Below are 57,671 nucleotides of genomic sequence, written 5' to 3' on the forward strand. Positions count from 1 at the left end.
GCCAGAAAACAAATTGGTTATTAATGTTGAACATAATTCCGGCAATCGAGGCGCATAGCGCCCAGCCTACGCAACCAAACATGCGCGCGCGCCCAAATTCGAAGTGACTCCGGCGACTGGCCTTTTCAATATAGGCTTCAATCGCAGGGGCGCCGGCATTATAAATAAACCCGAGGTAAATACCGCCGACAATCGACCCCAGTAAAATATTGGTTTGTAATAATGGGCCAAATACGTAAATAAAGAACGGAGCAAACATCACCAGCATTCCGGTAATCACCCACAGTAGATGTTTACGTAGGCCGAGCTTATCAGAAAGCAAACCGAAAATTGGCTGGAATAGCAACGAAAACAGCGAAATACAAGCGAATATAATACCAGTGTCTCCTTTACTGATATGGTTTATATCGTGTAACCAGATCGGAAAGAAGGGGAAATAGGCACCCATAATGAAAAAGTAAAAGAAGAAGAAAAAACCAAACATCCAGAAATTAATATTTTTCCAGTAATACATGATGGACTTCCTTTAGCAGGATGCTGGCAGGGGGTAACCTGCCAGCTGATTATGGTTAACCCCAGATAAGCTGGTAGTGGTAGCGTCCGGCGCTCAGTAGATATTCTGGCGAAACAGAAGGGCTCCAGGAGTCGTCACCGCCTACGCCCATATGGAAGCCATCAATATTGAGCCAGGTCCCCGCTTCCGGTTGCAGCAGATGGCGATGGCTGGTCTCCATCAGTTGCTTCTGACCATAACGGCTGATGTTGAATTGGAAATCACCGCGCCAGGAGTGCTCGCCATAGCTCAGCTCGCGGGTGTGACAGCGTAGGCCGTTTTCACATGGGAAAACATATGGGGTATACATTGCGTCCAGTGGCTGATCCCAACGATCAACGCAGGCGGAGGAAAGTCGGTCCGGATAGTTTTCATGTGGGCCTAATCCCAGCCAGTTGACCCGCTCCGCTACCTGCGCAAGCTGACATGTCAGACCGATACGCGCCGGGTGCGGTGTGCCGCTGGCAACCTCAACATTCACGCTGATTTGCATCTCGCCTTGGTCGTCAATGCGGTACGTTTTGTGGCTGACAAACAGCGTCTCTCCGCGGTACTGCCACGAATGCGAGGTGGTAATGAGCACTGCGCTGGCCAGCGCGTCCGCCTCGCATTGCTGTAAGGTCGCCTCAAGCTGATAGTGGCCGGCGGCCTTCCAGCGCTCTACCCAGGCGTTAGGGTCAATGCGGGTTGATTCGCTTACGCCGATATCGTTGTCTAGCGGTGCGCGGGTAAACTGATCGACGAGCGGCGTCAACAGCTGTGCTTCTTCGCCAATCATGTACTGTGTGAGCAGGCCCAGTTGGCGGCTAAATTCCCAGCGTTTATTGCTGACGGTGATGCTATATCCGTCCTCACGAGTGGTGAGTTGGGGGGCGCGCCCGGCAGGTTTTGATCGCTGCACGCAGAGTTTCTTGCCAACCTTCCACTGCTGCCAGGCGCAAATATGTCCAGCCTCTGACCATGTGGTGGCCTGCGGTTGCTCGACGCGGACCGTCAGCCACAGCTCACCGACATCCTCTTGTTTCGGGAATTCGGGTAGGGTGATGATCTGTCGTCCTTGTGGAGAGATATTCAGCGTTGTCACGCCTGAAGCGAGCGGTTTCCCGTCCAGTGCGAGCGACCAGTGCAGCACTTCGTTATCGCTATGGCGGAACAGATATTCGCTGACAACTTCAATCTGGTATGTGGCTCCCGGCAACAATGCAAACTGGAAAAACTGCTGTTCATGCTTGGCTTCATACAATGCCGGGTGTGGCGTCCTGTCGGCGAAAACCAGCCCATTCATGCAGAACTGGCGATCGTTTGGTGTATCACCAAAATCGCCGCCGTAGGCTGACCAAGGATTGCCGTTCTCATCATATTTAATTAACGACTGATCCACCCAGTCCCAGACAAAGCCGCCCTGCAGGCGTGGATATTGACGGAATGCCTGCCAGTATTTGGCGAAACCGCCGAAACTGTTCCCCATGGCGTGAGCATATTCGCAGAGGATCAGCGGGCGTTGCTCGCCAGGTAATGACAACCATTTCTTGATTGACCATTTTGGTACCGCAGGGAAGGGCTGATCTTGATCGACACGCGCGTACATCGGACAGATGATGTCGGTGGCGGCAGTATTTGCTCCGCCGCCTTCGTATTGCACCGGCCGGGAGGGATCTTCTGACTTCAGCCAGCGATAGAGCGCATCGTGGTTGGCCCCATGGCCTGACTCGTTACCCAGTGACCAGATAATAATGCTCGGATGATTACGGTCACGTTGTACCATTCTGGTGACGCGCTGGCTCATGGCAGGTAGCCAGTCGGGATCGTCGGTCAGGCGATTCATTGGTACCATCCCGTGGGTCTCAATATTCGCTTCATCCACCACATACAGACCGTAACGATCGCACAGCGTGTACCACAGTGGGTGATTGGGATAATGAGAGCAGCGCACGGCGTTGAAGTTGTTCTGCTTCATCAGCACGATGTCCTGCACCATCGTTGCCTCGTCCATCACCTGGCCATTTACCGGGTGATGCTCATGACGGTTGGTGCCGCGTATCAACAACGGTTTACCATTCAACAGCAGTAGACCGTTTTCAATTCTGACCTGACGGAAGCCGACGTCACAGGCTTCTGCTTCTATCAGCACACCGTCCGCGGTGTGTAACTTCACCACGGCCCGATAAAGATTTGGCGTTTCCGCACTCCACAGCGCCGGTTCTTTAACATTCTGACGCAGGGTAATCCGGTCATGATAAGCACCACGCTCATCAATAATTTCACTGCCCAACGAGCCGGTGTTTTCACCGATTAACGTGTCGTTATCCCACAGCTGTACCGTCACGCGTAAATCATTACGCAGCTCACCGGCTACCCGAACTTGCGTTTCCAGAGCGGCACGGCTGAAGTCGTCATTAAAATGGGTGTTAATTCGCAGGTCACTGATATGCGTGGCGGGTTTATGTTGCAAAGAAACATCGCGGAAAATCCCGCTCATCCGCCACATATCCTGGTCTTCCAGATAGCTGCCATCGCTCCAGCGCAGCACCATGACCGCCAGGCGGTTTTCACCGCTAAGCAGATAATGACTGAGATCGAATTCAGACGGCAGGCGACTGTCTTGCCCGTAGCCCACCCAGCGTCCGTTACACCAAAGGTGGAACGCGGAGTTCACGCCGTCAAAAATGATCCGCGTCTGGCCTTCCTGAAGCCATGTGTCATCAATATTAAATGTGAGCGAGTAACAGCCTGTGGGGTTGTCAGCCGGGACAAACGGCGGATTAACCGGAATGGGATAAGTCACGTTGGTGTAAATAGGGGCATCATAACCGTCCATCTGCCAGTTGGAGGGGACGTTAATGGTATCTGCCTGAGGCAAGTCGCCGGTTAGCCAGCTTTCCGGAACGGCTTCAGGAGCGGCAAACCAGCTAAAGTTCCATTGCCCGTTCAGGCTGCGTTTTTGTGGTGATTCTCGTCTGGCATGAGCATCATCGGCATTTCGCCAGCTATAAAAAGGAGGATGTGCTTCCAGGCGGTTGAGCTGCGTTACGCCAGGGTTTTCCCAGTCGCGACGTTTCAGTACGGCGGCGAGTGATTCGGTGTTCGGGGACATATCTGTATCCTTATGGAAATTGTTATCCGCTCACAATTTTTGTTAAAATAGGGGCGTGGTGTTATTTCTGTAAAGGATGAGATGGGTAATAAGTGAACTCACTCACACAATTTTACGCGATCACTTTTTGGGTGAGAGCTGAGAGATCTGCCGGGCGAGCTGGATGAGTGAACTGGCTAAGGCTTCAGGAGAGGCCACGTGGGTATTGGGCGGACAAACTGTCTTACGTTGAATCAATGATACCGGCAGTAACTGATTGTTAGCGGCGGATTCAGCGTCAGAGAGTTGCAGCAGTTTGTCGACACTCGTTTTACCGAGCAGCGAAAAATCCTGTCTGATGGTGGTCAACGGCGGAATATAGCAGGCGCTATCCTCAGTATCATCGTAGCCAATAATTGAAATGTCGCTCGCTACGCGCAGACCGAACTCGCTGATTGCCCGCATCGCGCCAAGGGCCATCTGATCGTTCGCGACCAGCATCGCGGTTGGCAGGGTGCCGCTATTCAGTATCTGTAAGGTTTGCTGAAAACCGGACATCGCTCTCCAGTCTCCCTCTGCTTCTGCAACTGGCTGTAGTTGGTAATGCGCCAGATATTTATGCCAGCCTGCGAGCCTCAGTCGCGCCGAAACCGATGAGTGCGGCCCAGCCAGCAGCGCAATACGCTGATGCCCATGTTCGACCAGATGCTCAACCCCCAAACGCGCCCCTTCATCGTGGGAAAAAATCACGCTGTTAATAGGGAATTCGTCAGAAACGTCAAGAAACAGTACCGGTACGTTGCCACAACTTGCCGCAACGTCAAGAGCATCATTTTCATCGAGCGGATAGTTAACGATCAAACCGGTTACCCGTTGCGTCAGCAGGTTATGTACCGCGGCTTTACAGGCTTCCAGGCCGTTACGTTCCACCATCGCGATGACCACGCTTGCGCCTGAACTGTCGGCGCGCGATTTAATCGCCGCGACAATCTGTGACGGCGCATGTAGTGCAAGGTTGCTGGTGACAACGCCGATAAGCGGCGTCTGTTTTCCGGCCAACTGTTGTGCAACGCGGTTGGGAATGTAATTCAGTTCCGCCATTGCGGCTTCGACTTTTTCACGGGTTTTGGCGGAAACGTGGCGAGCCTGATTCACTACGCGAGAGACAGTCTGATAAGAGACTCCCGCATGGTCTGCAACATCGTATAGCGTTACCGGTTTCACACTCATTACCCCTGAATTCATCATGTTCTACGCGTTATGATGCCATATTCAGACGGATTTTTACCCTGTGTCACACCCAATATCGTCCACTTAAGCGAATGAATGAGGAGAAACACCGGGATTTGGATCCCGGTGGGACGCCAAACCCGGTGGTCGACCCGGGTATCTCAATCTTAAATGCACAACATCGGGCGTTACGTTGAAGGGGATTTAAGCCAAATCCTCGCCGTTACTGGCAATCACTTTTTTATACCACCAGAACGACTTCTTGCGTGTGCGCGTCAGCGTACCATTGCCCGCGTCGTCGCGATCGACGTAGACAAAGCCGTAGCGTTTACTCATCTCGCCGGTTGATGCGGCGACCAGGTCAATACAGCCCCAGGTGGTGTAGCCCATCACCGGAATACCATCCTCAATGGCGTCACCCATGGCGCGAATATGCTCACGCAGGTAGCTGATGCGATAGTCGTCATCGATCTGTCCGTTGGCATTCACCACGTCTTTGGCGCCCAGGCCATTTTCCACCAGGAACAGCGGTTTCTGGTAGCGGTCGTACATCATGTTCATGGTGATGCGCAGGCCCAGTGGATCGATACCCCATCCCCATTCGCTGGCCTCAATGTACGGGTTTTTCAGCGACTTAACGATATTGGCTGCGTTGGTATTGTTAGCGTTCATCTCTGCCGATGCGCAGCGCGAGGCGTAGTAGCTAAATGACACGAAATCGACGGTATGCTTCAGCGCCTCATCATCTCCTGGCTCTTTGGAGATGGTTACGCCTTTCTCGCGGAACACCCGCGCGGAATAGGCCGGATAAGCACCGCGCGCCTGTACGTCGATAAAGAACAGGTTTTCACGGTCTTTTTCCAACGCCGCCCATACGTCTTCCGGCTTGCAGGAATAGGGGTAGAAATTGCCGCCGGCCAACATACAGCCTACCTGGTTTTGCGGGTTCACCTCATGGGCGATTTGGGTCGCCAGCGCGCTCGCCACCAGCTCGTGGTGCGCCGCCTGATATTTCACCTGATCCTGATTTTCACCCTCTTCGAATACCAGCCCCGCGCCGGAGAACGGGCTGTGCAGCATGATGTTGATTTCGTTGAAGGTCAGCCAGTATTTCACCAGCCCGTCGAAGGCCTCAAAGCAAGTACGCGCATAGCGGGTGAAAAACTCCACCATTTTGCGGTTACGCCATGAACCATATTCGGTGACCAGATGCATCGGCACGTCGAAGTGACAGAGGGTCACCAGCGGTTCAATGCCGTATTTTTTGCATTCGCGGAACAGGTCACGATAGAAGGCGATGCCTTCTTCGTTTGGCGTCAGCTCATCGCCATTTGGATACAGACGGCTCCAGGCGATAGAGGTGCGAAATACGCTAAACCCCATCTCAGCCATCAGAGCAATATCCTCTTTGTAGCGATGATAGAAATCGATCGCCTGATGGCTTGGGTAGAACTCATCGTCACGTAGCGCAAAGCGCTTTTCCTGGCCGAGTTTAACCGGTAGGCGGTTGCTTCCGTGGGGGATCATATCCACGGTGGTCAGCCCTTTGCCGCCCTCAAGATAGGCCCCTTCGGCCTGGTTGGCGGCTAGCGCGCCGCCCCAGAGAAAGCCTTGCGGAAATGTCGACATGCGTTACCTCGCTTAAAATCAGGAAATTTGTGTGGCCGTGATGCCTGCGGGCTGAGTGGCCTGACGCTTGCGCGCCTCGGCGGCGGCATCCTCAAGCGGAATATCTTCAAAGCCCAGAATCAGCGTCAGCACGAATGACAGTACCACCGCCAGCGCCATCACGCCGAAGACCCAGACGATGGTCATTGGGTTTGATGGGTCGAAGAACTGCACGCTGGTGAACAGGCCAGGTGCGGCCATTGAATGGCTGGCAAGGCCGACGGCACCGGCAATACCGCCGCAGATAAAGCCGCTAATCAGGCTGGCAATCAGCGGGCGTTTAAGGCGAATGGCGACGCCGTAAAGCGCAGGTTCTGAAATACCGGCCAGAATGGCGGATGCAGCTGCGGCCAGCGCAGTCTGGCGCAATTCCGGGTTTTTGGTTTTCCACGCCACCGCCAGCGATGAGCCGCCGAGCGACAGATTGGCGCCAATTTCTGACGGCATCACCATCCCTTCTTTGCCGGTTTCGGCGATGGTCTGAATGATGGTAGGGGTAAAGACGCGGTGCATCCCGGTCATCACCAGCAGCGGCCATAGCGCGCCCATAATGGCGACGGACAGCCAGCCGAGATAGCCGTGAATGGTGTACACCAGCGCGGAGATAGCGCTACCGATCCAGATACCGATAGGGCCGATCAGCAGGATCGCCAGCGGCGCGGCAATCAGCACAATCAGCATCGGCTTGAGGAAATTCTTGGTCACCGCCGGGGTAATTTTATCGACCCAACGCTCGATGTATGACAAACACCAGGTCATCACCAGCGCCGGGATCACCGTATAGGTGTATTTCACCGCGGTCACCGGAATATAGGCGAACTCAACGTGCTCGCCCTGCGCGGCTTTGGCCATCAGCTCAATAAAGCTCGGGTGCACCAGCACCCCGGCGATAGCGATAGCCAGCGACATGTTGGTTTTGAATTTTACGGCCGCAGAAGCGGCGACCATCAGCGGCAGGAAGAAGAACGCGCCGTCGCCAATCACCGTCAGGATGGTTAGCGTCGGTGCGCCTTTTGGCAGCACGCCGGTCATTTCGAGGATCATCGCCAGCAGTTTGACCATCGATCCACCGATAATGGCGGGGATCAGCGGCGACATGGTGCCGATCAGCGCATCAAGGATCCCGGCGCCGATGCGTTTTAAGGTGAGTTTCGGTTTCCCAACCGGCGCAGCTGGCTGCATATCGCCCGGCAGCAGGCTTACCACTTCGCGGAAAGCTTGTGAGACGGTATTGCCGATAATCACCTGGCATTGATTGTCGTTACGTACCACGCCCATCACGCCGCTGATGCCTTTGAGGGTCGCGCTATCCACCAGCGTATCGTCTTTCAGCACGAAGCGAAGACGGGTCATGCAGTGGGTGACGGCGGTGATATTGTCCACGCCGCCCAGCGCGCCGACGACGGATTGCGCCAGAGCCGCATAATTTTTAGACATCGGATTTTATCCTGTTTTATCAGTAGGGTACTTTTCGTTCATTGTCGGGAATAGGCGCCAATGAAACGCTGTATAGGAAACCGGTTCCACATAATCATCTTGTGTTTATTTTGTGATCTCAAGATCTAAAGTTTGTTTTTAATTTATTCGTGAAACCGATCACACAAACCTGGCGGGGCTCACTTTGCGTTGTTTTCGCCGTTGCTGAAAATAGCCAAACGGTGAAGTACACTGCGGGCAAATGATTTTTTAAGGATAACCATCATGACGACGATGCTGGAGGTGGCGCGGCGGGCGGGCGTCTCGAAAGCCACCGTCTCCCGGGTGCTGTCGGGTAACGGCTACGTGAGCCAGGAGACCAAAGACCGGGTGTTTCTGGCGATTGAAGAGAGCGGCTATCGGCCGAATCTGCTGGCGCGCAATCTGGCCACCAAAAAAACCCAGACGCTAGGGCTGGTGGTGACCAACACGCTGTATCACGGCGTCTACTTCAGCGAGTTGCTGTTTCACGCCGCGAGCATGACGGAAGCGCAAGGGCGGCGGCTGATTCTGGCCGATGGGAAACACAGCGCGCAGGAAGAACGCGAGGCCATTCAGTATCTGCTCGACCTGCGCTGCGACGGCATCATTATTTATCCGCGCTTTTTAAGCGTCGACGAAATTGACGATATTATTCAACAGCAGCAACAGCCGGTGCTGGTGATTAACCGTCGGCTCCGACGCAACAGCAGCCACTGCGTTTATTGCGATCAGAAATCGGCCAGCCAGCAGGCGGTGGAAAAACTCATTGCCCGCGGCCATCGCGATATTGCCTTTATCACCGGTTCGCTGGATTCACCGACCGGCATTGAGCGTCTTTCCGGTTATAAAGACGCCTTAACAAAGCACGGCATTGCGATACGTGACGAACTGATTGTCGAAGGAAAATGGACTCCTGCCACCGGCGCTGCCGGCGTAGATATGCTGCGTGAACGGCAGGTCAGCTTTAGCGCGCTGGTTGCCAGCAACGACGATATGGCGGTGGGGGCCATCAAGCAGCTTCATGCCCATGGCGTTAGCGTTCCGCAGCAGGTGTCGGTGATTGGCTTTGATGATATTGCGCTGGCGCCCTATATGATCCCGGCACTATCCAGCGTGCGTATCCCGGTCACCGAGATGATTAAAGAGACCATCAACCGGCTTATTTTTATGCTCGATGGCGGTGACTTCAAGTATCAACAAACCTTCCCAGGCGAGCTTATCGAGCGCGATTCGATAGTCTCAGGCCCGCACGCCTAATCTCGTCAGCTGTCATCGTCATTAATGACGATGACAGCCATTCCAGCCGCCGCTTCTAAAAAATATCCTTAATAATCAGCTTAATAAAAGTTGGCTCGATTAATGCATTCTCCCGCACAATTCATTGTCATTGCTGGAGAAGTTGATGAACCGTTTCATCATTGCTGATGCGAGTAAATGTATTGGCTGCCGGACATGCGAAGTCGCATGTGTGGTTTCCCACCAGGAAGATCAGGACTGCGCAGCCCTGACGCCACAATCTTTCCTGCCGCGTATCCACGTTATTAAAGGGATGGATGTGTCCACCGCCACCGCTTGTCGCCAGTGCGAAGACGCCCCGTGCGCCAACGTCTGCCCGAACGGCGCGATTATCCGCGACAAAGGTTTTATTCACGTCATGCAGGAACGCTGCATCGGCTGTAAAACCTGCGTTGTGGCCTGCCCGTACGGCGCGATGGAAGTGGTGGTGCGTCCCGTTGTGCGTAACAGCGGTTCCGGGCTGAAAATCCGTGCGGAAAAAGCAGAAGCCAACAAGTGCGATCTGTGTTTCCACCGCGAAGCCGGCCCGGCCTGTATGGAAGCCTGCCCGACCCACGCGCTGTTCTGCGTTGACCGCGACAAGCTCGAACAGTTGAGCGCTGAGAAGCGCCGCCGTACCGCGCTGGACGTGGCGACGTCGATCTCTTTCTAAAATCCCTTAATTTCTCTTTTAACAGGTCTGTTACTGATGAAAAAAATCACGAGTGTATGCCCTTACTGTGGCGCGGGTTGTAAGCTGAAGCTGGTTGTCGATAACGGTAAAATTATCCGTGCCGAAGCCGCTGATGGTAAAACCAACCAAAACGAACTGTGTCTGAAAGGCTACTACGGCTGGGACTTCCTTAACGATACCAAGCTGCTGACGCCACGATTAACGCAGCCGATGATCCGCTATGAAAAGGGCGGCAAATTCACTCCCGTGAGCTGGGATGAGGCGATTCGCTACACCGCGAAACGTCTTGGCGATATCAAAGCCAAATTCGGGCCGCGCGCGATTATGACCACCGGGTCATCGCGCGGCACCGGCAATGAAACCAACTATGTGATGCAAAAATTTGCCCGCGGCGTGCTGCATACCAACAACGTCGACTGCTGTGCGCGCGTGTGCCACGGCCCGTCGGTGGCGGGGCTGCAGGATGTGCTGGGCAACGGCGCGATGAGTAACAGCATTGGCGATATCGAAAACTCGCGCTGCCTGCTGGTCTTTGGTTACAACTGTGCGGATTCGCACCCGATCGTGGCACGTCGCGTCATTAAGGCTAAAGACAAAGGGGCCAAAATTATCGTCTGCGACCCGCGGCGCATTGAAACTGCGCGTATCGCCGACCAGCATCTGCAAATGCGCAACGGCAGCAATATGGCGCTGGTGAACGCCTTCGCCCACGTGCTGCTGGAAGAAAATCTCTACGATCAGGAATACGTGGCGCGCTTTACCACCGGGCTTGATGAAATGCGCGAAGTGGTCAAAGACTACGCGCCGGAAGCGGTAGAACATCTGACCGGTATCCCGGCACAGCAAGTTCGTCAGGCGATGCGTACCTACGCCGCCGCACCGTCCGCCACCATCATGTGGGGGATGGGCGTCACCCAGTTTGGCCAGGCGGTTGACGTGGTGAAAGGGCTGGCAAGCCTGGCGCTGCTGACCGGTAATCTCGGTCGTGAAAGCGTCGGCGTTGGCCCGGTGCGTGGGCAAAACAACGTCCAGGGCGCATGCGACATGGGCGTGCTGCCAAACCAGTTCCCTGGCTATCAGGACGTGGTTGACCCCGCTGTCCGCGAGAAATTCGCCAACGCGTGGGGGATTGATGCCAGCCTGATGGACGACAAAGTCGGCGTGCGGATCACCGAAGTGCCGCATCTGGCGCTGGAAGGGAAGGTGAAAGCCTACTACATCATGGGGGAAGACCCGCTGCAAACCGAGGCCGACTTAGGGCTGGTGCGCAAAGGGTTTGAAGCGCTCGATTTTGTGGTGGTGCAGGACATCTTTATGACCAAAACCGCCGAGCAGGCGGACGTACTGCTGCCAGCTACCTCATGGGGCGAACATGGCGGCGTCTTTACCTGCGCCGACCGCGGCTTCCAGCGCTTTGAAAAGGCCATCGAACCAACCTACAACGTGAAGCGCGACTGGGAGATCATCAGCCTGTTGGCCAGCGAGATGGGCTACCCGATGCATTACGACGACAACCAGCAAATCTGGGACGAAATGCGCGAGCTGTGCCCGCTGTTCTACGGCGTCACCTATGAAAAAATGGGTGAGATGGGCCACGTGCAGTGGCCGTGTCCGACGCTCGACCATCCGGGTACGCAGTATCTGTATGAAGACAACCAGTTTGCGACGCCAGATGGTAAGGGACACCTGTTTGCCGCACCGTGGCGCGCCCCGGCTGAAATCCCGGATGCGGATTTCCCGCTGGTGCTCTGCACCGTGCGCGAAGTGGGCCACTACTCCTGTCGTTCAATGACCGGCAACTGTGCGGCGCTGCAATCGCTGGCTGATGAACCGGGCTTTGTGCAGATCAACCCAACGGATGCCGAACTGTTGAACATCCGCGACCAGCAGCTGGTGTGGGTCTCTTCACGCCGCGGTAAAGTCATTAGCCGCGCTAACGTCAGCGAACGTATCAACCATGGCAGCGTGTACATGACCTACCAATGGTGGATTGGCGCCTGCAACGAACTGACCCAGGATAACCTCGATCCGATCTCGAAAACGCCGGAAACCAAGTACTGCGCGGTGAAAGTGGAAGCGATTGACGATCAGAACTGGGCCGAAAACTATGCGCAAGAAAGCTATCAGTCGATGAAAACGCGGCTGAAAGTGGCGGTGCTCGGGTAAACAAATGCGTGCAAACGGTGTGCAGATTCGTATCTGCGGCAAAGTTCAGGGGGTGGGCTTCCGCCCCTTTGTCTGGCAACAGGCGAAGCGGCGCGAGCGTCTTGGTGATGTCTGTAATGACAGCGCCGGCGTGCTGCTGCGCCTGTACGGCGATGAGGTAGACTTCATCGCCGCGCTGTATCAGCACTGCCCGCCGCTTGCGCGCATTGATAGCACCCACGTCGAGCCCTATGATTGGCCGACGATCCCTACCGATTTTGTGATTCGCGAGAGCGGCGCCGGGGCGATGAGTACGCAAATCGTCCCCGACGCGGCAACGTGCCCCGCCTGTCTCGCGGAGATGAACGACCCTGGAGAGCGGCGCTACCGCTATCCGTTTATCAACTGCACCCACTGCGGGCCGCGCTTCACCATCATCAACGCCATGCCGTACGACCGGCCGCTGACGGTGATGGCGGCATTCCCGCTGTGTAAAAGCTGCGAAGCAGAATACCGCAATCCTGATGACCGACGTTTTCACGCCCAGCCGGTGGCCTGCGCTGAATGCGGCCCATGGCTCATGTGGCAAAGTGCTGAGCAAAAACTGCAAAAAGAGGCGGCGCTGCAGGCCGCTGTCGCCATGCTGGATGCAGGCGGGATCGTCGCCGTGAAAGGCATTGGCGGTTTCCATCTGGCCTGCGACGCGGGGAATCCGCAGGCGGTGGCCACACTTCGCGCCCGTAAACATCGCCCGGCCAAACCGCTGGCGGTGATGGTGCCCACTGCCGACGCGCTGCCGCTGGAGGCCGCGTCGCTCTTAACCACCCCTGCCGCACCGATTGTGCTGGTGGCGAAAAAAAACGTCTCCGGGCTTTGTGCAGAAATAGCGCCGGATCTGGTGGAAGTGGGGGTGATGCTTCCCGCGAATCCACTCCAGCATTTACTGATGCAGGCGCTGGGGCGCCCGCTGGTGATGACTTCCGGCAACCTGAGCGGTAAACCACCGGCGTTAACCAATCAACAGGCACTGCACGATCTCGCCGATATTGCCGACGGTTTTCTGCTGCACAATCGCGATATCGTCCAGCGCATGGATGACTCGGTGGTGCGGCAGAGCGGCGAAATGCTGCGCCGTTCCCGAGGCTATGTGCCGGATGCGCTGCCGCTACCGCCTGGTTTTCGTGACGTACCGCCGACGCTGTGTCTCGGCGCGGATATGAAAAATACCTTTAGCCTTGCGCGCGGCGACCAGGCGGTGGTCAGCCAGCATTTTGGCGATCTGACTGATGATGGCGTAGAAAGCCAATGGCAGCAGGCTCTGCGCCTGATGCAGGCAATCTATGACTTTACCCCACAGGCCGTGGTGGCCGATTTTCATGACGGCTATCGCTCGTCGCAATGGGCGCTGGCCAGCGGTCTGCCGGTTCAGCGCGTTCTGCATCACCACGCGCATATCGCCGCCTGCCTTGCCGAGCACGACTGGCCGCTGGACGGTGGCGAAGTGATTGCGATGGCGCTCGATGGTATTGGCATGGGGGAGTCCGGCGCATTGTGGGGCGGCGAGTGCTTGCGCGTGAGCTATCGTCACTGCGAACATCTCGGTGGGCTACCGGCGGTGGCGCTGCCGGGCGGCGATCTGGCGGCGCGTCAGCCGTGGCGCAACCTGTTGGCACAGTGCCTGGCGTTTGTTCCGAACTGGCAGGCTTTTGCCGAAACCCAAAGCGTGCAGCAAAAGAATTGGCCATTGCTAGCGCAGGCGATTTCGCGCGGAATAAACAGCCCGCGAGCCTCTTCGTGTGGCCGTCTGTTTGATGCGGTGGCCTGCACGCTGGGCTGCGCGCCGGAAACGCTGAGCTATGAAGGGGAGGCGGCCTGCCGTCTTGAGGCGCTCGCGGTTACCTGTCATAGCGTGGTTCATTCTGTAACGATGCCGGTTGTCGGCAATCATCTGGATCTGGCGACCTTCTGGCAACGCTGGCTAAGCTGGCAGGCTGCGGCCGCTGAAAAAGCGTGGGCCTTTCACGATGCGCTGGCGCGCGGTGTGGCCGATATGATGCGGGCGCATGCGCAACAGGCCGGCATTTCTACGCTCGCCTTTGGCGGCGGCGTGCTGCATAACGTGCTGCTGCGCGCTCGCCTCTCGCACTATTTATCCGATTTCACGTTGCTCTTTCCTAAGCGGTTACCCGCCGGTGATGGAGCGATTTCATTCGGGCAGGCGGTGATCGCCGCCGCCCGTAGTCAGGCGTAAGGAGTTCTCATGTTGTTCAATGCGCTTCGCCAGCAGCCGCGAGCTTCGCTGCTGGTGCTGGTTTTGCTGCTGGCGAATTTATTGGCCTGGGGCTGGGCGTGGCAGGCATTTGGTCATAACGGTGCGCTCATGGCCGCCAGCCTGCTGGCGTGGGGCTACGGCCTGCGCCATGCGGTGGATGCTGACCACATTGCGGCGATTGATAACGTCACCCGTAAAATGATGCAGCAGGGCAAGCGCCCGTTTGGCGTCGGAGCCTGGTTTTCGCTGGGGCACTCGTCGATTGTGGTGCTGGCGTCGGTGGCCATTGCCGCCACGGCGACCGCCTTCCAGCATAAGATGAGCTGGTTCCACGACACCGGCAGCATTATTGGCACCGCGGTGTCGGCGATATTTCTGCTGGCGATGGCGCTGGTGAACCTGATCATTTTACGCAGCGTGTGGCGCAGTTTCCAGGCGCTGAAAAAAGGGCAGCGCATCGATACGGACGCACCGGTTGCCGGAGGGCTGATGAGCGCGCTGTTTAGCCGCACTTTCCGCCTGATTGGCAAAAGCTGGCATATGTATCTGGTGGGTTTTCTGTTCGGTCTGGGTTTTGATACCGCCACCGAAATCGGCGTGCTGGGGATCTCGGCGGCCAGCGCGTCCAGCGGGATGTCGATGTGGTCGATTATGGTCTTCCCCGCGCTGTTTGCCAGCGGTATGGCGCTGGTGGATACCCTCGACAATATCCTGATGGTTGGCGCCTACGGTTGGGCGTTCAATAAGCCGCAGCGTAAGCTTTATTACAATATGACCATTACCGGGGCATCCGTGGTGGTGGCGCTGTTTATCGGTGGGCTGGAAGCGCTGGGGCTGATTATGGATAAGTTCGCCTTAACCGGCGGGCTGTGGAGCGACGTGGCGCTGCTGAGCGATAATCTTGGTAACGCGGGTTTTGTGGTGATTGGTCTGTTTGCATTGTGCTGGCTGGTGTCGATGGTCAACTACCGTTGGCGCAACTATGATGCGCTGGTCGTGCGTTAAGATTAGCGTCGGGGCCAGTACCGAACGCCAGGCAAAAAAAAGCCCCGGGGCAGCGGGGCAAACATGCGACTTTCGCGCTTCCTTGCGCATGAGGTTAAGTCAAACAGTGGACTGAGGGTTTACTGATTAACTGACCAGCGACTTCAATAAGCCAAAGGCCTCTTTCATTCTTTCTTCGCTGACCACGAAAGCCCGTAGCTGCTGGTTTTGGTCGTAGCCTTGCGCCAACATACCGTCGGCGCGGGTTTCAATGGCCCAGTTCAGATCCTGACGGCGGGTTTCGCCGGCCAGGTGCAGCGGCAGATCCGGCGTTTTCACCTTCACCAGCATATTCGGCAGCTTCAGCTCGCCGGACTGGCCGAGCAGATTTTTCGCCAGACACATGGCGCTCATCAAGATGGGCTGCAGGAACGGCATCACCGCGCCGTTGATCTCCGCGCAGTCGCCCAGGGCATAGATATGCGGATTGCTGGTTTGCAGCGTGCTATCGACTTTTACGCCGCGGTTAATCTCCAGACCCGCCATCCGCGCCAGCGCCGTTTCCGGGCGCAGGCCGGTGGCGGCAACCACCGCATCGACTTCCACGTGGCGGTCGCGGTCAAAGCTTGCGCGAATATCGGTCGTCGTCTGCTCCAGCCCTTGCAGCTGGCTTTTCAGCAACAGGTGAATGCCCATATCGGTCAGACGATGCTGCAGACGGCTGCTCACCTCTGGCGGCATGAGCGAAGCCAGCACGCTGGCGGAGTTATCCACCACGGTGACCGCTTTGCCGGCGCGGCAGAAGTCCATCGCCAGCTCGCTACCAATCAAACCGCCGCCGATAATCAGCACCCGTTTGGCATTGCGCAGCGTACTTTGCGCCGCGCCGAACTCCTGCTGGCTGTTGAGGGTCAGCATCAGCTCTTTGCCCGGTACCGGTGGCACGATGGCTGACGCACCGGTCGCCAGGACCAGCTTGTCGTAGTGCCATTGGTGGTTTTGGCTTTTGACCACCTGCGCCTCGGCGTCGATTCCAGTCACCCAGGTCTGTGGGAACAGATTCAGGTTGTACTGCTCGGCGAACTCACCGGCGGTTTGCAGGGTGAGGTCGGCGGCGGTTTGCCCGCGGCTGACGACGTGGCTTAAGTCCGGTTTGTTGTATTCGTCGATACTGTCGGCGGCGATGAGCGTCAATTTGACGCTCATATCCTGCTTACGGATATTTTTCACCAGTTGGCGGGCGGCGAAGCCCGAGCCAACGATCACGATGCCATGATTCATTTTGCCTCCGTTGCCATCACGTCGAAGACATCTTTGCCTAAGGAGCATTCCGGGCACAGGAAGTTGTCCGGGACTTCGCTCCACGGTGTACCTGGCTGGACGTCCTGGTTCGGTTCACCTTTCGCTGGGTCATAAACCCATTGGCAAACGCTGCACTGCATGCTGGGGCCGAGGTCGGCGGCGGCGGCACAGGCGCAGGCGTCTTTTGCTGAGTCAGTTTTCGCCGTCGCTTCCGGCAGCAGTGCCAGCGCCCACTGGCGGGCAATTTCACGGCCGTGCTGGCGACAGACTTCCAGCGCATCCAGATCCGGGCGCCATTTGGCTTTCAGGCTCAGAGACATTTCAAAACCGGCATCCTGCAGACGGGTGGACAGACGGTCTACCGCACCGCCGCTCCAGCCGTGGGAGCCAAAGGCGCTGGCGCGTTTATTCCGAAAGCGCAGGCCGGTCATCTCTTCTACCAGGCCGGCGATTTTCGGCATCATCACGTTATTCATGGTTGAGGTGCCGACCAGCACGCCTTTCGAGCGGAACACGTTGGTCAGAATTTCATTTTTATCGCTGCGGGCGACGTTGAAGATTTTCACCGCCACGTTCGGGTCGACTTCGTTGATGCCCTGAGCAATCGCATCCGCCATCATGCGGGTGTTGTTGGACATGGTGTCGTAGAAAATAGTGATGCGGTCTTCCTGATAGTCGGCGGCCCATTTCAGGTACAGCTCAACGATCTGGGTTGGGTTTTCACGCCATACCACGCCGTGCGAAGTGGCAATCATATCGACCGGCAGGTTAAAGCCGAGGATCTCAGTAATTTTTGGCGTCACCAGACGGCTAAAGGGCGTCAGGATGTTGGCGTAGTAGCGCTGGCATTGTTCGAACAGTTCGGTCTGGTCAACTTCGTCGTTGAACAGGCGTTCATCGCAGTAGTGCTGGCCGAAGGCATCGTTACTGAACAGGACCGCATCGCCGGTCATGTAGGTCATCATGCTATCAGGCCAGTGCAGCATTGGCGTTTCAACGAAGATCAGCTGTTTGCCGTTACCGATATCCAGCGAGTCGCCGGTTTTCACCACGTGGAAGTTCCATTCCGGGTGATGGTGATGACCGTTGATGGAGTCAATGGCGTTGGCCGTGCAGTAAATTGGCGTATCCGGGATCTGCGCCATCAGTTCGGTCAGCGCACCGGCGTGGTCTTCTTCCGCGTGGTTAATGATGATGTAGTCGATATCGGCGAGGTCGATTTCACCGCGCAGGTTTTGCACGAATTCACGGCTGAACTTATGATCGACGGTATCGATCAGAACGTTTTTCTCTTCACGGATAAGGTAGCTGTTGTAGCTGCTGCCGCGCAGCGTTTTATATTCGGTACCGTGGAAATCACGCACTTCCCAGTCACGTTGGCCAACCCAATGAATGTTATTTTTAACCAGAATAGACATAGCAACCTCAATAATTAATTCAGCGTTTTTCAAAAAAGATGTTTTGCTTATTGCAGGCTGCGTGCCAACTTTTTAATTAATTGATTTATATGAAATTAATAAATTACACCTCTTTATTGTTAGTCAAAATGACTATGCTTGATATTGTCAATATGACATCATGTATTGTCAAAATGACTGTGAGGTTGCCATGAGCTTTTCCGTTGACGTGCTGGCAGGCATCGCCATTGAATTACAGCGCGGTGTAGGCCATCAGGACCGCTTTCAGCGGCTGATCACCACGCTGCGCCAGGTGCTGGAGTGCGATGCATCGGCGCTGCTGCGCTATGACGCGCGGCAGTTTATTCCGCTGGCGATTGATGGGCTGGCCAAAGATGTGCTCGGCAGGCGCTTTACGCTGGAAGGGCACCCGCGTCTGGAGGCCATCGCCCGCGCCGGCGACGTGGTGCGTTTCCCCGCCGACAGCGATTTACCTGATCCCTACGATGGCTTGATACCCGGCCAGGAGAGCTTAAAAGTCCACGCCTGTATCGGCCTGCCGCTGTTTGCTGGCCAAAATTTAATTGGCGCGCTGACCCTCGACGGTATGTCGCCGGATCAGTTTGATGTCTTTAGCAACGAAGAGCTGCGGCTGATTGCCGCGCTGGCGGCGGGGGCGTTGAGTAATGCGCTACTGATCGAGCAACTGGAAAGCCAGAACATGCTGCCCGGTTCGGCGAGCGACTTTGAACAGGTCAAAGAGACGCAGATGATTGGCCTGTCGCCGGGCATGATGCAGCTGAAAAAAGAGATTGAGATTGTTGCAGCCTCTGATCTGAACGTGCTGATTAGCGGCGAAACCGGCACCGGCAAAGAGCTGGTGGCAAAAGCGATTCATGAAGGTTCGCCGCGCGCGGTCAGCCCGCTGGTGTACCTGAACTGCGCCGCGCTGCCGGAAAGCGTGGCCGAAAGCGAGCTGTTTGGCCACGTAAAGGGCGCGTTTACCGGTGCCATCAGCAACCGTAGCGGCAAGTTTGAAATGGCGGATAACGGTACGCTGTTCCTTGATGAGATTGGCGAGCTGTCGCTGGCGCTGCAGGCCAAGCTGCTGCGCGTTTTACAGTATGGCGATATTCAGCGCGTGGGCGACGATCGCAGCCTGCGCGTGGACGTTAGGGTGTTGGCTGCCACCAACCGTGACCTGCGTGATGAAGTGCTGGCGGGTAATTTCCGCGCTGACCTGTTCCATCGTCTCAGCGTATTTCCGCTGTTCGTGCCGCCGCTGCGGGAGCGTGGTGACGATGTAGTGCTGTTGGCGGGCTATTTCTGCGAGCAGTGTCGGCTGCGTCTTGGGCTGTCGCGCGTGGTGCTAAGTACGGCCGCGCGGGCGCATCTGCAACACTACGGCTGGCCGGGAAATGTGCGTGAGCTGGAACATGCCGTGCACCGCGCGGTGGTTCTGGCGCGGGCGGCCCGCAGCAGTGGGGAAGTGGTGCTGGAAGTGCAGCACTTTGCGTTTCAGGAGGGGGTAATGAGTACGGCGGTTGCCGAAATACCCGCGTCAACGCCCATCGCGGCGGTCAGCAATCTGCGCGAAGCCACTGAGCATTTTCAGCGGGAGATGATCCGCAATGCGCTGGAGACGCATCAGCATAATTGGGCGGCTAGCGCGCGGTCGCTGGAGACAGACGTCGCCAACCTGCATAGGTTGGCGAAGCGTCTGGGGCTAAAGGATTAAAGGATTAAAGGATCCCTGCCTGGTAGAAGCTCTGCAGGTTAATGGCACCGACCAAACGGTGGTTTTCATCGACCACCGGCGCGGCGCTGATTTTCAGCTTCATCAGCTGTTCTTTGGCATCAATGGCGCGCGCCTGATCGTTAAGCGTCACGCCGCCTTTGGTCATCGCTGCAGTCACGATGTCCGCCAGCGTGCCACCGCTGACCAGCCAGCGACGCAGGTCGCCGTCGGTAAAGATCCCCTGCACCTGAGACTGGTCGTCACAGACGGCGACCATGCCCATCCCGGTCCGGCTCAATTCCATCATCGCATCCATAATGCTAGCGTGGATGGTCACCTGCGGAATATCGTCACCCTGACGCATCAGATGATGCACGCGGTTTAATAGACGGGCACCGAGTGCGCCAGCCGGGTGAGAGCGGGCAAAATCTTCTTCATTGAAGCCGCGCGCCTGCATCACGGCAATCGCCAGCGCGTCACCCATCATCAGCGTGTTGACGGTGCTGGAGGTTGGGGCCAGGTGCATCGGACAGGCTTCACGCTCAACGGCGATATCCAGCACGGCGTCTGCTGCCAGCGCCAGTGGCGAGTTGGCTTTGCCGGTCATCGCCAGCAGTACGACAGATTTCTCTTTCAGGCGCGGAATAATGTGGTCCAACTCTTTGGCACCGCCGGAGTACGAGATAAACAGCATCACGTCGCGGCTTTCTACCATCCCTAAGTCACCGTGTAGCGCTTCTGCGGGGTGGACAAAGAAGGCGGGTGTGCCGGTGCTGGCGAAGGTGGCCGCCAGCTTTTTGCCAATATGGCCGGATTTGCCCATGCCGGATACGATCAGTTTGCCTTTGCAGTTTAGTACGGCGTTGGCCGCCTGAACAAAGGTCTCGTCAAGACGGTCGGGTAGGCTGCTAGCTTCCTGCAGTTCCAGTAACAGGGCCTTACGCCCGGCCTCTAACAAAAAATCACTCATCACTTTCTCCGATAATTAGCGCGTCAAACGGTCCAGTTTTGCGCCGCGATAATAAAGCATTACGCCGTATCAGAGTATCGATTGCATCATGGATAGCGTCTGTGCAGAGTTTTTTTTCCCATGAGCTCTTCCAGTGCTTCCTTGTGTAGAGGCGGATGCTTTACCATATTTAACTCTTGCTGATATTGTTAAATGGAAGTCTCATGTTGAAGCGTCGCGTTCTGGCTTTACTCCCCCTGTGTGTCCTGCTCGCTGCCTGTAGCAGCAAGCCGAAAACGGCTGAATCACCGGCAACTACCTCCGGCGGTTTTCTTCTTGAACCCCAGCATAATGCGTTGATTCCGACCGGGGATTTTGCCAACAACCCGGCGGCAGAGCAGTTCATCGATAAGATGGTGAGCAAGCATGGATTTGACCGACAGCAGCTGCACGAAATCCTCTCGCAGGCGAAGCGTCTGGATTACGTTTTACGTCTGATGGACCGACAGGCGCCGACCGGCCTGCCGCCAACTGGCCCGAACGGTGCCTGGCTGCGCTATCGCAAACAGTTTATTACGCCGGATAACGTGCAGAACGGCGTGGCGTTCTGGAACCAGCATCAGGCCGCATTGCAGCGCGCCCAGCAGGTTTATGGCGTGCCGCCGGAAATTATCGTCGGGATTATCGGCGTAGAAACGCGCTGGGGGCGCGTGATGGGGAAAACGCGTATTCTTGATGCGTTGGCGACGCTTTCCTTCAACTATCCGCGTCGTGCTGAGTATTTCTCCGGCGAGCTGGAAACGTTCCTGCTGATGGCGCGTGATGAAAAAGATGACCCGCTGGATCTGAAAGGTTCTTTCGCCGGGGCGATGGGCTATGGTCAGTTCATGCCGTCGTCCTATCGACAGTATGCGGTTGATTTCAATGGTGATGGACACATCAACCTGTGGGATCCGGAAGATGCCATCGGCAGCGTAGCGAACTACTTCAAACAGCACGGCTGGGTGAGCGGTGATACAGTGGCGGTGCAGGCGATGGGCCAGGCTCCAGGGCTGGAGAACGGCTTCAAAACTAAATACAGCGTGTCGCAGTTGGCAGCAGCGGGGTTAACGCCGATGCAGTCTTTAGGCAATCACCAGCAAGCCAGCCTGCTTCGGCTGGATGTCGGCACTGGATACCAGTACTGGTACGGCCTGCCAAACTTCTACACCATCACCCGTTACAACCATAGCACTCATTACGCGATGGCGGTCTGGCAGCTGGGGCTGTCGGTAGCGCAGGCTCGCGGTCAGTAATACCTTTCCCAAGGCATCCCTTCATCCCGAGGGATGCCTGTAACATTTTGCATCATTTCCTGCCGTTTACATCTTAGCGCTAATCTCATATTGTTATGTTATAACATTAGATAATGAGGCGAAGATGTTCACTTCTGTTTTTATGGCGTCTGCTTGGGCACGGCTGGCGCTGTCCTGCGCATTGCTGTTGCTGCTGTGGTTGGCTGTCTGGTGGGCGGTAGCGCTACCATGATTGAACTGGACAACCTGGTGGCAGGCTATGAGGGCATAGCAATTACGCCATCGCTGAGCGGCACAATCCCCAAAGGCAGTATGACGGCGATTGTCGGCCTGAACGGCTGCGGCAAATCTACATTGTTAAAAACGTTGGCGGGTTTTATCCCTCCGGTCAGCGGTGTTGTCCGCTGGACGCCGTCGCGGCCAGCGATCGGTTGGCTGGCGCAGCGCCACTCGCTGGAGTCGCAGTTTCCGCTGACGGTGCTGGATGTGGTGAGTCAGGGGGCGTGGCCGCGAGTTTCGCTGCTGCGCGGTCTGCGCGGTGATGTCCGTGAGCGTATTCATACCGCGCTGGTGAGGGTCGGGCTGGCCACGCTGGCGAAAGCGCCGATAGAAGCGCTCTCCGGCGGCCAGTTTCAGCGCATGCTCTTTGCCCGCGTATTGGTGCAGCGGGCGCCGCTGGTGATGCTCGATGAACCGTTCACTGGCATTGATGAAGCGACCAGCCATGACCTGATGGCGGTGATTCAGGAGATGCATCAGCAGGGGCAAACCGTGCTGGCAGTGCTGCACGACAACCAACGCGTGGCCGATTTTTTCCCGGAAACGCTGCTGTTGACGCCAAACAACGCCTGTTGGGGGCATACGACCGATGTCCTTCCCGCCTTTCAATCCGTGAGGCTGGCATGATTTGGCATACCTTCTTTCAGCCGTTTATTGAGTTCGGTTTCATGCGTCGGGCGCTGGTGGTCTGCCTCGCGCTTTCGCTGAGCACCACCATCCTCGGTGTCTTTTTACTGCTGCGACGAATGAGCCTGATGGGGGATGCGCTGTCGCACGCGATTTTACCTGGGGTTGCTGTGGGCTACCTGGTGAATGGCATGTCGCTGCTGGCAATGACCGTTGGCGGGTTTATTGCCGGCATCATCGTTGCGCTGGTGGCGGGATGGGTAAGCCGACGCACGCCGCTAAAAGAGGATGCCAGCTTTGCCGGATTCTATCTTGGTTCATTGGCGCTGGGCGTCACGCTGGTTTCTTTGCGTGGCTCCAGCGTTGATCTCCTGCATCTGCTGTTCGGCTCGATTCTGGCGGTGGATAACGACGCGACGCTGTTTGTCGCGGGAGTTGCTAGCCTCACGCTCATCTGTATTGCGCTGTTTTACCGTGGCCTGGTGAGTGAGGCGTTTGACAGCGACTGGCTACAGGTCAATGCGCGCTGGCTCCCCGCGGTATTGCACGGCCTGTTTCTGGCGCTGCTGGTGCTTAACCTGGTGGCAGGGTTTCAAGTGCTGGGCACGCTGATGGCGGTGGGAGTGATGATGTTGCCTGCTATTGCAGCGCGCTGTTGGGCGCGAACGTTGCCCGCCATTTTACTGCTGGCGGCGGGGATTGGCAGCATCTGTGCGTGGCTGGGTTTGAGCCTGTCTTGGGCTGCGAATCTGCCTGCCGGGCCTTCCATCGTTCTCACCGCCAGCGGCATCTTTTTTGTTTCGGTATTTTTTGGCACGCATAGCCGGCTGACCGTTGGCTGGCGCAAATTAATGGGATGAGGGGAAAGTGATGAAACGTAGTGGAATTTTTCTGGCGCTGGCGTTAGGCCTGGCCGCGCAGGGGGCTATGGCAAAAACGCTTAACATCGTTAGCAGTTTTTCGGTGTTGGGTGACATGGTGCAGCAGGTGGGCGGTGAACACGTGCATGTGGATACGCTTGTTGGACCGGATGGCGACCCGCACACGTTCGAGCCGTCTCCTAAAGATAGCGCGCTGCTCAGCAAAGCAGATGTGGTGGTGGTGAATGGTCTGGGGCTGGAGGGATGGCTGGATAGACTGATTAAGGCGTCCGGATTCAAGGGCGAGCTGGTTGTGGCCTCCACCGGGGTGAAAACCCATACGCTGGATGAAGACGGAAAAACGGTGACTGACCCGCACGCCTGGAACAGCGCGGCAAACGGTGCGCTGTATGCGCAGAATATCCTCAATGGACTGGTGAAGGCTGACCCGCAGGATAGCGCGGCGCTGAAAGCCACCGGTGAGCGCTATATCGGTCAGCTCAATGAAGTCGACGGTTGGGCAAAAAAACAGTTTGACGGTATTCCTCAGGCTAAACGGAAAGTGCTGACCAGCCATGATGCATTTGGCTACTTCTCTCGTGCCTATGGGGTGACCTTCCTCGCGCCGCAGGGGCTGTCGTCGGAAAGCGAAGCCAGCGCCGCGCAGGTGGCTGCGCTTATCAAGCAGATTAAAGCCGATGGTGTGCATACCTGGTTTATGGAGAATCAGCTCGATCCGCGCCTGGTGAAGCAAATCGCTACGGCAACGGGGTCGCAACCGGGTGGGGAACTGTATCCGGAAGCGCTGTCGAAAGCGGGCGGCGTAGCGGATAGCTACGTGAAGATGCTACGTCATAACGTTGAGCTGATTGCTGCCAGCATGCGCTAAAATAACCGGCCCGTTGGGCCGGTTTTACTATTGTATATGCTGTCGAGATTGCAACGCTTTGATGGTTTTGCTCTGCTTTATGCCCATGACCAGACTGCTTATGCCGAGCAGGGTCTCAATGCCTTCATACAGCATATAAAATGGCCGGGTAAACAGATGCAGGACAACGGTCAGTAATATACAGATGCCGCAGGCGATTAAAATGCGGCGTAGCCGTATGGCCTTATTGAGTTCGCTGGAGCCGATCGCGGTTCTAACCATTCCTGATAACCTCGTGGAGAAGTCTTCCTTGTGTCATCCGATTGTGTCACTCGCGCAAGCGGGCAGCTATCCGAAAAAGCAGACTTTGCGCATCGCCGTCATTTTCTGAACCCCTCTCGTAAAATTGTTATCCCGTCCCCATATCTCCCCTGAAAGTGCTATCTTTGATGGCCTCTTTATCTGGCGAAAGCGGAGTGATAATGACAGATTCCGAATTAATGCAGCTGAGCGAGCAGGTTGGTCTGGCGCTAAAGGCGCGTGGCGCAACGATGACCACCGCAGAGTCCTGCACCGGCGGATGGATTGCGAAAACCATCACCGACATTGCCGGGAGCTCTGCATGGTTTGAACGCGGCTTTGTGACCTACAGCAACGAAGCCAAAGCGCAGATGATCGGCGTTCGGGAAGTGACGCTTGAACAGCACGGCGCGGTAAGTGAACCGGTGGTGGTTGAGATGGCGATTGGCGCGCTGCGTGCGGCACGTGCTGATTATGCGGTTTCGGTCAGCGGTATTGCTGGGCCTGACGGCGGCAGCGCAGAAAAGCCGGTGGGAACCGTGTGGTTTGGCGTCGCCAGCGCCAATGGGCAGGGCGTAACCCAGCGTGAATGTTTCACCGGAGACCGGGAATCGGTGCGCCGACAGGCGACCGCCTATGCGCTAAATCTTCTCTGGCAACAATTTCTACAAAACACTTGATACTGTATGACCATACAGTATAATTGCCTTAACAGAACAGAATTCACTATCCGGTAACACCCGGTATGACAGGAGTAATAATGGCTATCGACGAAAACAAACAGAAAGCGTTGGCGGCAGCGCTGGGCCAGATCGAAAAGCAATTCGGTAAAGGCTCCATCATGCGTCTGGGTGAAGACCGCTCCATGGATGTGGAAACTATCTCCACCGGTTCGCTTTCACTGGATATCGCGCTGGGTGCAGGCGGCCTGCCAATGGGGCGTATCGTCGAAATCTACGGGCCAGAATCCTCCGGTAAAACGACTCTGACGCTGCAGGTTATCGCCGCGGCACAGCGTGAAGGTAAAACCTGTGCGTTTATCGATGCCGAACACGCGTTGGACCCGGTTTATGCACGCAAGCTAGGCGTCGATATCGACAACCTGCTGTGTTCTCAGCCAGATACGGGCGAACAGGCTCTGGAAATCTGTGACGCGTTGGCGCGTTCAGGCGCCGTAGACGTTATCGTTGTTGACTCCGTTGCGGCACTGACGCCAAAAGCGGAAATTGAAGGCGAAATCGGCGATTCTCACATGGGTCTTGCGGCACGTATGATGAGCCAGGCAATGCGTAAACTGGCCGGTAACCTGAAACAGTCCAACACGCTGCTGATCTTCATCAACCAGATCCGTATGAAAATTGGCGTGATGTTCGGTAACCCGGAAACCACCACCGGCGGTAACGCGCTGAAATTCTATGCCTCTGTTCGTCTGGATATCCGTCGTATTGGCGCGGTGAAAGAGGGCGACAACGTTGTCGGCAGCGAAACCCGCGTGAAGGTTGTGAAGAACAAAATTGCGGCTCCGTTCAAACAGGCTGAATTCCAGATTCTTTACGGCGAAGGTATCAACTTCCTCGGTGAGCTGGTCGATCTGGGCGTGAAAGAGAAGCTGATTGAAAAAGCAGGCGCCTGGTACAGCTACAACGGCGACAAAATTGGTCAGGGTAAAGCGAACGCTATCACCTGGCTCAAAGAGAACCCGGCTGCGGCGAAAGAAATTGAGAAGAAAGTGCGCGAACTGCTGCTCAATAACCAGGACTCTACGCCGGACTTCGTTGTTGATAACAACAGCGTTGAAGAAACCAAAGAAGACTTCTGATAATCTCGAAAGTCAGAATTAAACGAAGGGCTGCTTATGCAGCCCTTTTGCTTTTATCACTACGGCAGGAAGAGAATGACTGACAATACCCCGCGCCGTTCTGCCTATGCTCGTCTGTTAGATCGCGCTATCCGCATTCTGGCAATGCGCGATCACAGCGAACAGGAGCTGCGACGTAAGCTAACTGCCCCGGTAATGGGGAAGAATGGTCCGGAACCCATCGATGCGCCGCCAGAGGACGTTGAAAATGTTGTCGCATGGTGTTTTGAAAACCGCTATCTCGACGATAGCCGCTTTGTGCAGCAATTTATGGCTGGACGTAGCCGTAAGGGATACGGGCCTGCGCGTATTCGTCAGGAGCTAGGACAAAAGGGTATTGCGCGTGAGGCCATTGAGCAGGCAATGCGCGAGTGCGAAATTGACTGGGTGCAACTGGCTCGTGACCAGGCGTTACGAAAATACGGTGACCCGCTGCCAACCGTCTTTGCGGAAAAGGTTAAAATCCAGCGCTTTTTGCTCTACCGCGGCTATCTGATGGAAGATATCCAGGAAATATGGCGAAATTTTGCGGATTGACCGCACGGGGGATTTTACTTCCCTTTAAAGAAAACTTATCTTATTCCCACTTTTTCCGTCCGGGGCGGGGTGTTTTTACAGCACCTCGCCTCTGCGACGAATATCCCTTAGCTTGATTTCAGGATAATTATGAGCAAGAGCACCGCTGAGATCCGTCAGGCGTTTCTCGACTTTTTCCAAAGTAAAGGCCATCAGGTAGTCGATAGCAGCTCCCTGGTGCCGAATAACGACCCTACTCTGCTGTTTACCAATGCCGGGATGAACCAGTTCAAGGACGTGTTCCTTGGCCTCGACAAGCGTAATTATTCGCGCGCGACCACCGCGCAGCGTTGCGTGCGTGCAGGCGGTAAGCACAATGACCTGGAAAACGTCGGTTATACCGCACGCCACCACACCTTCTTCGAAATGCTGGGTAACTTCAGCTTCGGTGACTACTTCAAACACGATGCAATCCAGTACGCATGGGAACTGCTGACCGGTGAGAACTGGTTTGCGCTGCCGAAAGAGCGTCTGTGGGTCACCGTATACGAAACCGATGATGAAGCTTATGAAATCTGGGAAAAAGAAGTTGGTATCCCACGTGAGCGCATTATCCGCATCGGCGACAACAAAGGCGCGCCGTTCGCCTCTGATAACTTCTGGCAGATGGGTGACACTGGCCCATGCGGCCCGTGCACCGAAATTTTCTACGATCACGGCGACCACATCTGGGGTGGCCCTCCGGGAACACCAGAAGAAGATGGCGATCGCTACATTGAGATCTGGAATATCGTCTTCATGCAGTTCAACCGTCAGGCTGACGGCACTATGGAACCGCTGCCGAAGCCGTCCGTAGATACCGGCATGGGCTTAGAGCGTATTACTGCTGTTCTGCAGCACGTTAACTCTAACTATGAAATCGACCTGTTCCGTAAGCTTATCGACGCTGTCGCTAAAGTCACTGGCGCAACCGATCTGGGGAATAAATCCCTGCGCGTTATCGCGGACCATATTCGTTCCTGTGCGTTCCTGATTGCCGATGGCGTTATGCCATCAAACGAAAGCCGCGGCTACGTGCTGCGCCGCATCATTCGTCGCGCAATCCGCCACGGCAACATGCTGGGCGCGAAAGAGACCTTCTTCTACAAGCTGGTTGGCCCGCTGATTGACGTGATGGGTTCCGCTGGCGAAGAGTTGAAACGCCAGCAGGCGCAGGTTGAGCAGGTTCTGAAAACGGAAGAAGAGCAATTTGCTCGTACTCTGGAGCGCGGGTTGGCGCTGCTTGATGAAGAGCTGTCTAAGCTTTCCGGCGATACGCTGGACGGTGAAACTGCATTCCGTCTGTACGATACCTACGGCTTCCCGGTTGACCTGACGGCGGACGTTTGCCGTGAACGCAACATCAAGGTCGACGAAGCAGGCTTTGAAGCCGCAATGGAAGAACAGCGCCGTCGTGCGCGTGAATCCAGCGGTTTTGGCGCTGACTACAACGCAATGATCCGCGTTGACGGTGCTTCTGAATTTAAAGGCTACGACCACCTGGAACTGAACGGCAAAGTCACTGCGCTGTTTGTTGACGGTAAAGCGGTCGACTCTATCGCTGCCGGTCAGGAAGCGGTTGTTGTTCTGGACCAGACGCCATTCTACGCGGAATCCGGTGGTCAGGTTGGCGATAAAGGTGAACTGAAAGGCGCTGGCTTTAGCTTTGCGGTCAGCGACACCCAGAAATACGGCCAGGCAATCGGGCATCTCGGTAAGCTGTCTAACGGCGCGCTGAAGGTGGGTGATGCAGTACAGGCAGATGTGGATGATACACGCCGCGCCCGTATTCGTCTGAACCACTCGGCAACCCACCTGATGCACGCGGCGCTGCGCCAGGTTCTGGGCACGCACGTGGCACAGAAGGGCTCGCTGGTTAACGACAAAATCCTGCGCTTCGACTTCTCTCATAACGAAGCCATGAAAGCGGAAGAAATTCGCGAGGTTGAAGATTTGGTCAACGCCCAGATCCGTCGCAACCTGCCAATCGAAACCAACATCATGGATCTCGAAGCGGCGAAAGCGAAGGGCGCAATGGCGCTGTTCGGCGAGAAATACGATGACCACGTGCGCGTACTGAGCATGGGCGACTTCTCAACCGAGCTGTGCGGCGGTACCCACGCCTCACGTACCGGTGATATCGGTCTGTTCCGTATCGTGTCCGAGTCCGGTACGGCGGCAGGTGTGCGTCGTATCGAAGCGGTAACCGGTGAAGGCGCAATTGCCACTCTGCACGCACAAAGCGATCGTTTAAGCGACATTGCTCAGCTGCTGAAAGGCGATAGCCACAACGTCACCGAAAAAGTGCGTAGCGTTATTGAACGTACTCGTCAGCTGGAAAAAGAGCTGCAGCAGCTGAAAGAGCAGGCGGCGGCCCAGGAAAGTGCGAATCTTTCCAGCAAAGCTGAGACGATCAATGGCGTGAATCTGCTGGTGAGCGAGCTTGCAGGCGTTGAGCCTAAAATGCTGCGTACCATGGTTGACGATCTGAAGAACCAGTTGGGTTCTGCGATTATCGTCCTCGCAACGGTAGATGAAGGTAAGGTTTCTCTGATTGCAGGCGTGTCTAAGGATGTGACCGACCGTGTGAAAGCAGGGGAGCTGATTGGTATGGTCGCCCAGCAGGTGGGTGGTAAAGGGGGCGGTCGTCCGGATATGGCGCAAGCTGGCGGTACCGACGCGTCTGCTCTCCCTGCTGCATTGGCCAGCGTGAAAGGCTGGGTAAGCGCTAAATTGTAATAACGATAACTGCATGCGGGCGCCTTAACGTTATATGTTACGGCGCCTTGCATATGCGGTACTGATAACGATAAAGTCAGGTTGAAGTCATGTAAATCGGCTAGACTTACATTTAACAGAATGTGATGCCGTGACTGCTTACACATAAGGTGTTTGTCATCGCTGACCTTTTGGCGTTATATGATGGAGAATGCCGGGATACAGAGAGACCCGACTCATTTAATCTTTCAAGGAGCAAAGAATGCTGATTCTGACTCGTCGAGTTGGTGAAACCCTCATGATCGGAGATGAGGTCACTGTGACAGTTTTAGGGGTGAAGGGTAACCAGGTACGCATCGGCGTAAATGCCCCGAAAGAGGTCTCCGTTCACCGTGAAGAGATCTACCAGCGTATCCAGGCTGAAAAATCCCAGCAGTCCAGTTACTAAGTTCTCGCGTCTCACCCAGCGGGTGAGACGCAAATCCCCAAATCCTCCAAATTTCTCGCTTCAATCTTTCTCTTCATTCCGGCTGTTCCCTCTATTCGTCATTTTCGCCACTATAATTTGACTCTGTACCGTAATTTCTTGCTGAGGTTTTACGGCGGGAATCGCAATTTATCTGTTGATAAAACGCCCGTTTTGCCTTTTTTAACGCCTTATTGCGTGTGAAATGTGCAATCGATAAAAATCTGCGGAAAATTGTTTGACTTATAAGTCCCAGAAAGTAATATGTGCGCCACGCAGCGACGAGAAGCTCTTAACGAGAAACTCGAAGCACTCGCAAGAGGCGTGTTGGTGAGGTGGCCGAGAGGCTGAAGGCGCTCCCCTGCTAAGGGAGTATGCGGTCAAAAGCTGCATCCGGGGTTCGAATCCCCGCCTCACCGCCATTTGCATCCATAGCTCAGCTGGATAGAGTACTCGGCTACGAACCGAGCGGTCGGAGGTTCGAATCCTCCTGGATGCACCATCTTTTACTTTGTACGGCATTAGCGGTATAGAGTATCAGTAGTAAAGCAGTAAATCCTGATGCATCCATAGCTCAGCTGGATAGAGTACTCGGCTACGAACCGAGCGGTCGGAGGTTCGAATCCTCCTGGATGCACCATCTTTTACTTTGTACGGCGTTAGCGGTATAGAGTATCGGCAGTAAAGCAGTAATCCTGATGCATCCATAGCTCAGCTGGATAGAGTACTCGGCTACGAACCGAGCGGTCGGAGGTTCGAATCCTCCTGGATGCACCATCTTTTACTTTGTACGGCATTCGCGGTATAGAGTATCAGTAGTAAAGCAGTAACCTGATGCATCCATAGCTCAGCTGGATAGAGTACTCGGCTACGAACCGAGCGGTCGGAGGTTCGAATCCTCCTGGATGCACCATCTTCCCCCTCTCAATACATCAATCTTATCTTCATCTCTGAACTTCCCTTACTTCAACATCTCATTTTTTTCTGAACGTTAAATTCACACTTTTCTCATTGGCAACCTATTCTTTCCTCTATAATTTATCGCTGGATACTCGTCATACTTCGAGTTGCATGTGCGTTGGCTGCGCTCGCTCACCCGAATCACTTACTTTAGTAAGCTCATCGGGACTCCCTCACTTGCCGCCTTCCTGCAACTCGAATTATTTAGAGTATATCCGCCCATATTTTGGCGACACTACTGCAAGGAGAGAAATCCATGAAATGGTTCAAAGCAATGGCAGCGTTTTGTGCAGCGCTTTTGGTGGCAATCTCGCTGTCTGGTTGTGCGGGTTCGTCAACCAAGGAAAGTACCGGTGGCTACATTGATGACACGGTCATCACCACCAAAGTGAAAACCGCGCTGTTCGGTGACAAAAACATTAAATCCAGCGAGATTAACGTGCAAACCTTCAAAGGCCGCGTGCAGTTGAGCGGTTTTGTGTCGTCTTCTGCTGATGCGAATCGCGCGGTGGAGCTGACGCGCCAGGTTCAGGGCGTGAGAGTCGTTGAGAACGACATGAAAATTAAATAATTCTCGAACTTTAGCAATTTAAAGGCGCCATCAGGCGCCTTTGTTGTCTCTACGGCTGGCAGCGACAATGCGGCCTATTTGCGATAAAGTAACAAGACATTATCCGATGGGTGAGAAGACGATGTACGAGCGCTACGCTGGATTGATTTTTGATATGGATGGCACCATCCTTGATACCGAACCGACGCATCGTAAGGCATGGAAAGAAGTGCTGGGTCGCTACGGTATGCGTTTTGACGAACAGGCCATGGTGGCGCTTAACGGCTCACCGACCTGGCGTATTGCGCAGGCTATCATCGAGAGCCATGAGGCCGATCTGGATCCCCATCTTCTCGCGCGTGAAAAAACGCAGGCGGTTAAAGAGATGCTGCTGGATTCCGTCACGCCTTTACCGCTCATTGACGTCGTAAAAGCCTGGCATGGCCGCCGCCCAATGTCTGTTGGGACCGGGAGCGAAAGCGCGATTGCCGAGGCTCTGCTCGCGCATTTAGGCCTGCGCCACTATTTTGCGGCCGTTGTCGCGGCCGATCACGTTAAGCAGCATAAACCTGCGCCGGACACCTTCTTACTGTGCGCCGAACGTATGGGCGTGGCGCCAGAACGCTGCGTGGTGTTTGAAGATGCTGATTTTGGCCTTCAGGCGGCTGCGGCCGCGGGAATGGATGCCGTTGACGTGCGTCTGTTGTGAATGAACTTCTGGCGCTAGGGTCGCTGTTTGCAAGCAGCTTTCTTAGCGCGACGCTGCTGCCAGGGAACTCCGAAGCGGTATTGGTTGCATTGTTACTTTCCGGAGCCAGTAAACCTTGGCTTTTAGTAGCAATAGCAACAATGGGTAATAGCCTTGGTGGGGCAACTAACGTTATTCTTGGTCGTTTTTTCCCATTACGCAAAACATCGCGTTGGCAGGAAAAGGCAGTAGGCTGGCTACGTCGCTACGGCGCGGCTACGCTACTGTTGAGCTGGATGCCGGTAATTGGCGATTTGCTGTGCCTGTTGGCAGGGTGGATGCGTATTTCCTGGGGACCGGTACTCTTTTTTTTATGCCTTGGTAAAGCGTTGCGCTACGTCGTTGTGGCGGCGCTGACGCTCCAGGGCATGACGTGGTGGCACTAATTGGATGGTTGGTGGACTAGTCCCCATCTCCACGATGACAATTATGCTTAATAAAATGAATTCGACAGGCGGGAGGTCAATTTGATCCCGGACGTATCACAGGCGCTGTCCTGGCTGGAAAAACATCCTCAGGCTCTTAAGGGGATCCAGCGCGGTCTTGAGCGTGAAACTCTTCGTGTTAATGCAGATGGCTCACTGGCAACAACAGGCCACCCAGAGGCGTTAGGCTCCACGCTGACCCACAAATGGATCACCACTGACTTCGCAGAAGCGCTGCTTGAGTTTATCACCCCAGTGGATGGCGATATTGATCATATGCTGACGCTACTGCGTGACGTGCACCGTTATACCGCGCGTCAGTTGGGTGACGAACGTATGTGGCCGCTGAGTATGCCGTGCTATATCGCGCCGGGTCAGGATATCGAACTGGCGCAGTACGGCACCTCTAACGTCGGTCGCCTGAAGACGCTGTACCGTGAAGGGCTGAAGAACCGCTACGGCGCGTTGATGCAGACTATCTCCGGCGTTCACTATAACTTCTCGCTGCCGATGGCATTCTGGCAGGCGAAGTGCGGTGTACACGATAAAGAAGCGATATCGGCAGGCTATTTCCGCCTGATTCGTAACTATTATCGTTTTGGCTGGGTTATACCGTATCTGTTCGGTGCTTCTCCGGCTATCTGCTCTTCATTCCTGCAGGGTAAGCCGACGACGCTGCCGTTTGAGAAAACCGACTGCGGTATGTATTACCTGCCTTACGCGACGTCGCTGCGCTTAAGCGATCTGGGTTATACCAATAAGTCGCAAAGCAATCTCGGAATTACGTTTAACGAATTGCACGAGTATGTGGCAGGATTAAAGCGGGCGATCAAAACGCCATCGGAAGAGTATGCGCGCATTGGTCTTGAGAAAGACGGCAAGCATCTGCAGATTAACAGCAACATTCTGCAAATTGAGAATGAGCTGTATGCGCCGATTCGTCCAAAACGCGTGACGCGTGACGGTGAAACGCCGTCTGATGCGCTGTTGCGCGGCGGCATCGAATACATCGAAGTTCGTTCGCTCGACATCAACCCGTTCTCGCCAATTGGCGTAGACGAGCAGCAGATCCGCTTCCTGGACCTGTTCATGGTGTGGTGCGTACTGGCCGATGCGCCGGAAATGAGCAGCGATGAACTGCTGTGTACCCGTACCAACTGGAATCGCGTAATTCTGGAAGGGCGCAAACCGGGTCTGACGCTGGGCATTGGTTGTGAAACCGCGCAGTTCCCGCTGACTAAAGTCGGTAAGGATCTGTTCCATGACCTGAAGCGCGTCGCACAGACGCTGGACGGCATGAACGGCGGCAGCGAGTATCAAAAAGTTTGCGATCAGCTGGTAGCTTGTTTTGATAATCCAGAATTAACCTTCTCCGCTCGCATTCTGCGTTCTATGCTTGAGAGTGGGATTGGTGGCACCGGTAAAGCTCTGGCGGAACAGTACCGCACGATGCTGCGTGAAGAGCCGTTAGAAGTGTTGAGCGAAGAGGATTTCGCGAAGGAACGCGATGCGTCCAGAGAACGTCAGCGTCAGATTGAAGAAGCGGATAGCGAATCGTTTGAAGCTCTGCTGGCAAGACACGCTTGATACAAAAGAAAAAGGCCACATCACTGTGGCCAAAATATACATCTCTGAATCAGGGATGATGATAACAAATGCGCGTCTTTCATATACTGAGACTGGCATAGGAACAAAGAGTTCAGTTTATTTTAAAAAAAATCACATTATCCTGAAGCAGAACGAAGCGTAGTGCATAAAGTTGATTCTATTCAATGAGTTAAAATATTAACTCGATAGAAAAAAAGTGCAGCGCTCGGGAGCATGAAGGTGATATCGGAGGTTACGAAATGCCGTTGTTAGATAGCTTCACAGTCGATCATACCCGTATGGAAGCCCCAGCCGTTCGCGTGGCGAAGAAGATGAATACCCCGCACGGCGACGCAATCACGGTTTTTGACCTGCGTTTTTGCGTACCAAACCAGGAAGTGATGCCAGAAAAAGGCATTCACACCCTTGAGCACCTGTTTGCCGGCTTCATGCGTGACCACCTGAACGGTAACGGCGTTGAAATTATCGATATCTCGCCAATGGGCTGCCGTACCGGCTTCTACATGAGCCTTATCGGCACGCCTGACGAGCAGCGCGTTGCGGATGCCTGGAAAGCCGCGATGGCCGATGTCCTGAAAGTGAAGGATCAAAAGCAAATTCCTGAGCTGAACGTCTATCAGTGCGGTACTTACCAGATGCACTCTCTGAGCGAAGCGCAGGATATCGCGCGTCACATTATAGACCGCGGTGTGCGCATCAATAGCAATGATGAACTGGCGCTGCCAAAAGAGACGCTGCAGGAACTGCACATCTAGTTTCACAGCCATAAACGGCTAAAACCCTGGGGTCTCTCCGGGGTTTTTGTTTATTGGTGATGGGGGAGGGTGAAAACAAGCCTCAACCATTGACTGCCGATGAGGCGCAAGAAGCAGCACCTGACTCAGGTTTTCTCTGCTCTTCTGGCTATCGATAGATAAAAAAAGCCAGCTCTGATGAGCTGGCTTTTTCTTTAGTGAGCGCCTCCGCCACCACCGCCGGCACCGAACGGCGGTTTGGCAAACCACACTAGCCCCAACAGCACCAGGAAGATCCCTGCCGAAATCCAGAAGATTTCGTTGGCTGAAATGATCAGCCCCTGGTTGGTTATCTGTTGGGCTATCCAGCCAGAGGCCTGCTGCTGCGTCATGCCCATGCTTTGCAGTTGATCGTACATCTGCTGGGCATTCGGGTTGAACGGCGTCACAGACTCAGTGAGCTGCGCGTGGTGCATGGCTTCGCGGTTGGTCCAAAGGGTTGTCGTTATTGAGGTCCCGATAGAACCGGCCAGCGTACGCGTAAAGTTCGACAGGCTCGATGCGGCCGCCAGGCGCTCAGGCGGAAGCCCGGAGAGCGTGATGGTGGTCAACGGCATGAAGAAGCACGCGACGGCGAAGCCCTGAATAAACTGTGGCCATGCGGATGCGCCAAAGTCCATTCCCGGCTCGAAGGTGTAGGCACGCCAGTAGAAGCAGACGGCGTACATGATAAAGCTAAAGGTCACCAGACGACGCATATCCAGCTTATGGGCAAAGCGGCCGATAATCGGCGACAGAAGAACCGGTATCACCCCAACTGGCGCCGAGGCCAGGCCTGCCCAGGTGGCGGTATAGCCGTAAACCTCCTGCAATAGCTGCGGCAAGAGAACAATGGCGCCGAAGTAGAGCATGTAGGCGAGGCTGATACACAAACAGCCGATGGTAAAGTTTCGCGATTTAAATAGCGAGAGATCGACTATCGGGTTGTCGTCGGTCAGCTCCCAGACGATCAGGAAACTCAGCGATATCACCGCCACTATGGTTAATACGATGATCTCGGTGGAGTTAAACCAGTCGAGCTCTTTCCCTTGGTCGAGCATCACCTGCAGGCTACCAATACCCAGGACCAGCAGCGCCAGACCAATGCCGTCGATACGGCGCTGTTCGGTTCGCGTTTCGCGTCCCCGCAGGCTCTGCAGACTTAATATCACCACCAGCGCACCGATAGGCACGTTGATGAAGAATATCCAGCCCCAGTGATAGTTATCGCTGATATAACCGCCGAGAATTGGCCCGCAGATTGGCGCGACGATGACCGTCATCGACCACAGCGCCAGCGCGATTGAGCGCTTAGCCGGCGGGTAATTGCTCAGCAGCAGACTCTGCGACAGCGGGATCAGCGGCCCGGCGACAATCCCCTGAATAACGCGGAAGAAGATAAGCATGCTAAGGCTGGTGGACATCCCGCATGCCCATGAGGCAATCACGAAGGCAACGGTTGACCACAGGAACAGCTTAACCTCGCCGACGCGCTTGGCCAGCCAGCCGGTAATGGGGATCGAGATGGCGTTCGCCACCCCGAATGAGGTAATAACCCATGTCCCCTGGCTCAGTGACGAGCCAAGGTTACCGGCAATCGTGGGGATAGCCACGTTGGCGATGGTGGAGTCCAGCACCTGCATGAATGTCGCAAGCGACAGCGCAATGGTCATAATGACCAGCTGCGCGCCTTCTAGCGGTTTTTGCGGTTGCATTACGCGCACCCCAGCATTAGTTGGCGTTGGCCTGGACGATGTCGTTGATCAGCTTGTTGACCGGATCGAGGCTGATTTCACGCGCGTTACTTTCGTAAACCGGGCTGGTACGGATCTGGTTAGCCAGCATCTGTCCATCGCGGTTAGAAGTATCCACTTTGACCAGCGTAGACAGGCCAATACGCAGCGGATGTTTCGCCAACTGATCGGCATCCAGTTCAATACGAACCGGCAGACGCTGGACGACCTTAATCCAGTTACCGGTCGCGTTCTGCGCCGGCAGCAGGGAGAAGGCGCTACCGGTACCCATGTCCAGACCGACCACTTTACCGGTGTACTTCACGTCATCACCGTAAATATCACTGATCACGGTCACCGGCTGGCCAATACGCATATGCGCAAGCTGCGTCTCTTTAAAGTTCGCATCAACCCACAGGTTGCTGGCGGGGACCACGGCCATCAGCGGGGTGGTTGGGCTAATCTGCGCGCCAGGCTGTACGGAACGACGGGAGACATAGCCGCTCATCGGGCTGACGATTTTGGTACGCTGCAGCGCAAGCCACGCGTTACGCACATCGGTTGCCGCCTGACGAACGGTTGGCTGCTCTTCCAGCGTGCTGCCAAGGATCATGGCCTGGTTTGCGTTGTACTGCTGAATCGCAACGTTGAGAGCCGCCTGAGCGCTGGTCACTGCATCTCTGGCGTGCTGCAGTTCTTCGCGGCCAATCAGGTTGGCGCTGCCCAGCGGAATACGACGGTTAAGGTCGGTTTGCGCCTGTGACAGGGTCGTTTTACGGATCTCAATGTTGGCCTGCAGCTGCTTGTTGTTGATCATCAGCTGACGCATCTGACGTACGCTGGAAGCCAGCGTGGTCTGCGCTTTTTCAAAGGCCTGCTGGGCATCGGTCTGGTCAAGCGTTACCAGCACGTCACCCTTTTGGATGTAGTCGGTATTATCTGCCCAGACTTTGGTTACGCTGCCCGATACCTGCGACATGATTTGAACCTGGTTACCCGCCACGTATGCATCATCGGTTTCCTCGAAATGACGCAAGACTAAGAACCAGTAACTGCCATAGATAATGCCAATAATAACAAAGAGCAAGGTCAACAAGATAAGGATGCGATTACGCTTACCTTTCTTATTGGCGGGTTGCTGCGGGGCTTGAGTCTCCGCATTTGCGCTCATGTGATTCTCCACATTCTTATTATTTATACCGGCTTAAGCCGACTTGTTTACCGTAAAAGGCCAGCAGGGATTATCTGCTGGCCTGTTTGTTTTCTTTTGTATCGCGGTGGTATCAACGCAGGGCGTCAAGCACTGTGCCATCCTCTTCCATCTGATCAAGACGGGTGAGAAGTTTGCGGGTGATATGTTCGAGCTGGTCTTTCTCGGCATGGCTTAATGAAGACCAAAGCTGATGCAGACAGTTATGCTGCGGCGGCAGAACCTCATTCAGGAACTCGCGACCTTTATCGGTGAGCTGCAGGTGCAGGCAGCGGCGGTCGTTATCGCTTTCGCGACGTTCAATCCAGCCACGCTTTTCCAGCTCATCGGCAATGCGGGTGGCATTGGTGCGCGATGAGCCCAGCGCACAGCTGAGTTCGGAAGGCTGAATACTGTGGTTTTCTTGAGACTCCAGCGTGATTAGCGCCATAAACAACGTCTCGTTAATCCCCTGAGCTTTCAGCATCTTATTGCGATTATCCAGCAGTTTGCCCTGCATGTGCATGCAAAGACGAGTCAGCAGAATTTCCTGGAACGGGAACTCTTCGCTGCGGCTGGCGCGGAATTTCAGCATTTGTTCAATGGGCGTAAACGAACTATCCATCTGGGCATTACCTCATTAGTTACAGTCGATATAGTAACGAGAGTGACAAATAAAGTAAATGAATTAATTGCCGTAATTTATGTAGATAATCTATGACATACCGATGCCGGGTACGTATACCCGGCGCTCGGCACGTTATTCCGCATCCTGACGATGATAGCCCCACCACCACACCAGCAGGTTAACTACCGCCACCAGGCTCCCGGCCAGGCAGACGCCCAGCCAGCCAGCATGTTGCCAGGCGGAGGCTGAGAGCAGTGAGCCCGCCGCACCGCCAATAAAGTAGCTGGTCATATAGCCTGCCGTCAGGCGGTTACGCGCATCGGGCTGCACCCGGTAAATAACCGTTTGGTTAGTGATATGCACGCCCTGAACCATCAGGTCGAGCACCAGGATGCCCACAATTAACGCCAGCGCTGAGGTGTGTCCAAACCAGATGGCGACCCATGACAGCAACAGCAGCACCAGCCCCCAGGTGGTGGTCAGATGCGCTTTGCCCTTATCCGCCAGTCCGCCGACTGGACGGGCACCGAGTGCGCCAGCGGCACCGGCCAGGCCAAACAAACCAATGGTGGCTTCCGAGTAGTTGAACGGTGCGGCGGAAAGCAGAAAGGCCATCGACGTCCACAAAATGCTGAAGTTGGCAAAGGTCAGGCAACCGAGCAGTGCGCGGGTGCGCAGCAGCTTGTCGTGGGCAAAAAGACGGAAAATTGAGCCTAACAGTTGCCCATAGTTGAGGTGATTCTGCTGTTTAAGCGTGGGCAAACCGCGCCACAGGGCAAAAGCCAGCAGCACCATCAGCACGGTGGCGACCCAGTACACGGTACGCCAGCCGCCAAGGCTTGCCAGCAGCCCGGCGACAGTACGCGCCAGCAAAATACCCAACAGCAGACCGCTCATCACCGTCCCGACCACTTTACCGCGCTTCTCCGGCGCGGCGAGAGTGGCGGCCAGCGGCACCAGCAGTTGTGCCACAACCGAGAACAGGCCGGTGAGGGCGGTACCCAGAATCATCATCGTCAGGCTGTGACTGTTAGCGGTGATCAGCATCCCGCCCGCTGACAGCAGCGTCATGGTGACAATCAGGCGGCGGCGCTCAAACATATCCCCCAGCGGAACCAGAAACAGCAACCCGACGGCATAGCCAAGCTGGGCCGCGGTGACGATAAATCCGGCCTGGCTGGCGCTGAGAGAGAAGCTACGGGCGATGGTTTCCAGCAGCGGCTGCGCATAATAGTTGCTGGCCACAGCAAGACCCGTGGCGATAGACATTAACGCGATAAGTGCGGGGCTAAGCCCATGAGAAGGTTTAGTCATTTTTTTAGCATGGTTGGAGAGATTGTCCGCAATCATAACGAAAGCCGGCGGGGAGAGGGGAAATGTCGCGTAGCGGAATGTGCCATTTCAAACGTAAGGTATCGCCCGGCGTGATGATCTACGACCGGGCGACAAACGTGACTGCTGATACTGCAAGTTCGCGGCTTCCTTGTCTGATATGCGTTGCGCCGTCAGACTTTCCGGCGCGGATTGTCCATTGGAACAACTCGCGCCTGGGAGAAGGCAAACTTATTTTTGCGCAGCCAGCGCTTCTTTAATCCAGCCGTCAAAGACCTGCTGGTGGGCTTTCACCCAGCCATCAACCTGGCCCTGAACGTCGGCTTCGGATGATTTACCGTCATGCATCATCGCGTTCTGGGCGTTGATGTCGGACAGTGGCAGCTTCATGATGGCAAACAGCTTCGCCGCTGCCGGGTTTTTCTCAGCCCAGGCTTTGTTGGCGACAATATGCATGGTGCTGACTGGGAAGCCGTAGTTGGCACCGTTAGACAGCTTGGTATCGATATTTTTCTGCACGCCCGGCAGGGAAGAGAATGGGACCTGCAGCCATACCACGTCTTTACCCGGCTTCAACACGTCGCTCACCCAGTACGGTGTCCAGGTGTAGTAGATAATCGGTTTACCTTCTTTGAAACGGGTGATGGTGTCGGCCATCATCGCCGCATAGTTCCCCTGGTTATGCTCGACCGTTTTGGTCAGGTCGTAGGCATCCAACTGGTGGTTAATGACCGCTTCGCAGCCCCAGCCGGGGTTACAGCCCGTCAGATCGGCTTTGCCGTTGCCGTTGGTGTCGAACAATTTGGCAATCTTTGGATCTTTGAACTGTTCAATATTGGTGATGTGGTACTGGTCGGCGGTTTTTTTGTCGATCAGGTAGCCCTGAGCGGCGCCGTTGATCAGCGTCCCTTCACGATAGAATTTCTTGTCGCCGCCTGCGGCTTCATACATATCGTCATGCAGTGGGATCCAGTTTACGGCGGTGAAGGTAGCATCACCGGCGGCAATGGAGGTATAGCCGACGTTGTAATCCACTTCGTTTGGTTTATCGACGGTGTAGCCCAGTTTTTCCAGCGCACGGCTGACCAGCAGCGTCTGGAAGGTCTCTTCAGACAGCGTGCTTTGTATCGGCTGTACGGTAATGCCTTTCCCCGGCAGGTCAGCGGCAAAAGCGCTGGTGGAGACCAAAGTGGCGAAAGCAGTAGCAAATACCAATGAGTGTCGCATCGTTGTTCCTTTAATAGTGATTGTTGCGGAGCATTGGCCCGACGCGCGCCGGGCCAATACGATGGTTACTTAGTGAAGGGGCGAAGCACCAGACCCAGAGGGCCGGTATGGAACCAGCGGCGGTTGCCACGGCTGCGTGAATCGCGGCCAACGGCCTGGGTTAAGCGGTCCAGAATAATCGCGAGGATAACAATCCCTACGCCGCCCACGGTGGCAAGGCCCATATCCAGACGGCCAATACCGCGCAGCACCATCTGACCGAGACCGCCGACGGCGATCATCGAGGCGATAACCACCATCGACAGCGCCAGCATCAGCGTCTGGTTGACGCCAGCCATAATGGTTGGCATCGCCAACGGTAGCTGGACTTTAAACAGCATCTGACGCGGGCTGGCACCGAAGGAGCGCGAGGCTTCAATCAGATCGGCCGGTACCTGGTTTATCCCCAGAATGGTCAGACGCACAATCGGTGGCAGGGCGAAGATAATGGTCACCACCACGCCCGGTACGTTACCGATACCGAACAGCATGACGATAGGCACCAAATAGACAAACGCCGGCGTGGTCTGCATGGCATCAAGCAGAGGGCGAATAATTTTTGCCGCCCGCGGGCTACGAGCCAGCCAGATACCCAGCGGTAGACCAATGACCACGCAAAACAGCAACGCCGTCAGCACCAGCGCAAGGGTTATCATCGCCTGCGACCAGGCACCAATTGCGCCGATGGCAATCAATGAAATTAAGGTCGCCACGCCCATGCCAACGCCGGAAATCTGCCAGGCAATCAGTGCAAAGAGCACAATTGCCACGGGAGCCGGCATTCCCAGCAACAGCTGCTGGAAAGCGCTGAGGATATAGTCGATTGGCACGCGGATCCCCTGGAACACCGGGCGGAAGTGAGTCACTACCCAGTCGATACCATTCGTCACCCAGCTATCAAGCGGGATCAGCGTTTTATGGAACGGATCCATAATATTGAAATGCTCTGCCTGCGGGGCGGGTGCGCTATGTAACCAGTCTGCGCCGCCGCCGTCTGCGGGAGTTGATGAACCCCATGCATCAGCAGAATTTGCCGCACTGTCTGCGGCCGGTGTGGTATCCCACGGATTGGATTGATCAGCCATTGTTTGCCCCCTCGCGATCTAATGCCTGTAGCAGCATTCTTTTTGAAATAACGCCGACGTACTGCTGTTCTTCTCCAACAACCGGTACGGCGCAGGGGGCGTGGCCCACCTGAGAGAGCAATTCGCTGAGCGGCGTTTGTGCATCGACAGCCACCGGCTCATTAATTAATGCCGCCTCAATTCCCTGGTTCGCTTTCAACGCATCTTTCAGTGAGTCAATTGATACGATGCCGACAAATTTATTACCACGTTCGATGACATAGCCGTATTCACGATCATCATCTTGTAATAATTTTAATGCCGAGCGAGGGCCAAATCCGGGTGTTTTACGGATCAGTGCATCCGGGTTACGGCGAGCAATATCTTTGGCGCTAAATACCTGGCTAATATCTACGCCGCGGAAGAAGGTGCGGACATAATCATTGGCTGGGTTATTCAGAATTTCATCTGGAGTACCGACCTGTACCACTTCACCATTTTGCATAATGGCAATGCGATCGCCAATTCGCATGGCTTCGTCGAGATCGTGGGAAATAAATACCACGGTACGCTGATGTTTGGCCTGTAATTTCACCAACTCATCCTGCATCTCAGTACGAATTAATGGGTCGAGCGCCGAGAAGGCTTCATCCATTAATAGAATGTCGGGGTTAATGGCCAGAGCACGGGCAAGCCCTACGCGCTGACGCATCCCGCCGGAGAGTTCATCGGGATAGGCATGCGCATAATTCTCAAGGCCGACCTGGCGCAGCGCGTCCAGCGCTTTTGCCTGGCGTTCTTGTGCCGGTACGCCCGCTAAGTCCATACCGAAGGCGGTGTTATCCAGTACGCTCATATGCGGCATTAGCGCAAATGACTGGAAGACCATCGCAATCTTTTTACGGCGAACATCGCGCAGTTCAGCATCGGATATTTTGGCAATATCAATACCGTCAATCAGCACCTGTCCACGGGTGGGTTCAATCAGACGATTGAGAAGGCGTACCATGGTCGATTTGCCGGAACCGGATAATCCCATGATGACAAATATCTCGCCTTCTTCAATGGCCAGACTGGCGTCCTTTACGCCAAGTGATAACCCTGTTTTATCCAGAATTTGTTCTTTATTGAAACCCTTCTCGATATATTTAAATGCTCGCTGTGGATGCTCGCCGAATATTTTATAAAGATTCTTAACTTCTAATTTAACTGCCATGCAATATGAAATTTCCTGTTTTTAGTTTATGTCTATATGCTACCTGATGAAAATAATGACCTGTTTATACCCTAGCATACTGAGACGATGTGACAACCCTCAATCTGTTTTCATCTGAAATATCAGGGGCGAACGTTATGGCTGAATTTCCCATGATATAAGGGCTGAGAGCAAATCATGGGTGGCTGATTTTTTTATGAATTTATATGTAAATTTTGCCAGAAATCTGAAGAACGTCATGAATATTGCATGTAGGAATGACCAAAATTTGAGTAAATTATTTGTATGATGATGATGGTTTTAAGGAAATATCCGGGTGAAAACTAGGGGTGTATTTGGTGGGAAATAGAAGGGAATAAGGAAAAAATAGCGCCCGTAATCAGTGATTATTTACGGGCGGGGAGGTTTTACATCCGCATACCGACAGCCAGACGGTTAAAGGCATTCATCAGGCTAATTGCAAAGGTCATATCGCTTATCTGCTCGGCGCTAAAGTGTGCCAGCAGCGGTTGATAGACGTGGTCTTCCGCGTGCGTATCGGCGATATGGGTCAGATCTTCAGCCCAAGCCAGCGCCGCACGTTCCGCATCACTGAAGTGATTACTTACTCGCCAGCCAGCTAACGCATCAAGCTTGGTCTGATCGACGCCGGATTTGCGCAGGGCTTTGCTGTGCATTTCAAGGCAAAAAGCGCAGCCGTTGATCTGCGAAACGCGCAGATACAGCAGTTCTAGTAGCGTACGCTCCAGCGAGCTTTTTTCCAGGGCGATACTGGCTTGAACCAGCCCGGCATAAACGGCTGGGCTCAATTCACTATAGGGTTGGCGTAATGCAATCATGATGTCACTCCTCGTTCAAGATGGGACAAAAATAGCACTATAATGGTCTTAAAAAGATAGCCATATTACGAGTAAAAAATAAGACCATGAAGGTAAGCAGCATCCCACGCTATCAGCAGATAGCGCGACAACTGAAAGCGGCGATAGAGCAAGGGGAGCTGACCTCGGGCAGGCGTTTACCCTCCAGCCGGGTATATGCCCAGGAGCTGGGCGTTTCCCGCGTCACGGTAGAGAATGCCTACGGCGAGCTGGTGGCTCAGGGGTGGCTTGAGCGGCGCGGGCAGGCGGGGACGTTTGTGAGCGACCACTTAACCCTACAGCCGGTCAGCGCCGAGCCGCTGGGTTTTGGCGGAGAACAATCCCAGCCTCAGCCCTTCCAGTTAGGACTGCCTGCGCTGGATCTCTTTCCGCGTGGATTATGGGCGCGGGTAATGGGGCGGCGTTTGCGTACGCAGACGCGCTTTGATTTGGCACTCGGGGATGTGTGCGGTGAAAGCGTACTTCGTCAGGCGCTGGTGGAGTATTTACGGCTGTCGCGCAGTATCGAATGCGAAGCTGAACAGGTCTTTATCACCTCGGGATATGCCGCATCAATGAGCCTGATTCTGCAATCTTTGGGGGGGCGGGGTGAAGTGATGTGGGTTGAAGACCCCGCTTTTCCGCTGATTCGCCCGGTGGTGGAACAGGAGGGGGTGACGCTCTCTCCCATACCGGTGGATGCGGACGGCATGAACGTTGAGTGGGCAATACGGCATGCGTCTGACGCCCGTTTTGCCCTGTTGACTCCAGCCCATCAAAGCCCTACCGGCGTAGCGCTTTCGTTGCCAAGGCGACGCCAACTGCTGGATTGGGCTGCACATCATCAGGCGTGGATCATCGAAGATGATTACGACAGTGAATTTCGCTACCTCGGAAAACCGCTGCCGCCGCTGAAAAGTCTGGATGCCCCGCAGCGGGTTATCTATGCAGGGACATTCAGCAAATCGATGTTTCCGGCACTGCGCACCGCGTGGCTGGTGGTGCCGCTACCGCTCGTGGCGCAATTCCGTCTCCAGGCCCAGCGGTTGGCCTGCCCGGTGCCACGGCTGTGGCAGCAGACGCTGGCGGACTTTCTCCGCGAGGGGCACTTCTGGCGGCATCTGAAGAAAATGCGCGTTCACTATGCCCAGCGCCGGCGCTGGCTTGAGGAGGCTTTAGTCGCGCACGGTTTTCAGGTGGTGGAACAGTCCGGAGGGATCCAATTGGTGGTAGCCGTTGAGGGCGACGACAGATCGATGGCGCTTCGAGCACGGCGGGCGGGGCTCGCGGTGCAGGCCGTGAACGATTGGCGTATGGCACATGGCGGGTCGGCGGGCCTGATAATGAGTTTTACCAATATTGCTTCACAGACCGTGGCTCAGCAGCAGGTTAAGGCTCTGACGCTCGCGCTAAAATAAAAGCCCCGGATTATCTGAAATAACCCGGGGCAGACGCGTTTTTATTATCTACATCATTGTGGTTATATTATCGACGGCATCCTAATAATATGCCAACAAATATCCCCACCGCCGCGGCAGCGCTCACACTTTGCCACGGTTTATCGTGAATATAGCTATCGGCGGTGTCAGCGACATCGCGGACGCTTTGCTGCAAGCGGCTTCGCCCATGGATACGAGCGCGCGTTTCACTGAGCAGAGATTTTGCCTCACGACGGGCTGCCTCGACTTCATCCTTATTATCGCTGGCCCAACTCTTGAGGATACCTTCGAGACTATCAGCTAATTGGCTGACATCATTATGAATATCCTGTGCCTCTTGGTCTGCTTCATTGCGGCTAAATGGCTTAATCATTACGGTCTCCCCGAAATTTGATAGAACCTTAAGTGTAGGTCATCCGACATAAATTGCCGTGAATTAGCCGGTTTCTGGAATTATCTGAAAGCGAGGCGAATACTGATTACGGTAAGGTGGCGATGCAGTAAAAGATGACGAGGATAAAAAATGTATTTACGACCTGATGAGGTGGCGCGCGTTCTTGAAAAAGCGGGCTTTACCATGGATGCGGTAACCACAAAAGCTTACGGCTATCGCCGTGGCGAAAATTATGTTTACGTTAATCGCGAGGCACGAATGGGGCGCACGGCGCTGATCATTCATCCGGCGTTAAAAGAGCGCAGCAATAAATATGCTGAGCCAGCTTCAGATATTAAAGCTTGCGATCACTATGAACAGTTTCCGCTGTATCTAGGGGGCGCCGTTGAGCAGCATTACGGCATTCCACACGGCTTTAGTTCGCGTATGGCGCTTGAGCGCTTTTTAGATGGGTTATTTGGCGAGAACGCATAAATAAATGACTGGCTAAGCCAGTCATTTATTTCATCACAATCAGGCTTTCGCCTGCGCATACTGCTCCACGCGGAACAGGCGGCGACAAAAATCGAGGAAGTAGCCGTATACGGCACCCATCACCAGCGAGATCACCGCGTTTGAACTGACTGCTGCCGCTATCTGGTGCCAGTCAGCACCGACACTCAGCAGAATCAGCACGTACACCGGTGACTGGAAGGTGACGTAAGCAATGGGGTCAGCCACTCTCTTCATCCAGCCTGCCGGGCTAATCCGCGCCGCTTGTCGCATAACGAAGTCACGATACATACCGTATGGCCAGGCAATAATAATGTTCACCGGGATGGCAACCAAACGGGATGAAAGTGACTGCTCGAAGGTCATTCCTGAGAGAAAAATTTCAATCATCATGTTCACGACGGAACAGTAGACCACCATGGCGAAAGTGTCTGCTGCCGCATGACGCAGGCGTGACTGCGCAGAGAACATCGGTATGCTCCTCGAAAAATGAACGGTTAACACAGAGATAAATCGTGTTTAATGGCGTTTTGGTTTGGTTTATTTGACGTGTATAGGTTATCCATCTGCAATAAAACAAACAACTAGTGAAATATTTTTATTTAATGCGCTTTTGTCGATAAAATGCTCTGCTATTGAGAGTTTGTCTGATGTCGCGCTATTTTTGTTTTCGATGTTTGTTTTTTATATAAAAATCATTGAGTTAGTCTTTGTTTCTTGAAGGTTAAAAAAGACAGGAGCGAGGGCGTTTTTTAGCGGGGAAGCGGTTATGCGGTTTTTATTGTGATTTTCATCACGCTTGGGTTTTTTATCCGAATTAATGCCGATTTGGTGGTGATTAATTCTGATGCCTTTCGTTTGAAGTTATGCGAAATTTGTGGGTAAAAATGCATTTCTGCCGGGATGATTTGCGGCGGGATTCACCCACCGCCGGAGATCATCAGCAGACGCCGAAATCACCGTCTTCCTGATACGGTGCGACGTCGCTGTTTTTTAGCGTGTACTGCTTGCCTTGTTCATCGCTGGCCTGTACGGCCACGATGCTCTCTTCGTGCGCTTCAATAACCTTTAATTTTGGTCCGCCCATTTTTGACTGAACCAGATCGCCAGGTGCAAACATCAAGATGCTCCTTTGTTATCTATTGCTATGAATACGCGAGTGACGAGCATCGCTCGCGCGAGAAGAAATCAGCGTCGATTCCACGGCATCACGGCGAGCAAACGCGCCATGCCGCAAAAACCGGTCACGCCCGCCAGGGTTAATCCGGCGCCGACAAACGCGCTCAGAAGAAAGAAGGCGCTGGAGACGCTATAGCCAAGCGAGACGCCCAGTAAAATTAGCACGCCAGCCGCAATTTGTACCTGGCGCATTAGAGGTAGGGGCTGGGATTTATCCTCAACGGTCAATAGCCCGGCGCGACGCCAGCCCTCAATACCACCCTCGAGAATTTTTACCTGTGCGGGGGCGGCGGCGGCAATCAATCGGCTCAGATTGTTTTTTGTCCGATTACCGGACTGACAGTGAAAAATCACAATCTTACCGGCGTTCACCTGCAGCGCTGTACCGTTTTCCAGCGCGGCGAGTGGCCACAGTTGAGCCGCTGGGATATGTTCTCGTGCGTACTCATCGGCATCACGAATATCAATCAGGCTGGCACCTTGCTCAATCAGTGCCTGTGCCGCAGTTGGGGAGATGTGTTCAACGGTCATTGTGTCTCTCTTAGGGGCAGTAGAGTGTTTTTAAGGTGGCGACGATCTGTTTTACGGCCGCATTCTTTATAAAGTAGTGAATGCGCTGCGCATCGCGCTGGCTGTCAATGAGCCCCTCTTCACGCATTCTGGCGAGGTGTTGGGACGTTGCCGATGGGCTTAAGCCGGTGACTTTGGCTAAATCACCGGCGCTGATGCCGGGGGTATCGCAAAGCATGCAGAGGATCAGCAACCGGTTAGCGTTGCTCATTGCCTTTAAAAGTATCGCGGCTTCGCCTGCACGAGCCTGGAGGAGTTTGCTGTCTGTCATTTTAGTTTAGCTTTTCCTTAATTAAGTTAATGCTAAACTAAATGCGTGCAGATGACCAGTACTCATCGAATTTGTTAATAAACGTGTTGAATTTACTGAAGTTGTTCACTATGTGGCGAGTGGCGATACCGTCAGTGGTGAGAATTTTCTTAGTTTTTCATTTGCAGCGCATTTTTTGTCATGTAATAAATTCAGAAATGTGCTTTTAGAGGTTAAGTTCGTTACGGTGATGCTGTTGGTGTTAAATATCATTCATCGTATCTGGAGTTTATGTTTTTATGCTGAGCGTTAATCGATAACATATCATGAGCGTTTTTTATTTTTATAAGTTTAGGTTAAATTATTTTACTGCGCTTTTACCAAATAATGCATTGCATCACGGATTAATAAGAATATTATTAGTGTCGTATATCTAATGCACCCATTGGCATTAGCCGTTGACTCAATAAATTAATAGCAAAGGCTTTCTGTTTATCAAAAATAAACGGAGAGGAAACGGTTACGCATTTAATACCCTGCAAAGGAATAAAGTTACATAACATGGAGGGGTTCATGGCAGATAGTCGTGAAATTATATTTTTTGCGCCCGCTATCGGCATAAATGTACGTCAATAAGAGAATCAGAATGAAAGCACAATTTCGCATTATGGCATGCGTCATCACCGCGTTAGTCTCCGGTGCCGCAGTGGCTGCCATCACTACTAATCCAGGTTCATCAGCAGGAACCCAAGGCCCGGGCGGCCAGGTCAATTTTACCGGTTCCATCACCGATTCCTCCTGTAATGTTGAAAGCGATAGCAAAAATCAAACCGTCGATCTTGGTAAATGGGCCAAAAGCTATTTCACCGGCGCCGGTACCGAAACCACCAAAACGGCCTTCCATATTAAAGTGACGGACTGTCCTGACTCTGTTGCGCATGTCTCTGTTTTATTTGATGGCAAAAAAGACAGTACGAATGCATCACTGCTCGCTATTGATAGTGGGGCTGGCAGCGCTGCCGGCGTGGGGATCAAACTGTTTGAGGATGACCAGAATCAAGTGATCAAACTGGGGACCGTGAGTAAACAGCATGATATTCAGCAAGGAAGCGACGGGGCCGATGGGGCAGCCGATCTGACTTTCTTCGCTGATTACGCGTCAACGGGGGCCAATATAATGACCGGTAAGGCCAATGGCGTTGCTGATTTTAATATGGTTTACAACTAATTAAACCCTGAGCAGAAGGTATCTTCTGCTCAAATTAAACTCTATTTTATCTTACGGCTTATTTCTATGAATCGTTTTATCGCGAGCCTTTCTCTATTTTTATTATCAGCAGCAGCGCATGCGGGCATTGTCATGGGCGGTACTCGCGTAATATATGAAGAGGGGAAGCGCGAAGCATCCATATCTGTGACAAACGCCGATAACGCCGTGCCTTATTTGGTTCAGTCATGGGTGGAAAATTATTCCACAACGGATAAAAGCCAACCGCCATTTATTGTAACACCACCGCTATTTCGACTCGATCCGGAACAAAAAAACGTTCTGCGAATTAACTTCACCGGCGCGACGCTGCCTTTGGATCGGGAGTCGGTATTTTGGTTGAACGTGAAAAGTATTGCGCCGTCGAAACAAGATGATGCGAATAAGCTGCAGGTCAATATTAAGTCGAAGTTCAAAATTTTCTACCGACCTAAAAACCTTCCCGGTGATGCCGATGACGCGTGGCAAAAGCTGACCTTCCAGACTCTCGGTACGAACCTGGTCGCACATAACCCAACGCCTTACTTTATCTCCTTTTTCTCACTCTCTGTCGGCGGTGAGGAGTTGGAAGAGCCGGGAATGATTGCGCCATTTAGCAATAAATCATGGTCGGTCCATCACGCGGGGGCAGTGAAATGGCGTGCGATCAACGACTTCGGCGGTGTTACCGACTTCGCTCAACGGTAACACGGCGCTGATGATCACGGTGAAAAAAACAACCTCAGACCTTCCGGGTGATTTAAGCACCAGCATACTCCTGGCCTGCCTGCCCACGGCGCTATGGCTGCTGTGCTATAGCAGCGCCACAAAAGCGGACGACTACTTTGACCCGGCGGCGGTAGAGCTGTCTGACCCACAGCAAAAAACCGTCGATTTGCACTATTTTGCCAGATCAGGCGGTCAGCAGCCCGGTCGCTATCCGGTCGCGATATGGGTCAATCAGCAGCCGGTTGGGCAGGAGACCATTGAGTTCGTTGAGGAGGGCGGGGTGTTAAAACCGCGACTAACGGCGGCTCAGCTTGCGGAATATGGGGTCAATGTCAGTGCTTTTTCTGCCTTCAGCACGCTGCATGAAGGTGAGGCGTTTACCCACATTGAACGCTTTATTCCCGATGCAGCCAGCGAGTTTGATTTCGGTGGCCAACGGCTCAACCTGAGTATTCCTCAGGCGGCGATGAACCTGCAAAGCCGGGGCTATGTCGATCCCGCTCGCTGGGATGATGGAATTCCGGCGGCGTTTGTTGATTACAATCTTACCGGTGCGCAAACGCAGCAAAGCCAGGGTAGCTACCAATCTCATTATTTGAACTTACGCAGCGGTATTAATCTGGGGGGCTGGCGGCTGCGTAATATTGCGTCCATGCAGTATGACACCACTCGCCGCTGGCGTTCGCAGAGCACCTACCTTCAGCATGATGTACGCGCGCTCAAAAGCCAGCTACGTATTGGCGACACCTACACCAGCGGCGACGTTTTCGATAGCGTACAGTTTCGCGGCGCGCAGCTAATGTCCAATGAAGAGATGTTGCCGGATAGCCAGCGCGGGTTCGCGCCGATTATTCGCGGTATGGCGCACAGCAACGCGAAAGTCACCGTCTCCCAGCATGGTTATGTGATCTACGAAACGTTTGTCGCGCCGGGGGCATTTGCCATTACCGATCTTTATCCCACCGCGCAAAGCGGTGATCTTGAAGTGACGGTGAAAGAGAGCGATGGATCCGAGCGAAAATTTACCCAGCCGTTTTCCGCCGTGCCGTTCATGCTGCGCCAGGGGAGAATAAAGTACAGCGTAAGTCTCGGGCGCTATTACTCCACTCAGGCCGATACACGGCAACCGCAGTTTATGCAGTCGACGTTATTTTACGGTCTGCCCGCAGACGTCACTTTTTACGGCGGTGCGCAGATGGCGGAGGATTATCAGTCGTGGTCCGGCGGGCTGGGGCGTGGCTTTGGTGAATTGGGGTCGCTGGGCGTGGATTATACCCACGCCGTCACCCGCACGCTGTCAGAGAAGCGTTACAGCGGGCACTCCGCGCGCCTGCAGTATCAGAAAAACTTCACGACCACCGGCTCAACCTTGAGCCTGGCGAGCTATCGCTATTCTTCGCTCGGCTACTATGACTTTGCTGAGGCCAATGCGCTGGAGGGGCGCTATGGCGAAACGGAGAGCAAGCGCAGCCGCGAAGAAGTGTCGTTCTCTCAACCGCTGGGCGATATCGGTAGCCTCTCCGCCTCTGCCTGGGCGCAAAACTACTGGCATTCCCCACGTCGCGATCGGACGGTGCATGTCGGGTTTTACAGCGCCTGGAAAGGCGTTTCCTGGGGGCTGGGCTACTACTTTACGCAGTCGTCGGAGAATAATAAAACCGACCGTTCTTTGTCTTTTAACATCAATATTCCGCTAAACGGTCTGCTGCCGAACGGTTCCGTCAGCTACAGCACCACTTCCGATAACAACGGCTACACCTCACAACAAGTTTCCCTCTACGGCGCAGCGCTGGAGAAAAATAATCTCTACTACAGCGTTCAGCAGGGTTATGGCAATAACGGGCAAGGAAGTAATAGCGGCGTATCGCTCGATTATCGCGGCGGATACGGGGAAGCGCAGCTTGGCTATCAGCGCGATAACACCAGCCACCAGGTGAACTGGGGCGCGTCGGGCTCGATTGTGGCCCATCCACACGGTATTACTTTTGGGCAGTACACCGGTGACAGCTTTGCAATTGTGCGCGCACCCGGTGCCGACAACGTAGCGATTGAGAATGGCACCGATCTGCACACCGACTGGCGCGGTTACGCCATTGTGCCGACGCTGACCGCCTATCGTAAAAACGATATCAGCCTCGATACCCAATCGATGGCTGACGATACCGATGTTGATCTTCAGGGACAAACGGTGATCCCCGGTGGGGGAGCCATCGTCGAAGCCAACTATCAGACCCATATCGGCAATCGCGTGTTGTTTACGTTGCGTGGTGCACACGGCCCGCTGCCGTTTGGTGCCAGCGCTCAGCTGCTGGGCGATAACGGCGCGGCATCGGGCATTGTGGCCGATCAGGGGCAGGTTTATCTGAGCGGTATTCCAGACCACGGGGCGATAGTCGTGCGCTGGGATGACAGTCACGTTGCGCAGACCTGTACCGCCCAATTCCATCTCCCCAATAACCCACAGCGTAATCCGGTGAAAACGGTAAGCGCGGTCTGTCTATAAAAGGTCGTAAGTATGCTCAAGCGTTTCCGGCTTGCTGGTTCTTTTCTTTTTCTGTTGGCGGTGGCGGCGTGCAGCCCGCGCGTTTGGGCGGAGAGCTGCAGCAATACCGTGGGTGAGATGACGATCAATACGCAAAACATCCAGTATCTGCCGTCGCTGCCGGTCAATTCGCAGATGTCACATTCGATGGCGGATAACGGTAGCGGCATCCGTTTTACCTGTGATTTACAGGTTCCCGACGCAGGCTGGAAGCGCGTGGTCTATCAGCAGGTTGATACTGACGGTGCGGCAACTGCCATCAACGGCATCCATATCTTCGCCACCAAACTGGATGGGCTGGGCTATTCGCTCGGATTCCAGTGCAACGGTGGGGCGGTGCACTATATTGACGGCAGCTCATCGCCGGCGGGAAATCAGTCGTCAACGATCTGCGACAGCGCGGATATGCCCACGCTGCTGACGCAAAAAGAGATCGTTATCAAAGCCTACGTTACGTTCTATAAAACCGGTGAAATTCAGCTCTCCGGGGGAAATCACACCAACGTTGATGCGCAGCCGCAGGTTGGGAAACTGTTTATGGAACTGACATCCGCGACGGGTAACGGAACGATGGCCACGCAGCCAACCTTCCTGGGGCTATCGGCGCTGAATGTGGATATTGGCGCCAGCGGCAGTTGTCAGGTGACAACCCCCACCATCAACGTGAATCTGGGATCAGTGAATAAATCAGAATTCAAAGGCGTTAACACCACCGGCGGCAGCGCGCAGAACTTTGCCATTCCGGTTTACTGTACGCAGCCGACGGATGTGCGTATTGGTTTCTTTGGCCTGGAGGTTGGCTCGGGATTCCCGGATACCCTGGCGTTGACGAAGACTAGCGGCGCTGCAAGCGGGGTGGGCGTTAAGCTTAGCTACGGCAGCAACAGTGCGCCGGCACCTGCGGCGGGGACGGCGGTAAAAATCAATGAAGCGACTAATCTCCCCGTACTGAAAAAAGTCACCGCCAGCAACGCTGCCAGCGCCGAAAGAATTAATTTCACCGCGCAGTATGTCCAGACGGACAGTTCGGTAGGGGCAGGGATCGCCAACAGCATGGCGACCTTTACGTTGGTCTATAACTGAGAATACACGTTTAGGTGCCGGATAAGGCGATGCCGCTATCCGGCCCGCGGTGTGCGCAGAGACTATTTGATCGGCGGTTGAGCGTGCAAAATACGCTGCACTTCGTCAGCGTTCAGCGAGTAATCAAAGAACTGGCGATAAAAATCCTGCGTCACTTTCGCCATATCCACGCCAGGGAACAGGTCCGGGTGCAGTATCTGCGCAGCCCACTGGATCTGTAGCGCGCTTTCGGTGCCGTAACGATCCCACGGGAAGACGCCTGCGGGGTTCTGCACGACGTTACCGTTTTTCACCGCTTTCAGCCCCGAGAACAGCTCCGCATAAGGAGAGTCGGCAAGCGCGCCGCAGTTGGCCCCCAGGATAATGACATCCGGCTGCCAGGCCAGCACCCGTTCCGCCGACACCTCTTTCATATTACCTGCAATACCCACCGCCGCATTTTGGCCGCCGGCGAGATTTATCCAGGTATCAATCAACGTGTGGCTACCGTCAACTTTCAGCGGTTTTAGCGATTGAATATGCAAAACGGTAGGGCGTTGTGCCACAGTCAGCCCCTGTGTTTTGCGCTGCACGCTATCGAGCGCAGTTTGCAAATAGTGGTTGTAGGATTTTGCCCGCGCTTGCGCATCGGCTGTACCCAGCACCTCGGCGGTCGTGGTGACGGATTTCATCAGCGACGGGTAATCGGTAAACGCCATTTCCAGCGTTGGCAGACCCGCCTGGCGGTAGGCTTGCGCTTTATCATTGCCCTTTGAGGTAAACACCACGTCTACTCGTTTGGCGAGCAGGCTCTCCGGATTGAAGGCGCTACCGCGTACCTGTAGCGCTTGATTCAGCGTTGGGGCGATTTTGAACATCCACGGCTGGCTGTCCGGATGATTGACGGTGGCAACAATTTGACTTCCCGCCCCCAGCGTCATCAGTACCGAATGATGAGCGAACCAGCCGTCGGCAATGGCGTGCACGCGGTCGGGAACGGTAACGGTGTGGCCGGCGTCATCCACCACCTGGCGAGCCGCCAGTGTGGGGAAAGCCAGCCACGCGCAGAGCAACCACGCATGGCGACGTTTCATGTTTCAAATTCCTTAAAAATCAATCTGCATAGACAATTGAGCCTGACGTGGAGCGCCCAACTGGGCGCTGGCATTGCCGGCACCGGTATAACCCGTCAGCGCGCCCGGTACCACATTGGTCCAATAGCGACGGTTAGTCAGGTTAGTGACGTCCAGGCGGAAGGTGACAGGGGTGTTGAACATGCGGGTCGCATAGCTGCTGCCCACATCGACGGTGGTATAACTGCCAACCCAGCTATCGTTGGCATTATCCGTCGCGCGGCGACCAACGTAGCGCACATTGGTATCCACATCGACACCCGGCAGCTGTTCTATGCTGTAAATCGCCAACATGCTTGCGGTGAAGCGCGGCAAGCCAACGACCTGTTTGCCGTCAGCCGTTTGGCTGGCGGTGTCGTGCAGGCGTGGATCAAGCCAGGTAGCACCACCAAACAGACGTAAGTTGCGCGTGACGTGACCGTCGGCCATTAGCTCCAGACCGCGGTTTTTCTGCGTGCCGTCTTCCGCGAAAATGCCGTCATCGTTGGTATAAGCAAACGGACGTTTGGCCTGGAATACGGCGGCCGAGAGCATCAGGTCGTTGATTGGCGCGTATTTCGCACCGAACTCAATTTGGTGGCTGCGGTACGGTGAGAGCACTTCACCGGAGTTGCTTGCACCAGCAGGGGCGGTATCGCCTTGCTGCATGCTGTCAGCCCAGGTGGTGTAGAGCGTAACGTTATCAACGGGCTTATACATTAAACTGGCTGAGCCGCTGGCGCCGTTGTCTTTTTTATCACTGGTTTGCTTGCCGGTTTTATTGTAGTTGCTGACCGTAAACAGGTTTTCACTGCCGGATAGCAGCAGGCTCCACTGTGGGCTGAAGTGCAGGGTATCGCTCAGCAGGAAAGCGTGCTGCGTGGTCGTTGCGGATTGGTAACGACTGTCAAAATCAGGATACGGTGGACGCGGGTAAACTGGATTCTGGTCGAGTGAGGATTTGCCTAGCGTAAAGGTGCCGCCGGTGACTGGGTTGTAGTTCTTCCAGACAAAACCGCGAACTCCGGTGCTGATATCATGGCTCAGCCAGCCGGTATCAAAGCTGCCGGTGAGGTTTGCCATATAGCTGTTGATAGTGAAGCGGCTGGCGGCGGAGTTTGAGGTGGTGGTGGTGTAGTTCCCGCGATTATCGGTCAGCGTATTGGTCACGGTAGTGGATTCACGATCGGCGATCTGGCGCAGTACCCCAACGTCGAGCAGCCAGTTGCCGTCAAAGTCATGCTTGATGTGCAGGCTGGCGGTGCTGGTTTCGTCATCGTTGCCAGCATAGCTTTGGCCGTATTTGGATTTGGTGGGATCCAGCGGGGAAGGGAAGTGCACGCCTTTCGCCAGCGCAAAGGAACCCGGCATCCCTTTTTCGTAATAGTGATAGTAGCTGAAATTACTCTCCAGCACCGTTTTGTCGGTGAGCTGGAAATCCAGCCCCAGGCTGGCCAACTGTCGGCGTTTATGGCTGCCGCTGGTATAGCCGTGGCCTTCGTCATTCAGCAGGTTGAGCCGGTATTTTACGCGGTCGCCGTCATCGATAGGGCCACTAAAGTCCATGGCGGTCAGGGTGCCGTTACCAGTGCTGGCTCCGACGGTTACGCGGTGCAGTGGCGTATCGGTCGGGCGTTTGGAAACCAGGTTAAACATTCCGGCTGGGTTTGCCGGCCCATACAGTGAACCCGCAAGACCGCTTAACACTTCTACGCTCTGGAATTGCTCGGCTGGATATTCGGT

The 57,671-nt window shown here is 54.7% G+C and carries 50 protein-coding genes and 5 tRNA genes (1 of these 55 running past the window's edge); 31 read left to right on the plus strand and 24 right to left on the minus strand.

All coding sequences use genetic code 11. The annotated features are described in order from the left end of the window. The 5 genes from KCR01S_RS17890 to ascF all read right to left on the minus strand — a co-directional run. Nucleotides 1-514: oligosaccharide MFS transporter (locus tag KCR01S_RS17890; protein WP_156478781.1), on the minus strand; the 514-nt coding region annotated here is incomplete at its 3' end. A gap of 55 nt (nt 515-569) precedes the next feature. Beyond that, entirely contained in the window at nt 570-3,647 is a 3,078-nt protein-coding gene (locus KCR01S_RS17895) for a beta-galactosidase (protein WP_061284446.1), read from the minus strand. Between the two features lie 120 nt (nt 3,648-3,767). Continuing rightward, entirely contained in the window at nt 3,768-4,850 is a 1,083-nt protein-coding gene (locus KCR01S_RS17900; protein ID WP_061284447.1) for a LacI family DNA-binding transcriptional regulator, read from the minus strand. A gap of 210 nt (nt 4,851-5,060) precedes the next feature. Further along, complete coding sequence (locus KCR01S_RS17905) at nt 5,061-6,485, minus strand: 6-phospho-beta-glucosidase (RefSeq protein WP_061284448.1); 1,425 nt, start codon at nt 6,483-6,485, stop codon at nt 5,061-5,063. Between the two features lie 18 nt (nt 6,486-6,503). Then, nucleotides 6,504-7,961, minus strand: a complete 1,458-nt coding sequence (gene ascF, locus KCR01S_RS17910) for a PTS cellobiose/arbutin/salicin transporter subunit IIBC (RefSeq protein WP_061284449.1) — start codon at nt 7,959-7,961, stop codon at nt 6,504-6,506. A 264-nt stretch (nt 7,962-8,225) separates the two neighbouring features. On the opposite strand from ascF, the gene KCR01S_RS17915 reads away from it, so the two are divergent. The 5 genes from KCR01S_RS17915 (at nt 8,226) to KCR01S_RS17935 (ending at nt 15,373) form a co-directional block, all read left to right on the plus strand. Next, nucleotides 8,226-9,239 carry a LacI family DNA-binding transcriptional regulator gene (locus tag KCR01S_RS17915; RefSeq protein WP_061284450.1) on the plus strand — a complete coding sequence of 338 codons (1,014 nt, stop codon included), beginning with the start codon at nt 8,226-8,228 and terminating at the stop codon, nt 9,237-9,239. Nucleotides 9,240-9,384: 145 nt separating this feature from the next. After that, nucleotides 9,385-9,930 carry an electron transport protein HydN gene (gene hydN / locus KCR01S_RS17920; RefSeq protein WP_052282200.1) on the plus strand — a complete coding sequence of 182 codons (546 nt, stop codon included), beginning with the start codon at nt 9,385-9,387 and terminating at the stop codon, nt 9,928-9,930. 36 nt (nt 9,931-9,966) lie between these two features. Beyond that, complete coding sequence (gene fdhF / locus KCR01S_RS17925; protein ID WP_061284451.1) at nt 9,967-12,117, plus strand: formate dehydrogenase subunit alpha; 2,151 nt, start codon at nt 9,967-9,969, stop codon at nt 12,115-12,117. A gap of 4 nt (nt 12,118-12,121) precedes the next feature. Beyond that, entirely contained in the window at nt 12,122-14,347 is a 2,226-nt protein-coding gene (hypF, locus tag KCR01S_RS17930) for a carbamoyltransferase HypF (RefSeq protein ID WP_061284452.1), read from the plus strand. A 9-nt stretch (nt 14,348-14,356) separates the two neighbouring features. After that, entirely contained in the window at nt 14,357-15,373 is a 1,017-nt protein-coding gene (locus tag KCR01S_RS17935) for a HoxN/HupN/NixA family nickel/cobalt transporter (RefSeq protein WP_061284453.1), read from the plus strand. 126 nt (nt 15,374-15,499) lie between these two features. On the opposite strand, the gene norW is transcribed toward KCR01S_RS17935, so the two are convergent. Both norW and norV read right to left on the minus strand, forming a co-directional pair. Further along, entirely contained in the window at nt 15,500-16,633 is a 1,134-nt protein-coding gene (gene norW, locus KCR01S_RS17940; protein WP_061284454.1) for an NADH:flavorubredoxin reductase NorW, read from the minus strand. Beyond that, complete coding sequence (norV, locus tag KCR01S_RS17945; protein ID WP_061284455.1) at nt 16,630-18,072, minus strand: anaerobic nitric oxide reductase flavorubredoxin; 1,443 nt, start codon at nt 18,070-18,072, stop codon at nt 16,630-16,632. The genes norW and norV overlap by 4 nt, the downstream gene beginning before the upstream one ends. Nucleotides 18,073-18,262: 190 nt before the next feature. Here norV and norR point away from each other — a divergent pair, with 190 nt between their 5' ends. Further along, nucleotides 18,263-19,789 (plus strand): nitric oxide reductase transcriptional regulator NorR, encoded by a 1,527-nt coding sequence (norR, locus tag KCR01S_RS17950; protein WP_061284456.1) that lies wholly within the window; start codon nt 18,263-18,265, stop codon nt 19,787-19,789. Nucleotides 19,790-19,793: 4 nt separating this feature from the next. Here norR and gutQ read toward each other — a convergent pair whose 3' ends face one another. Further along, nucleotides 19,794-20,759, minus strand: a complete 966-nt coding sequence (gene gutQ / locus KCR01S_RS17955; RefSeq protein ID WP_061284457.1) for an arabinose-5-phosphate isomerase GutQ — start codon at nt 20,757-20,759, stop codon at nt 19,794-19,796. Between the two features lie 203 nt (nt 20,760-20,962). On the opposite strand from gutQ, the gene mltB reads away from it, so the two are divergent. The 4 genes from mltB (at nt 20,963) to KCR01S_RS17975 (ending at nt 24,688) form a co-directional block, all read left to right on the plus strand. Then, a complete protein-coding gene (gene mltB, locus KCR01S_RS17960; protein ID WP_061284458.1) occupies nt 20,963-22,033 on the plus strand; it encodes a lytic murein transglycosylase B in 1,071 nt (356 codons plus the stop codon). 195 nt (nt 22,034-22,228) lie between these two features. Beyond that, the gene (locus tag KCR01S_RS17965; RefSeq protein ID WP_167348837.1) at nt 22,229-22,939 is read left to right on the plus strand and encodes a metal ABC transporter ATP-binding protein; all 711 of its coding nucleotides are present in this window, start codon (nt 22,229-22,231) and stop codon (nt 22,937-22,939) included. Further along, complete coding sequence (locus KCR01S_RS17970; protein WP_061284459.1) at nt 22,936-23,799, plus strand: metal ABC transporter permease; 864 nt, start codon at nt 22,936-22,938, stop codon at nt 23,797-23,799. Before KCR01S_RS17965 ends, KCR01S_RS17970 begins: the two co-directional genes overlap by 4 nt. Nucleotides 23,800-23,809: 10 nt before the next feature. Next, nucleotides 23,810-24,688 (plus strand): metal ABC transporter substrate-binding protein, encoded by an 879-nt coding sequence (locus KCR01S_RS17975; RefSeq protein WP_061284460.1) that lies wholly within the window; start codon nt 23,810-23,812, stop codon nt 24,686-24,688. Nucleotides 24,689-24,715: 27 nt separating this feature from the next. Here KCR01S_RS17975 and KCR01S_RS17980 read toward each other — a convergent pair whose 3' ends face one another. After that, nucleotides 24,716-24,949 carry a hypothetical protein gene (locus KCR01S_RS17980; RefSeq protein WP_061284461.1) on the minus strand — a complete coding sequence of 78 codons (234 nt, stop codon included), beginning with the start codon at nt 24,947-24,949 and terminating at the stop codon, nt 24,716-24,718. A 200-nt stretch (nt 24,950-25,149) separates the two neighbouring features. Between KCR01S_RS17980 and pncC the strand changes: the two genes are divergently transcribed. From pncC to luxS, 15 genes are all read left to right on the plus strand, one after another. After that, nucleotides 25,150-25,647, plus strand: a complete 498-nt coding sequence (gene pncC / locus KCR01S_RS17985; RefSeq protein ID WP_061284462.1) for a nicotinamide-nucleotide amidase — start codon at nt 25,150-25,152, stop codon at nt 25,645-25,647. A gap of 80 nt (nt 25,648-25,727) precedes the next feature. After that, nucleotides 25,728-26,786 (plus strand): recombinase RecA, encoded by a 1,059-nt coding sequence (gene recA / locus KCR01S_RS17990; protein ID WP_061284463.1) that lies wholly within the window; start codon nt 25,728-25,730, stop codon nt 26,784-26,786. Between the two features lie 75 nt (nt 26,787-26,861). Further along, nucleotides 26,862-27,362, plus strand: coding sequence for a recombination regulator RecX (gene recX, locus KCR01S_RS17995; protein ID WP_061284464.1), 501 nt, complete (start codon nt 26,862-26,864; stop codon nt 27,360-27,362). A 129-nt stretch (nt 27,363-27,491) separates the two neighbouring features. Continuing rightward, a complete protein-coding gene (gene alaS / locus KCR01S_RS18000) occupies nt 27,492-30,119 on the plus strand; it encodes an alanine--tRNA ligase (protein ID WP_061284465.1) in 2,628 nt (875 codons plus the stop codon). Nucleotides 30,120-30,360: 241 nt separating this feature from the next. Continuing rightward, nucleotides 30,361-30,546, plus strand: coding sequence for a carbon storage regulator CsrA (csrA, locus tag KCR01S_RS18005; RefSeq protein WP_000906486.1), 186 nt, complete (start codon nt 30,361-30,363; stop codon nt 30,544-30,546). Nucleotides 30,547-30,893: 347 nt separating this feature from the next. Further along, a tRNA-Ser gene (locus KCR01S_RS18010) sits at nt 30,894-30,986 on the plus strand. Nucleotides 30,987-30,989: 3 nt separating this feature from the next. Continuing rightward, nucleotides 30,990-31,066, plus strand: a tRNA-Arg gene (locus KCR01S_RS18015). 61 nt (nt 31,067-31,127) lie between these two features. Next, a tRNA-Arg gene (locus KCR01S_RS18020) sits at nt 31,128-31,204 on the plus strand. Between the two features lie 60 nt (nt 31,205-31,264). After that, nucleotides 31,265-31,341 (plus strand) — tRNA-Arg (locus tag KCR01S_RS18025). A 59-nt stretch (nt 31,342-31,400) separates the two neighbouring features. Next, nucleotides 31,401-31,477: transfer RNA gene (locus KCR01S_RS18030), tRNA-Arg, on the plus strand. A gap of 303 nt (nt 31,478-31,780) precedes the next feature. Next, nucleotides 31,781-32,095 carry a BON domain-containing protein gene (locus tag KCR01S_RS18035; RefSeq protein ID WP_061284466.1) on the plus strand — a complete coding sequence of 105 codons (315 nt, stop codon included), beginning with the start codon at nt 31,781-31,783 and terminating at the stop codon, nt 32,093-32,095. 121 nt (nt 32,096-32,216) lie between these two features. Next, entirely contained in the window at nt 32,217-32,783 is a 567-nt protein-coding gene (yqaB, locus tag KCR01S_RS18040) for a fructose-1-phosphate/6-phosphogluconate phosphatase (RefSeq protein ID WP_061284496.1), read from the plus strand. Continuing rightward, nucleotides 32,780-33,208, plus strand: a complete 429-nt coding sequence (locus tag KCR01S_RS18045; protein ID WP_061284467.1) for a YqaA family protein — start codon at nt 32,780-32,782, stop codon at nt 33,206-33,208. Before yqaB ends, KCR01S_RS18045 begins: the two co-directional genes overlap by 4 nt. 81 nt (nt 33,209-33,289) lie before the next feature. Beyond that, nucleotides 33,290-34,834 (plus strand): glutamate--cysteine ligase, encoded by a 1,545-nt coding sequence (gene gshA / locus KCR01S_RS18050; RefSeq protein ID WP_061284468.1) that lies wholly within the window; start codon nt 33,290-33,292, stop codon nt 34,832-34,834. 260 nt (nt 34,835-35,094) lie between these two features. Continuing rightward, nucleotides 35,095-35,610: an S-ribosylhomocysteine lyase gene (luxS, locus tag KCR01S_RS18055; protein ID WP_061284469.1), complete on the plus strand. Its 516-nt coding sequence runs from the start codon at nt 35,095-35,097 to the stop codon at nt 35,608-35,610. A 194-nt stretch (nt 35,611-35,804) separates the two neighbouring features. Here luxS and emrB read toward each other — a convergent pair whose 3' ends face one another. The 8 genes from emrB to KCR01S_RS18095 all read right to left on the minus strand — a co-directional run bounded on the left by emrB (nt 35,805) and on the right by KCR01S_RS18095 (nt 44,895). Beyond that, a complete protein-coding gene (emrB, locus tag KCR01S_RS18060; protein WP_061284470.1) occupies nt 35,805-37,343 on the minus strand; it encodes a multidrug efflux MFS transporter permease subunit EmrB in 1,539 nt (512 codons plus the stop codon). A 16-nt stretch (nt 37,344-37,359) separates the two neighbouring features. Then, nucleotides 37,360-38,532 (minus strand): multidrug efflux MFS transporter periplasmic adaptor subunit EmrA, encoded by a 1,173-nt coding sequence (gene emrA / locus KCR01S_RS18065; RefSeq protein WP_061284471.1) that lies wholly within the window; start codon nt 38,530-38,532, stop codon nt 37,360-37,362. 112 nt (nt 38,533-38,644) lie between these two features. After that, nucleotides 38,645-39,175, minus strand: a complete 531-nt coding sequence (gene mprA / locus KCR01S_RS18070) for a transcriptional repressor MprA (RefSeq protein ID WP_052284487.1) — start codon at nt 39,173-39,175, stop codon at nt 38,645-38,647. 135 nt (nt 39,176-39,310) lie between these two features. Further along, nucleotides 39,311-40,492: an MFS transporter gene (locus KCR01S_RS18075; RefSeq protein ID WP_061284497.1), complete on the minus strand. Its 1,182-nt coding sequence runs from the start codon at nt 40,490-40,492 to the stop codon at nt 39,311-39,313. A 249-nt stretch (nt 40,493-40,741) separates the two neighbouring features. After that, nucleotides 40,742-41,737, minus strand: coding sequence for a glycine betaine/L-proline ABC transporter substrate-binding protein ProX (gene proX / locus KCR01S_RS18080; protein WP_061284472.1), 996 nt, complete (start codon nt 41,735-41,737; stop codon nt 40,742-40,744). A gap of 65 nt (nt 41,738-41,802) precedes the next feature. Then, complete coding sequence (proW, locus tag KCR01S_RS18085; protein ID WP_061284473.1) at nt 41,803-42,861, minus strand: glycine betaine/L-proline ABC transporter permease ProW; 1,059 nt, start codon at nt 42,859-42,861, stop codon at nt 41,803-41,805. Beyond that, the gene (gene proV / locus KCR01S_RS18090; RefSeq protein WP_061284474.1) at nt 42,854-44,056 is read right to left on the minus strand and encodes a glycine betaine/L-proline ABC transporter ATP-binding protein ProV; all 1,203 of its coding nucleotides are present in this window, start codon (nt 44,054-44,056) and stop codon (nt 42,854-42,856) included. Before proV ends, proW begins: the two co-directional genes overlap by 8 nt. Nucleotides 44,057-44,463: 407 nt before the next feature. Next, nucleotides 44,464-44,895, minus strand: coding sequence for a carboxymuconolactone decarboxylase family protein (locus tag KCR01S_RS18095; RefSeq protein WP_061284475.1), 432 nt, complete (start codon nt 44,893-44,895; stop codon nt 44,464-44,466). 101 nt (nt 44,896-44,996) lie between these two features. On the opposite strand from KCR01S_RS18095, the gene pdxR reads away from it, so the two are divergent. Then, entirely contained in the window at nt 44,997-46,331 is a 1,335-nt protein-coding gene (gene pdxR / locus KCR01S_RS18100) for a MocR-like pyridoxine biosynthesis transcription factor PdxR (protein ID WP_156478782.1), read from the plus strand. A 67-nt stretch (nt 46,332-46,398) separates the two neighbouring features. On the opposite strand, the gene KCR01S_RS18105 is transcribed toward pdxR, so the two are convergent. Continuing rightward, on the minus strand, nt 46,399-46,725 hold the full coding sequence (locus tag KCR01S_RS18105; RefSeq protein WP_052284494.1) for a DUF883 family protein: 327 nt from the start codon (nt 46,723-46,725) through the stop codon (nt 46,399-46,401). Between the two features lie 150 nt (nt 46,726-46,875). On the opposite strand from KCR01S_RS18105, the gene KCR01S_RS18110 reads away from it, so the two are divergent. Further along, a complete protein-coding gene (locus tag KCR01S_RS18110; RefSeq protein ID WP_061284477.1) occupies nt 46,876-47,220 on the plus strand; it encodes a DUF2002 family protein in 345 nt (114 codons plus the stop codon). Nucleotides 47,221-47,259: 39 nt separating this feature from the next. Here KCR01S_RS18110 and KCR01S_RS18115 read toward each other — a convergent pair whose 3' ends face one another. The 4 genes from KCR01S_RS18115 to KCR01S_RS18130 all read right to left on the minus strand — a co-directional run bounded on the left by KCR01S_RS18115 (nt 47,260) and on the right by KCR01S_RS18130 (nt 49,258). Then, a complete protein-coding gene (locus tag KCR01S_RS18115; RefSeq protein ID WP_061284478.1) occupies nt 47,260-47,709 on the minus strand; it encodes an L-alanine exporter AlaE in 450 nt (149 codons plus the stop codon). 469 nt (nt 47,710-48,178) lie between these two features. Continuing rightward, a complete protein-coding gene (locus tag KCR01S_RS18120) occupies nt 48,179-48,358 on the minus strand; it encodes a hypothetical protein (protein WP_052284497.1) in 180 nt (59 codons plus the stop codon). Between the two features lie 68 nt (nt 48,359-48,426). After that, nucleotides 48,427-48,948: a rhodanese family protein gene (locus tag KCR01S_RS18125; protein ID WP_061284479.1), complete on the minus strand. Its 522-nt coding sequence runs from the start codon at nt 48,946-48,948 to the stop codon at nt 48,427-48,429. A gap of 10 nt (nt 48,949-48,958) precedes the next feature. Beyond that, complete coding sequence (locus KCR01S_RS18130) at nt 48,959-49,258, minus strand: ArsR/SmtB family transcription factor (RefSeq protein ID WP_061284480.1); 300 nt, start codon at nt 49,256-49,258, stop codon at nt 48,959-48,961. Nucleotides 49,259-49,883: 625 nt separating this feature from the next. Between KCR01S_RS18130 and KCR01S_RS18135 the strand changes: the two genes are divergently transcribed. From KCR01S_RS18135 to KCR01S_RS18150, 4 genes are all read left to right on the plus strand, one after another. After that, nucleotides 49,884-50,465 carry a fimbrial protein gene (locus KCR01S_RS18135; RefSeq protein ID WP_061284481.1) on the plus strand — a complete coding sequence of 194 codons (582 nt, stop codon included), beginning with the start codon at nt 49,884-49,886 and terminating at the stop codon, nt 50,463-50,465. 66 nt (nt 50,466-50,531) lie between these two features. Then, nucleotides 50,532-51,191 (plus strand): fimbrial biogenesis chaperone, encoded by a 660-nt coding sequence (locus tag KCR01S_RS18140; RefSeq protein ID WP_061284482.1) that lies wholly within the window; start codon nt 50,532-50,534, stop codon nt 51,189-51,191. Nucleotides 51,192-51,201: 10 nt separating this feature from the next. After that, a complete protein-coding gene (locus tag KCR01S_RS18145; RefSeq protein ID WP_061284498.1) occupies nt 51,202-53,715 on the plus strand; it encodes a fimbria/pilus outer membrane usher protein in 2,514 nt (837 codons plus the stop codon). A 12-nt stretch (nt 53,716-53,727) separates the two neighbouring features. Further along, a complete protein-coding gene (locus KCR01S_RS18150; protein WP_061284483.1) occupies nt 53,728-54,837 on the plus strand; it encodes a fimbrial protein in 1,110 nt (369 codons plus the stop codon). Nucleotides 54,838-54,899: 62 nt separating this feature from the next. Here KCR01S_RS18150 and KCR01S_RS18155 read toward each other — a convergent pair whose 3' ends face one another. Next, nucleotides 54,900-55,910, minus strand: coding sequence for an ABC transporter substrate-binding protein (locus tag KCR01S_RS18155; protein WP_061284484.1), 1,011 nt, complete (start codon nt 55,908-55,910; stop codon nt 54,900-54,902). Nucleotides 55,911-55,922: 12 nt separating this feature from the next. Next, nucleotides 55,923-57,671: the 3' portion of a TonB-dependent receptor gene (locus KCR01S_RS18160; RefSeq protein WP_061284485.1), read on the minus strand. 378 nt of this gene lie beyond the right edge of the window; 1,749 of the gene's 2,127 nt are visible here — the last part of the coding sequence; its start codon lies beyond the right edge, outside the window; it ends in the stop codon at nt 55,923-55,925.

Origin of the sequence: Kluyvera cryocrescens NBRC 102467, assembly GCF_001571285.1 — a bacterium.
Taxonomy (GTDB): Bacteria; Pseudomonadota; Gammaproteobacteria; order Enterobacterales; family Enterobacteriaceae; genus Kluyvera; species Kluyvera cryocrescens.

Coding starts and splice junctions, on each gene's coding strand:
- KCR01S_RS17895 (WP_061284446.1), bottom strand. CDS start 3,647: ATGTCCCCGAACACCGAATCACTCGCCGCCGTACTGAAACGTCGCGAC.
- KCR01S_RS17905 (WP_061284448.1), bottom strand. CDS start 6,485: ATGTCGACATTTCCGCAAGGCTTTCTCTGGGGCGGCGCGCTAGCCGCC.
- ascF (WP_061284449.1), bottom strand. CDS start 7,961: ATGTCTAAAAATTATGCGGCTCTGGCGCAATCCGTCGTCGGCGCGCTG.
- KCR01S_RS17915 (WP_061284450.1), top strand. CDS start 8,226: ATGACGACGATGCTGGAGGTGGCGCGGCGGGCGGGCGTCTCGAAAGCC.
- hydN (WP_052282200.1), top strand. CDS start 9,385: ATGAACCGTTTCATCATTGCTGATGCGAGTAAATGTATTGGCTGCCGG.
- fdhF (WP_061284451.1), top strand. CDS start 9,967: ATGAAAAAAATCACGAGTGTATGCCCTTACTGTGGCGCGGGTTGTAAG.
- hypF (WP_061284452.1), top strand. CDS start 12,122: ATGCGTGCAAACGGTGTGCAGATTCGTATCTGCGGCAAAGTTCAGGGG.
- KCR01S_RS17935 (WP_061284453.1), top strand. CDS start 14,357: ATGTTGTTCAATGCGCTTCGCCAGCAGCCGCGAGCTTCGCTGCTGGTG.
- norW (WP_061284454.1), bottom strand. CDS start 16,633: ATGAATCATGGCATCGTGATCGTTGGCTCGGGCTTCGCCGCCCGCCAA.
- norV (WP_061284455.1), bottom strand. CDS start 18,072: ATGTCTATTCTGGTTAAAAATAACATTCATTGGGTTGGCCAACGTGAC.
- norR (WP_061284456.1), top strand. CDS start 18,263: ATGAGCTTTTCCGTTGACGTGCTGGCAGGCATCGCCATTGAATTACAG.
- gutQ (WP_061284457.1), bottom strand. CDS start 20,759: ATGAGTGATTTTTTGTTAGAGGCCGGGCGTAAGGCCCTGTTACTGGAA.
- mltB (WP_061284458.1), top strand. CDS start 20,963: ATGTTGAAGCGTCGCGTTCTGGCTTTACTCCCCCTGTGTGTCCTGCTC.
- KCR01S_RS17970 (WP_061284459.1), top strand. CDS start 22,936: ATGATTTGGCATACCTTCTTTCAGCCGTTTATTGAGTTCGGTTTCATG.
- KCR01S_RS17975 (WP_061284460.1), top strand. CDS start 23,810: ATGAAACGTAGTGGAATTTTTCTGGCGCTGGCGTTAGGCCTGGCCGCG.
- KCR01S_RS17980 (WP_061284461.1), bottom strand. CDS start 24,949: ATGGTTAGAACCGCGATCGGCTCCAGCGAACTCAATAAGGCCATACGG.
- pncC (WP_061284462.1), top strand. CDS start 25,150: ATGACAGATTCCGAATTAATGCAGCTGAGCGAGCAGGTTGGTCTGGCG.
- recA (WP_061284463.1), top strand. CDS start 25,728: ATGGCTATCGACGAAAACAAACAGAAAGCGTTGGCGGCAGCGCTGGGC.
- recX (WP_061284464.1), top strand. CDS start 26,862: ATGACTGACAATACCCCGCGCCGTTCTGCCTATGCTCGTCTGTTAGAT.
- alaS (WP_061284465.1), top strand. CDS start 27,492: ATGAGCAAGAGCACCGCTGAGATCCGTCAGGCGTTTCTCGACTTTTTC.
- csrA (WP_000906486.1), top strand. CDS start 30,361: ATGCTGATTCTGACTCGTCGAGTTGGTGAAACCCTCATGATCGGAGAT.
- KCR01S_RS18035 (WP_061284466.1), top strand. CDS start 31,781: ATGAAATGGTTCAAAGCAATGGCAGCGTTTTGTGCAGCGCTTTTGGTG.
- yqaB (WP_061284496.1), top strand. CDS start 32,217: ATGTACGAGCGCTACGCTGGATTGATTTTTGATATGGATGGCACCATC.
- luxS (WP_061284469.1), top strand. CDS start 35,095: ATGCCGTTGTTAGATAGCTTCACAGTCGATCATACCCGTATGGAAGCC.
- emrB (WP_061284470.1), bottom strand. CDS start 37,343: ATGCAACCGCAAAAACCGCTAGAAGGCGCGCAGCTGGTCATTATGACC.
- emrA (WP_061284471.1), bottom strand. CDS start 38,532: ATGAGCGCAAATGCGGAGACTCAAGCCCCGCAGCAACCCGCCAATAAG.
- mprA (WP_052284487.1), bottom strand. CDS start 39,175: ATGGATAGTTCGTTTACGCCCATTGAACAAATGCTGAAATTCCGCGCC.
- KCR01S_RS18075 (WP_061284497.1), bottom strand. CDS start 40,492: ATGACTAAACCTTCTCATGGGCTTAGCCCCGCACTTATCGCGTTAATG.
- proX (WP_061284472.1), bottom strand. CDS start 41,737: ATGCGACACTCATTGGTATTTGCTACTGCTTTCGCCACTTTGGTCTCC.
- proW (WP_061284473.1), bottom strand. CDS start 42,861: ATGGCTGATCAATCCAATCCGTGGGATACCACACCGGCCGCAGACAGT.
- proV (WP_061284474.1), bottom strand. CDS start 44,056: ATGGCAGTTAAATTAGAAGTTAAGAATCTTTATAAAATATTCGGCGAG.
- KCR01S_RS18095 (WP_061284475.1), bottom strand. CDS start 44,895: ATGATTGCATTACGCCAACCCTATAGTGAATTGAGCCCAGCCGTTTAT.
- KCR01S_RS18105 (WP_052284494.1), bottom strand. CDS start 46,725: ATGATTAAGCCATTTAGCCGCAATGAAGCAGACCAAGAGGCACAGGAT.
- KCR01S_RS18110 (WP_061284477.1), top strand. CDS start 46,876: ATGTATTTACGACCTGATGAGGTGGCGCGCGTTCTTGAAAAAGCGGGC.
- KCR01S_RS18115 (WP_061284478.1), bottom strand. CDS start 47,709: ATGTTCTCTGCGCAGTCACGCCTGCGTCATGCGGCAGCAGACACTTTC.
- KCR01S_RS18120 (WP_052284497.1), bottom strand. CDS start 48,358: ATGTTTGCACCTGGCGATCTGGTTCAGTCAAAAATGGGCGGACCAAAA.
- KCR01S_RS18125 (WP_061284479.1), bottom strand. CDS start 48,948: ATGACCGTTGAACACATCTCCCCAACTGCGGCACAGGCACTGATTGAG.
- KCR01S_RS18130 (WP_061284480.1), bottom strand. CDS start 49,258: ATGACAGACAGCAAACTCCTCCAGGCTCGTGCAGGCGAAGCCGCGATA.
- KCR01S_RS18135 (WP_061284481.1), top strand. CDS start 49,884: ATGAAAGCACAATTTCGCATTATGGCATGCGTCATCACCGCGTTAGTC.
- KCR01S_RS18140 (WP_061284482.1), top strand. CDS start 50,532: ATGAATCGTTTTATCGCGAGCCTTTCTCTATTTTTATTATCAGCAGCA.
- KCR01S_RS18145 (WP_061284498.1), top strand. CDS start 51,202: ATGATCACGGTGAAAAAAACAACCTCAGACCTTCCGGGTGATTTAAGC.
- KCR01S_RS18150 (WP_061284483.1), top strand. CDS start 53,728: ATGCTCAAGCGTTTCCGGCTTGCTGGTTCTTTTCTTTTTCTGTTGGCG.
- KCR01S_RS18155 (WP_061284484.1), bottom strand. CDS start 55,910: ATGAAACGTCGCCATGCGTGGTTGCTCTGCGCGTGGCTGGCTTTCCCC.